This window comes from Desulfallas sp. Bu1-1 (assembly GCF_015594625.1).
Lineage (GTDB): Bacteria > Bacillota > Desulfotomaculia > Desulfotomaculales > Desulfallaceae > JADNRQ01.
Map to the genome: position 1 here is coordinate 1 of NZ_JADNRQ010000002.1, position 57671 is coordinate 57671.

General features: G+C 44.8%; 54 protein-coding genes, 1 tRNA gene, 2 pseudogenes and 2 riboswitches. Of the genes and pseudogenes, 7 read left to right on the forward strand and 50 right to left on the reverse strand.

What is annotated here, in order from left to right; translation table 11 throughout:
• From IT084_RS02525 to IT084_RS02565, 9 genes are all read right to left on the reverse strand, one after another.
• Positions 1-456: transposase (locus IT084_RS02525; protein ID WP_195710831.1), on the reverse strand; the 456-nt coding region annotated here is incomplete at its 3' end.
• 153 nt (positions 457-609) lie between these two features.
• Positions 610-1692, reverse strand: a complete 1083-nt coding sequence (locus IT084_RS02530; RefSeq protein WP_195710833.1) for a sigma-70 family RNA polymerase sigma factor — start codon at positions 1690-1692, stop codon at positions 610-612.
• 4 nt (positions 1693-1696) lie between these two features.
• A complete protein-coding gene (locus tag IT084_RS02535) occupies positions 1697-2224 on the reverse strand; it encodes a hypothetical protein (RefSeq protein ID WP_195710835.1) in 528 nt (175 codons plus the stop codon).
• A gap of 4 nt (positions 2225-2228) precedes the next feature.
• The gene (locus IT084_RS02540; protein WP_195710837.1) at positions 2229-4220 is read right to left on the reverse strand and encodes an AAA family ATPase; all 1992 of its coding nucleotides are present in this window, start codon (positions 4218-4220) and stop codon (positions 2229-2231) included.
• The gene (locus IT084_RS02545; protein WP_195710839.1) at positions 4211-4390 is read right to left on the reverse strand and encodes a hypothetical protein; all 180 of its coding nucleotides are present in this window, start codon (positions 4388-4390) and stop codon (positions 4211-4213) included. Before IT084_RS02545 ends, IT084_RS02540 begins: the two co-directional genes overlap by 10 nt.
• Positions 4377-6581, reverse strand: a complete 2205-nt coding sequence (locus IT084_RS02550; RefSeq protein WP_195710841.1) for a DEAD/DEAH box helicase family protein — start codon at positions 6579-6581, stop codon at positions 4377-4379. The genes IT084_RS02545 and IT084_RS02550 overlap by 14 nt, the downstream gene beginning before the upstream one ends.
• Before the next feature lie 104 nt (positions 6582-6685).
• A complete protein-coding gene (locus IT084_RS02555) occupies positions 6686-6859 on the reverse strand; it encodes a hypothetical protein (RefSeq protein WP_195710843.1) in 174 nt (57 codons plus the stop codon).
• A 3-nt stretch (positions 6860-6862) separates the two neighbouring features.
• On the reverse strand, positions 6863-8017 hold the full coding sequence (locus IT084_RS02560) for an aminotransferase class V-fold PLP-dependent enzyme (protein ID WP_195710845.1): 1155 nt from the start codon (positions 8015-8017) through the stop codon (positions 6863-6865).
• A complete protein-coding gene (locus IT084_RS02565; protein ID WP_195710847.1) occupies positions 8010-9317 on the reverse strand; it encodes a DNA sulfur modification protein DndB in 1308 nt (435 codons plus the stop codon). Before IT084_RS02565 ends, IT084_RS02560 begins: the two co-directional genes overlap by 8 nt.
• A 272-nt stretch (positions 9318-9589) precedes the next feature.
• On the opposite strand from IT084_RS02565, the gene IT084_RS02570 reads away from it, so the two are divergent.
• Complete coding sequence (locus IT084_RS02570) at positions 9590-10828, forward strand: IS110 family transposase (RefSeq protein WP_195710849.1); 1239 nt, start codon at positions 9590-9592, stop codon at positions 10826-10828.
• A gap of 121 nt (positions 10829-10949) precedes the next feature.
• On the opposite strand, the gene IT084_RS02575 is transcribed toward IT084_RS02570, so the two are convergent.
• From IT084_RS02575 to IT084_RS02710, 28 genes and pseudogenes are all read right to left on the reverse strand, one after another.
• Entirely contained in the window at positions 10950-11459 is a 510-nt protein-coding gene (locus tag IT084_RS02575) for a hypothetical protein (protein WP_195710851.1), read from the reverse strand.
• A 14-nt stretch (positions 11460-11473) separates the two neighbouring features.
• Positions 11474-15097, reverse strand: a complete 3624-nt coding sequence (locus IT084_RS02580; protein ID WP_195710853.1) for a hypothetical protein — start codon at positions 15095-15097, stop codon at positions 11474-11476.
• A 15-nt stretch (positions 15098-15112) separates the two neighbouring features.
• Entirely contained in the window at positions 15113-16000 is an 888-nt protein-coding gene (locus IT084_RS02585; protein ID WP_195710855.1) for a DUF4007 family protein, read from the reverse strand.
• Between the two features lie 19 nt (positions 16001-16019).
• Entirely contained in the window at positions 16020-17735 is a 1716-nt protein-coding gene (locus IT084_RS02590; protein WP_195710857.1) for a phosphoadenosine phosphosulfate reductase family protein, read from the reverse strand.
• A 94-nt stretch (positions 17736-17829) separates the two neighbouring features.
• On the reverse strand, positions 17830-17994 hold the full coding sequence (locus tag IT084_RS02595; protein WP_195710859.1) for a helix-turn-helix transcriptional regulator: 165 nt from the start codon (positions 17992-17994) through the stop codon (positions 17830-17832).
• 585 nt (positions 17995-18579) lie between these two features.
• Complete coding sequence (locus IT084_RS02600) at positions 18580-19437, reverse strand: tyrosine-type recombinase/integrase (protein WP_313885406.1); 858 nt, start codon at positions 19435-19437, stop codon at positions 18580-18582.
• 362 nt (positions 19438-19799) lie between these two features.
• Complete coding sequence (locus tag IT084_RS02605) at positions 19800-20531, reverse strand: hypothetical protein (RefSeq protein ID WP_195710861.1); 732 nt, start codon at positions 20529-20531, stop codon at positions 19800-19802.
• Positions 20532-20596: 65 nt separating this feature from the next.
• A complete protein-coding gene (locus IT084_RS02610) occupies positions 20597-20791 on the reverse strand; it encodes a hypothetical protein (protein ID WP_195710863.1) in 195 nt (64 codons plus the stop codon).
• 818 nt (positions 20792-21609) lie between these two features.
• Positions 21610-22260, reverse strand: coding sequence for a hypothetical protein (locus IT084_RS02615; protein WP_195710865.1), 651 nt, complete (start codon positions 22258-22260; stop codon positions 21610-21612).
• A gap of 15 nt (positions 22261-22275) precedes the next feature.
• The gene (locus IT084_RS02620) at positions 22276-23136 is read right to left on the reverse strand and encodes a DUF4747 family protein (protein ID WP_195710867.1); all 861 of its coding nucleotides are present in this window, start codon (positions 23134-23136) and stop codon (positions 22276-22278) included.
• Positions 23137-23255: 119 nt separating this feature from the next.
• Complete coding sequence (locus IT084_RS02625) at positions 23256-23498, reverse strand: nucleotidyltransferase (protein ID WP_195710869.1); 243 nt, start codon at positions 23496-23498, stop codon at positions 23256-23258.
• A 135-nt stretch (positions 23499-23633) separates the two neighbouring features.
• Entirely contained in the window at positions 23634-23975 is a 342-nt protein-coding gene (locus IT084_RS02630) for a hypothetical protein (protein WP_195710871.1), read from the reverse strand.
• Positions 23976-24008: 33 nt separating this feature from the next.
• A complete protein-coding gene (locus IT084_RS02635) occupies positions 24009-25085 on the reverse strand; it encodes a helix-turn-helix domain-containing protein (protein ID WP_195710873.1) in 1077 nt (358 codons plus the stop codon).
• Positions 25086-25141: 56 nt separating this feature from the next.
• Entirely contained in the window at positions 25142-25513 is a 372-nt protein-coding gene (locus IT084_RS02640; RefSeq protein ID WP_195710875.1) for a hypothetical protein, read from the reverse strand.
• A 107-nt stretch (positions 25514-25620) separates the two neighbouring features.
• The gene (locus IT084_RS02645; RefSeq protein ID WP_195710877.1) at positions 25621-25959 is read right to left on the reverse strand and encodes a hypothetical protein; all 339 of its coding nucleotides are present in this window, start codon (positions 25957-25959) and stop codon (positions 25621-25623) included.
• 9 nt (positions 25960-25968) lie between these two features.
• Entirely contained in the window at positions 25969-26709 is a 741-nt protein-coding gene (locus IT084_RS02650; protein ID WP_195710880.1) for a BRO family protein, read from the reverse strand.
• A gap of 400 nt (positions 26710-27109) precedes the next feature.
• The gene (locus tag IT084_RS02655) at positions 27110-28312 is read right to left on the reverse strand and encodes a hypothetical protein (protein WP_195710882.1); all 1203 of its coding nucleotides are present in this window, start codon (positions 28310-28312) and stop codon (positions 27110-27112) included.
• Entirely contained in the window at positions 28281-28592 is a 312-nt protein-coding gene (locus IT084_RS02660) for a hypothetical protein (protein WP_195710884.1), read from the reverse strand. Before IT084_RS02660 ends, IT084_RS02655 begins: the two co-directional genes overlap by 32 nt.
• Entirely contained in the window at positions 28582-29175 is a 594-nt protein-coding gene (locus IT084_RS02665; RefSeq protein ID WP_195710886.1) for an AAA family ATPase, read from the reverse strand. The genes IT084_RS02660 and IT084_RS02665 overlap by 11 nt, the downstream gene beginning before the upstream one ends.
• Before the next feature lie 194 nt (positions 29176-29369).
• Positions 29370-29651: pseudogene (locus tag IT084_RS02670) on the reverse strand (hypothetical protein); the annotation flags it as partial.
• A gap of 644 nt (positions 29652-30295) precedes the next feature.
• Positions 30296-30452 (reverse strand): annotated as a pseudogene (locus IT084_RS18955) (YkvA family protein); the annotation flags it as partial.
• A gap of 83 nt (positions 30453-30535) precedes the next feature.
• Entirely contained in the window at positions 30536-31360 is an 825-nt protein-coding gene (locus tag IT084_RS02680; RefSeq protein ID WP_195710892.1) for a nitrilase family protein, read from the reverse strand.
• A 76-nt stretch (positions 31361-31436) separates the two neighbouring features.
• Positions 31437-32318 carry an energy-coupling factor ABC transporter ATP-binding protein gene (locus IT084_RS02685; RefSeq protein WP_195710895.1) on the reverse strand — a complete coding sequence of 294 codons (882 nt, stop codon included), beginning with the start codon at positions 32316-32318 and terminating at the stop codon, positions 31437-31439.
• On the reverse strand, positions 32315-33100 hold the full coding sequence (gene cbiQ / locus IT084_RS02690; protein ID WP_195710897.1) for a cobalt ECF transporter T component CbiQ: 786 nt from the start codon (positions 33098-33100) through the stop codon (positions 32315-32317). Before cbiQ ends, IT084_RS02685 begins: the two co-directional genes overlap by 4 nt.
• The gene (locus IT084_RS02695) at positions 33097-33390 is read right to left on the reverse strand and encodes an energy-coupling factor ABC transporter substrate-binding protein (protein ID WP_195710899.1); all 294 of its coding nucleotides are present in this window, start codon (positions 33388-33390) and stop codon (positions 33097-33099) included. Before IT084_RS02695 ends, cbiQ begins: the two co-directional genes overlap by 4 nt.
• Positions 33391-34143: an energy-coupling factor ABC transporter permease gene (locus IT084_RS02700; RefSeq protein ID WP_195710901.1), complete on the reverse strand. Its 753-nt coding sequence runs from the start codon at positions 34141-34143 to the stop codon at positions 33391-33393.
• Positions 34144-34169: 26 nt separating this feature from the next.
• A complete protein-coding gene (gene cobK, locus IT084_RS02705) occupies positions 34170-34931 on the reverse strand; it encodes a precorrin-6A reductase (RefSeq protein WP_207744386.1) in 762 nt (253 codons plus the stop codon).
• Between the two features lie 348 nt (positions 34932-35279).
• Positions 35280-35475: riboswitch (cobalamin riboswitch) on the reverse strand.
• Positions 35476-35747: 272 nt separating this feature from the next.
• A tRNA-Pro gene (locus IT084_RS02710) sits at positions 35748-35825 on the reverse strand.
• A 165-nt stretch (positions 35826-35990) separates the two neighbouring features.
• Here IT084_RS02710 and sigK point away from each other — a divergent pair.
• The 4 genes from sigK (at position 35991) to IT084_RS02730 (ending at position 39413) form a co-directional block, all read left to right on the forward strand.
• Complete coding sequence (sigK, locus tag IT084_RS02715) at positions 35991-36692, forward strand: RNA polymerase sporulation sigma factor SigK (protein ID WP_395879316.1); 702 nt, start codon at positions 35991-35993, stop codon at positions 36690-36692.
• Positions 36693-36849: 157 nt separating this feature from the next.
• A riboswitch (SAM riboswitch) is annotated at positions 36850-36962 on the forward strand.
• Positions 36963-37043: 81 nt separating this feature from the next.
• On the forward strand, positions 37044-38240 hold the full coding sequence (locus IT084_RS02720; RefSeq protein WP_195710905.1) for a homocysteine biosynthesis protein: 1197 nt from the start codon (positions 37044-37046) through the stop codon (positions 38238-38240).
• Positions 38241-38267: 27 nt separating this feature from the next.
• Complete coding sequence (locus IT084_RS02725; RefSeq protein ID WP_195710907.1) at positions 38268-38669, forward strand: NIL domain-containing protein; 402 nt, start codon at positions 38268-38270, stop codon at positions 38667-38669.
• On the forward strand, positions 38670-39413 hold the full coding sequence (locus IT084_RS02730) for a UPF0280 family protein (RefSeq protein WP_195710909.1): 744 nt from the start codon (positions 38670-38672) through the stop codon (positions 39411-39413).
• A 73-nt stretch (positions 39414-39486) separates the two neighbouring features.
• On the opposite strand, the gene IT084_RS02735 is transcribed toward IT084_RS02730, so the two are convergent.
• The 13 genes from IT084_RS02735 to IT084_RS02795 form a co-directional block, all read right to left on the reverse strand.
• The gene (locus tag IT084_RS02735) at positions 39487-41091 is read right to left on the reverse strand and encodes an acyl--CoA ligase family protein (RefSeq protein ID WP_195710911.1); all 1605 of its coding nucleotides are present in this window, start codon (positions 41089-41091) and stop codon (positions 39487-39489) included.
• A gap of 251 nt (positions 41092-41342) precedes the next feature.
• Entirely contained in the window at positions 41343-41933 is a 591-nt protein-coding gene (locus tag IT084_RS02740; RefSeq protein ID WP_195710914.1) for a GDSL-type esterase/lipase family protein, read from the reverse strand.
• Positions 41930-42535, reverse strand: coding sequence for a DedA family protein (locus IT084_RS02745; RefSeq protein WP_195710916.1), 606 nt, complete (start codon positions 42533-42535; stop codon positions 41930-41932). The genes IT084_RS02740 and IT084_RS02745 overlap by 4 nt, the downstream gene beginning before the upstream one ends.
• 70 nt (positions 42536-42605) lie before the next feature.
• On the reverse strand, positions 42606-44357 hold the full coding sequence (gene pyk / locus IT084_RS02750; protein ID WP_195710919.1) for a pyruvate kinase: 1752 nt from the start codon (positions 44355-44357) through the stop codon (positions 42606-42608).
• 12 nt (positions 44358-44369) lie between these two features.
• A complete protein-coding gene (gene pfkA / locus IT084_RS02755; RefSeq protein WP_195710920.1) occupies positions 44370-45332 on the reverse strand; it encodes a 6-phosphofructokinase in 963 nt (320 codons plus the stop codon).
• 180 nt (positions 45333-45512) lie between these two features.
• Positions 45513-45743: a trp RNA-binding attenuation protein MtrB gene (gene mtrB, locus IT084_RS02760; protein ID WP_195710921.1), complete on the reverse strand. Its 231-nt coding sequence runs from the start codon at positions 45741-45743 to the stop codon at positions 45513-45515.
• Positions 45744-45823: 80 nt separating this feature from the next.
• On the reverse strand, positions 45824-49261 hold the full coding sequence (locus tag IT084_RS02765; RefSeq protein WP_195710922.1) for a DNA polymerase III subunit alpha: 3438 nt from the start codon (positions 49259-49261) through the stop codon (positions 45824-45826).
• A gap of 23 nt (positions 49262-49284) precedes the next feature.
• A complete protein-coding gene (locus IT084_RS02770; protein WP_313885407.1) occupies positions 49285-49851 on the reverse strand; it encodes a methyltransferase in 567 nt (188 codons plus the stop codon).
• Between the two features lie 189 nt (positions 49852-50040).
• Positions 50041-51765: a sigma 54-interacting transcriptional regulator gene (locus IT084_RS02775; protein ID WP_195710923.1), complete on the reverse strand. Its 1725-nt coding sequence runs from the start codon at positions 51763-51765 to the stop codon at positions 50041-50043.
• 386 nt (positions 51766-52151) lie between these two features.
• Positions 52152-53108, reverse strand: a complete 957-nt coding sequence (locus IT084_RS02780) for a MoxR family ATPase (RefSeq protein WP_195710924.1) — start codon at positions 53106-53108, stop codon at positions 52152-52154.
• Positions 53109-53159: 51 nt separating this feature from the next.
• A complete protein-coding gene (gene trmL / locus IT084_RS02785) occupies positions 53160-53618 on the reverse strand; it encodes a tRNA (uridine(34)/cytosine(34)/5-carboxymethylaminomethyluridine(34)-2'-O)-methyltransferase TrmL (RefSeq protein WP_195711397.1) in 459 nt (152 codons plus the stop codon).
• A gap of 2 nt (positions 53619-53620) precedes the next feature.
• Positions 53621-54271 (reverse strand): endonuclease III, encoded by a 651-nt coding sequence (gene nth / locus IT084_RS02790; RefSeq protein ID WP_195710925.1) that lies wholly within the window; start codon positions 54269-54271, stop codon positions 53621-53623.
• 14 nt (positions 54272-54285) lie between these two features.
• Complete coding sequence (locus tag IT084_RS02795) at positions 54286-54699, reverse strand: CoA-binding protein (protein ID WP_195710926.1); 414 nt, start codon at positions 54697-54699, stop codon at positions 54286-54288.
• 290 nt (positions 54700-54989) lie between these two features.
• Here IT084_RS02795 and IT084_RS02800 point away from each other — a divergent pair, with 290 nt between their 5' ends.
• On the forward strand, positions 54990-55721 hold the full coding sequence (locus IT084_RS02800; RefSeq protein WP_195710927.1) for a DUF4912 domain-containing protein: 732 nt from the start codon (positions 54990-54992) through the stop codon (positions 55719-55721).
• 42 nt (positions 55722-55763) lie between these two features.
• The gene (locus IT084_RS02805) at positions 55764-57368 is read left to right on the forward strand and encodes a glycoside hydrolase family 57 protein (protein ID WP_195710929.1); all 1605 of its coding nucleotides are present in this window, start codon (positions 55764-55766) and stop codon (positions 57366-57368) included.
• The last annotated feature ends 303 nt before the right edge of the window (positions 57369-57671 follow it).

The following is a 57671-nucleotide window of genomic DNA, read 5'->3' on the forward strand; positions in this document are numbered from 1 at the left end:
ATTGCCACCCATGGGCGGCTTGGGCTTTTTATCATCGTCATTTTTCTTATCAGCTTCCTTGGCGGCACGGCAGATTTCTTCGTTGATTTCTTGTAGGGCTTCGGCACCGAAACGCTTGCGAAAATGGGCCATCAGGGATGGGTCAAATGGTGGCCGGTCCTGGTATTCTTTAAGGCCGATAAAGTACTGCAGGTATGGGTTTTCGGTGATCTGCTCCACTGTTTCACGGTCGCTGAAGCCGCATTTTTCTTTGATGATTAAAGCGCCAAGTGCCATTCGGACGGGTTTGGCCACCTGGCCACGGTTGCTGGGGAAAAGATTGGCATAGCGTTCTTCGATTTTGTCCCAAGGAATCATTTTAGCCAGTTTTACCCAGCGGTTATCGGCTCGTAATTTGCCTTCGAGGGGCAAATTGAATTCTTCGAGATAATATTGATTTTCTATTCTGCGGAACATATTTTTCCTCCAAGTGCACGGTTTTTGCAGCATTTACCGCATTTTCCATGCACTTTATTTCGACAAATATGCTCCTAAATCCTTGATTTTGTTGGGTTTTTGTTTCGTTCAGCAAGTCCTAAGAAATTTTATTGTAGAGATTATGATAATTAATCAATAAAAGTTTTTTAGTACCTTAATTCTACTTGGATGTCGCAATTTATTTATGGCTTTTGCTTCGATTTGTCGAATACGTTCTCTTGTCAACCCCAAAATACCACCGATTTGTTCAAGGGTCATCGGTTCATTATTAAGGAACCCAAATCGATATTGTAAGACTTCTTTTTCGCGAAAACTCAACGAATCAATTACATCAGCTATTATTGAACGGAATTCGCTATTCTCTATATAATCACACATTTCACTTTCGAAAACACCATGATCACAAAATAATAATTCATTTTTATCAGTTAGTTGTTTAATGCTATCATAAGGCTCAATATATTGGATGAGTTGTAACGCTTCATCTTCCGGACATTTTAACTTATTTACTACCTCAAAGACAAGAGCAGTGCATATACTACCATTTTCACATTGAATACAATAATGATTTTCCTTAACTTTATACACAACTAATAGGCGTTCGCTTACATGTGCAGGAAAATAAAATATTGGATTACCAACTGAAAGTTCTCGTACTATAACTTGCCTAATCCACCAGGGGAAGTATGTAGAAAATTTATCATGGGAATCAGGTTCGTATTTATCGAGCGCTATCATAAGACCTAAACAACTTTCTTGTATCGTATCGGCAAGGGGAAAGCCATATTTTTTATGAAAGCTAAGAGCAATCCGAATTGCAATCCGCATATACATTTCAATTATACGCTGTTTTGCGTATGGATTTCCATTTTTGGCTAGTGGTAATAAGTATTGTGCCTCCCGCCACTGCGGGGGTTGGATGTTCCTAACGTAATCAATAAAAACGGTAAGGCCCTCATCTATGGTAACAACTTCATTAAAGGTTTGGTTATAGTCTATTTGACTGTAATCCTTATCATAAGAATTCGTATCATGAACATTATTATCACGTATTATGATACCTTTAGCTACAAGATGTTCGCAGACACGGCTAATCTCGCTTAATGGCAAGTCATATTCCCCGACTAAATCAAGGATAAAATCTTCCGTGACATATCCCCTTTTTACATACTCTGAAATGGCCTTTTCGATTAGAGCCTGTTTTAAAAAGTCCATCGCTTTAGCTTCTTGCCAATTTGCACAGGTTTAATATACTATCTGTAGAAACACTACTGTTATAGCGCTCCTCAAATTCTTCTATGAAGTCATAAAGATTTTTCAGATAATCATCGGGTTTTTTAGCTCCTTCCATTATTTTCTCATAAAGAACATCTACACCCCCACGAACATATGAATCATATCGCTCCTCATCAGGCTGCGCTTTTTCAGTGCCATAATAACGAAACGCTTTATTGATGCGTTCATCAAAATCAGGTTCATAATCTTTATCAAGCAGCATAATAAGCCTGTAATTAAACATAAGGTCATTCTTATTTTTTATTAAAATATCAGGAAATATATCAGTTTTTTCATTGTTTTCTCTGTCTATCGGAGCACTTCTCCCGTACATAAAACCAACAATTGGTGCAAGCAAATAAACATCAAAGTTACGGGCAAAAACTTTATTATTCTTCTGATCAAATGAAGCGGTTAATTTAATTACTTTAGCAGCATGGCTTCCTCTAAAAGAATACTCTTTATCAAACATATCCTCACCTCGTTACTAAATAGGTTTCAAACTCATTTTTCTTATCAAACAGATAGCGAGCCCCGACCTGTTGCCCCATATGGGTTTCAGCTAGTTCGCCATCGGTATCTTTAATAAAAATGATGACCTGTTCCGCAACCTTCGGCAATATATCGCAAACAGTCTGAATCCTAGTCTTATCGAAAGCAGAAAGGGGAGCATCCATCACAAGCGGATACGGCTCTGAGACAAGCATTTCGTTTTCATCGTTTTGACTGTCTCTCGCCATTTTGATAACACCTGCGATAAAGGCAAAAATCACCGATATGCTCTGAGCTGTTGAGGTTTCAACATCGGAGTTATACCCCCTAAAATCATTTACGATAATGTTGACATTATAGTTTTCATCCAAAGAGAGGGCTAGCCCACCGTTATAAATATGTTTAAAAATCCCATTAACCGTTTTTTGGAGCTGATTGCGGGTTTCTGTTTCTTTTTGTGTGTATTCGTCCAAAAGTACATCGTACATATATTGTGCATAGGCCTTATAGACCTCTATCTTGCGGTTGGCTTCGTCTTTCAAAGTCAATTCCTTACGCTCAGCGATTTTGAGCTTTTTTTGAGTTTCATAGCTACCTTGTTCTATGTTTAATTCATCCCGCTCCTTTTTTAGATAATTTAAACGACGTTCGTAATTAATTAATTCTTTTTGTAATAAGCCTACATTTTCCATGTTTACAAGCCGCTCTTCTATAAGCTTAATTTTATTTTCAACATCAGCATAATCCGTCTCAAAGTTCCTTATAATTCTATATTGTTCACTTATGTCCTCAAAAAGCGAACTTCCACCTTTACTTTTCGACTCACAATCTCGAACGAACTGACCAATTAGGCTACCTAGAGATTGAGGTGGGATATACTCCAACACTTTCATAAGCGCTTTGTAAGCATCGTTATTAAACTCGATCTTGTTATTGCAAATACAAGAGCCACGGTCAATGAGAAACTTGATAGTTCTTTCATGTATATCAGGGATTCCTTTATCAAGTTTATCGGCTTCGGACAAAAGTTGGAGCGCGTCTTTCATCATTTTCTTAGCAAAATATTGTTGAGCATTATTATTAAATGTACGCAGAAGGACAGCGGTTGAAGATGCTTTTGAAGAAATCAGACCGTTTAGTTTTTTGCGAAGGGCTTCACGTTCCTTTGCTAAATCCTCACTATCCTTAAACTTAACAATTTTCTCTTTAAGTTCATCGCACTTATCCTGCGCGATAGCTTCTTCTTTATCAATCTCAGCTAAACGCCTGGTTATAGCATCAATTTTATCATCAAGTTCATCAATCTCTTTAGTGTATTGCGCGATTCTAACATCACTTCCAGCATCGTAACTGTTATCGTAACTGCGGATAACCGATGATGGGGAACGACTTTTTAAGTGATTGAGTGCAGCGGTAAATGCGCTTAACCCAAGAAGGCTTTTAACCGCCTCGGCAAATTCCTTACTCTTACCACGCCGGATTTCTTTACTCATTTTTTCAATCCGCTCGCCGTCAAAAAAGAAATACTTAGACAACTCTTTTGGCAGTATTTCTTTCATTCGTATTTCAGTTTCCAAATCAGGCACAAACTCACGTTGCCCGTCCGCCCCTTTAAAGGCAATCTTAAAAGTCGTTTGGCTCGGTCTGCGAAGGTTGCCCGAAGAATCCTTGGAATATTTCTGCTCACGGATAATCGTATATTCTATACCGTTATGTACCAGATCCAGTTCAACCCTTACAGACGCTTCTTCATCTGGTAGCATATTCAGTGCAACAGCCTTTGATAGCATGGACTTGTCCTCAAAGTCAGTGTCACCATATAAGCACCAAGTAAACGCCTGTGCCAGCGTCGTTTTGCCTGAGCCGTTTTCCCCCATGATAATCGTTACATTTCTATCCGGATAGGTTGAGAAGGAAATTAATTGTTCGCCTTTAAATTGACGAAAATTAGTCAATCGGAGATTCTTTAATAACATTCCACTTCCTCCTCGATTATCTTTTTAATCTGTTTCGCCATTTCACTATCATTATAACGCTTTGTTTTGATATTCGTGGTTTCTTTAACAATCAGCCTTTTTAACATCCGATTTGCCTTCTTAAGGTCAATCTCAACACCATTTATGATTTTCGTTTCAGCATCCGTCATATTCAAACTCCTCCTCAAAAGTAATTATATTATCATTAATCACGTACGCTTCTTTAATACCGTCTAATACGTTTTGGGCTTCTATCATGTTCATAGCAAGCCGGGCAAATTCCTCCGCTCTAGATAATTCGTTTCTCACGAGGCTCATTGTTTTTTTGAGCTGGCTTTCAGTCAGAGAGTAAACATCGTCCAATCCATATGGCAGGGTGATAAAATCATAGATTTCCGCAAATTCCTTTCCTTCAGCAAGCCTAAGAACACGCCCTCTACGCTGTATATACTCCTTTGGATTGGTGGTACTTGCAAGTATAAAGGCCGTACTGATCTTTGGAATATTAACACCTTCATCCAGACATTTTATGGCAATTAAAACCTGTAATGTATTACCCTCTGAAAATTCCCGCTTCAGAATGGCTCGTTCAGCAATATCTTCTTTTGATGTAAACTGTGAAACCTTCATGTTAAGTTTGTTACCCAATAAGTCAGTTACAACGTCAATTTGCCGGATATCGTCATCATCTATTTCGGTAGAATCTTGTCCAGATTGCAAAATTTTGGTCGCGCCGCAATAAACAAGAATGCGATTACTATTGATGTACGGTTTAATTTTCTCTTCAAGCTTTGTTATTTTATCTTCAGCCCCAGCAATTAGCCGCGCTCGGGCTAATGCGAGAATTTTACCTTTTTCATTAAGTCTTTTTTTCCCCCGCTTATCATTGATAATGCATTTTCCGATTTCATAAGTAAGCTCGTTATAACGTTGCAACTCTGCTTCATTTAAGGTACAGATTACTGGGTAATATTTGTATCTTGTTAATTTATTTTCCTCAATAGCTCGTTCGAGAGTATACTCGATACACTTTTGTCCGAAATAGTCTCTGATGCGCTGCGTACCTTCCGCATCGTTATGGCGGTCTATGGTCGCAGACAGAGCTAATCGATAATTAAACTTATCAGAAAGTAGCCTGCTCAAATTTTCGGCGCCAAAATTGTGCGCTTCATCCACCATTAGAAGAGCATCACCACGGATTTTAGCAATTTGGGATTGTACATAAGGGGATGAAAAGGTCGCGTTTGTACAGACGAAACAAAAAAACTCTCGGTTTCTCACCTTTAATTTTTGATCCCGAATAGCATTTTCAAGCCGGGCTTTCCAATCCTTTTGGTTTGATGCGCTGTATCCGATAATAGGTTTCATACCGAAAAGCTCAATATCTTCAACCCACTGTTCAACCAAGTGTTGATAAGGGCAAACAATGACAACAGCAAGATGATTGTCCGTTTCTTCGCACAAACGCGCCACAGCTCCAAGCCCTGTAAAGGTTTTACCCGTACCTGTCGCCATATCAAAAATGCCCCGAAAGCCGTTTAGCGCCCAGGCTTCGATAGCTTCTTTCTGATAATCATGCAACGTAACAGATTCAGGAATAACCGCGCCCAAACGTTTTGTTTTTTTCTTGTCTTTACCTATAAGCAGGCTTTCAAATTCTTCTTTATCTATATTAAAATTAGGTGGCGCGTTTTTATAACGTTCAATGATCTCCTGTTTCAATTCGGGAAACTCAATAATTCTTATATTTGGCTCGCTGTTGTTCCATATTGCTGTGAATGCGTTTTCTTTCGCCTTAACACGCTCATTTTCGTGCTCACTCTTCCATGAGCAGAATACGTCAATCGTTTCATAATTCGCGTTTAAAGCGTTGGCTGACTCGTTCATGGAGCCCGAGAACGCTACTTTATTTCCCATACCGTCGCTGATAATTCCCATCTTTTCATGGTACATGCCCATTTTGCTTTCATCCTCAGTGAAAGCTATTTTTATATCCAAGATGCCATCTGCAATCAGGTTGGCTAACATGTTCAGCCGTTCTTTTTCAAATGGGGTTTTCGGGTCCTTCAATTGGCGTAGTACCGAAGATTTAATGATACTATCTCGCAAAGCATAACCTGTACGGATCGCCTCAATATCATCATCCGAAAGGTAGGGTGATGCCACAAGCTGAATCGATCCACCGTTTTTAACAAGCGCAGAAATCCCTTTTGAAATTTCCACAAGTATGGAAGATGAAAAGAACCCAACCGCCCGTTTGTAGGAAATAGCATGTTGCAATAACGGGATATAAAATTCCTGCGCCACTTTATCGATCAGAGAGCGATATTCGTTTTTTATCTCAACATCTTTTAATCCCAATGTCACACCTCACTAACTCCGGTAATCGGACAATTGTAAACTCATATCCGTAATATTTTCATAAAGCGTTGGAAAACGTGCCGTTGATATCACTCAATTCTTCTTTATGCGCGAAAATGATCAAAAATTTTGTTATTTTCGGCAACAATAGAATCAAGAGAAACATTAAAGTGTTGCTCAATCTTCTTCGTTTTGGTCATCCTCATCTGCACTGTCTTATCTTTACACGTTATATTGGTATCCGCATGAAAATATTTTTTAAACTCCGCTTCGCGCATAGGCTACCCTTCCGCTATTAGGCTTAACGCATGGTCTAACTTGGTAAAATCTTCTTCATTATTAAAGTAACTCACACTAAATCGAACGGTTCCGGCTGGAAATGTTCCTAAAAACCTGTGGGCAAACGGAGCACAATGCAGGCCAGTCCTCACGGCGACATTGCAATTGCTCAACACACGCCCTACATCATCACTGCTATACCCGTCAAAGACGCAAGATACAACACCGATCATTCCATCCACACGGCCACCGCCAATTATCTTCACATTAGAATATTGTTGTAGAATTGAAAGCAGGGTTTCATGATTTTTTTTCTCACGTTGGAATACATTATCGATGCCCGTTTCATTCAACCACTTAATTGCAGCGTTTAAACCTGCAATTGCCATAATATTCGGGCTGGCAACCTCATACCTTTCAGGAATCGTTTCTGGCAAGCTTTGGTTCGCGGAATCCACCCCGGTGCCGCCATAAAGGATTGGTGCGGGAGTGATTCTGCCATTTGTAACAAAGCCTGCCACGCCCAACGGGCCGTACATGGTCTTATGGCCGGCGAACACAGCGAAATCAATGATATCACAGCTTAAATCTGTATCCACAAGACCTGCTGTTTGACACATATCAATTACAGTAATCGATTCATATCCCTTTGCCATGTCACATATTTCATAGATGGGGGCTAATAAACCGCAAACATTACTGGCGTGACTTATAACAATAAGGCTTGGTTTATTTTCGGAAAACTGGTCTTTGATCTCTTCCAGATCGTACGAAAGAGTTTTCTTATCTACAGCCAACTGATGCAACGATATATCGTAATGTTCTTGCAAATGCGCCAACACCCTTGTGACGGCGTTATGCTCAAACGGTGAAATATAGACGTTTTGTTTGTCGGCCAGTGGAACACCGCGCAATATGATGTTTAGGGCTTCCGTCGCCGTGTGCGTTAATACAACCTTTTTATTGGGGCAATGGAGCATATTTAAAATAAGGCTTCGTGTTTCCTCAACTAATGCGCTTGCTTTTGCAGCCAACTTATGTTGACCACGCCCCACATTAACACCACACTCACGGTAAAATCCATCCATAAAAGTATATACAGCTTCCGGTTTCGGAAAAGTAGTTGCGGCGTTGTCAAAGTAAGCAACATTATTCATTGGAATGAACCTCTATTGCTGAATCTAATAAATCTTCAACATCATGCATATCACTTAGTTGCCTTAGACTCCTCAAATCTTCTTTCATATCAATCAATTCTTTATCTGTTAGAATGGCACGATCCCAAAAGTAAATCAAAATACGTTCAGTTAGAGTTTTATTATTCATAATCATGGTTCTTTTATCAGCATTCCACAAAATATTTCTCCATATAGTATTATTTAGATGTAATAATTGACTTGGGAACTGACTAAAAGCCTCCCTAAACGAAGTGCCTTTACTTTGGACAACTCGAACCGTGGCGCGAACAAAAGGTATTAAGGCAACAGGCCTAAATAGTAATAGACCACCATTCCGATTCCTGTATTCACGCGAGTCTGGTATATCCATTAAAGAATAATCATATAAAGCTGTAAAACAGTTTATAAGATCACCCCAAAAGGACTGGCATATAGTTTTAAATTTATTAATATCTTCATCAGTAGGTCTAATACGAATATATTCCTTTATCTTTGCTCTCCCTCTAACTTTATTACCTTCAATATTAAGAACATCTATGTCTTTTATAAATAACCAAAGAAGTTCTTTGTTGCACTCGTAAAAAGCAATGATTGTAGTAAAGGCACTCGTGTTGCTATCCGGAATAGCTTTTGTTTTAGAATCTAACACTCTACCATTTGCAAACAAGGGGTGAGATTCTATTAAATCCCTGGATACTATGGCTACAACATCATCTTCATCCAAAGCAATTATATCTCGCATGGATACAGGTTTTGCATACCTATTTAGGGTGCTAAATAATCTTCGCGACCTTTGCATTCCTTCGGCATCTGTCTTGTGACCAATAAAAACGACTGGAATTTTTTCATCATCATATTTTCTACTTTCTTCAAGCACTTTTTTAATTCCCTCCACACGATGTTGCCCATCGACAGGAAAAATTTTTTCTTCACCATTTAGCTCAAGAATTCCCAAATTATAAAATTCATCACCATCATCATATTCTAAACGCACTTCGTGCCAAACTGGTTCTCCATCATAGACGGCGAGAATAAGGGCATTAAAGAAACGCTCTTCTTGATTTTCAATATAGCTAGCTATGCTTTTGTAATTACTTGTGATGCTCCTTTGAAGCATATCCTGCAACAATTCAGATCTATGAAGCTCGCTATCTACACGCTTAACATATGTTGCAACTTCTTTAAATGTAAGTGTTGCGACATAGTATATCCATGTACCAATTTGTGCCCGTATAGCTGGTATTTTCATCTTTATAATCATTCCTTTCGCTTTGCTCAAGGCACAAAACGGCATGAAACCGTTGCTTTTGAGCTTATTTTATTTTAAAACTATCTTGTTGAGATTTACAGGCAACTACAAATCACGTGGAGGTGAGTGCGCTGCTCCTTTGGGAGTAGACCGTATTTTTATATGTGTAGACTGTTCTTTCAAGCACAAATAAGTGTGCCTTCAGAGCACGAAGACTTATCTTTGTATAAACAACTCGTTTATAGCTGGACAGTCAGTCAATGCCTGCTTTTCTCAATAATTTTTCGCGAAGGGAGACTTTGATGTTAAAAATTGTTTACCCAATTTGTTGTGGAATTGATGTCCACAAAAAGTTCCTTGTTGCCTGTATTGCTTTTACCAACGACAAAGGGGTTACCACTTACAAGTCCAGTCGCTTTTCTACCTTCACCAACGATTTGCGAAAACTGTCGGGATGGCTTTCCTCTAATTCCTGCACACATGTTTGTATGGAATCCACCGGCAAGTATTGGATACCTGTGTACAATATTTTGGAAGCCACCTGTGAAATCACCCTGGCCCACCCAAAGTACGTCAAGGCGATTCGCGGCAAAAAAACCGATAAAAAGGATGCCAAATGGATTGCTGACCTGTTTAAGCACGACCTCGTTGCTGGAAGCTTTATGCCGCCCCTTCCAATTCGTCAATTGCGTGATTTAATGCGTTACCGTTTTAAGCTCATAAACTTTAAGTCCAGCGAGAAGAACCGGATTCAAAATTGTCTTACTGTATCAAATATCCAGCTTGCCAACGTGGTATCTGATACTTTCGGCAAGAGTTCAATGAGAATCATTGACTACTTGCTTGAAAATCCTGATGATAAGGATTTCGATTTTGTTCCTCTTCTTCACCCATCCATGCTGGATAAGGTAGATAAGATCCGCCTTGCTTTAGACGGGGTGATTACACCCGAGCAACAGCAAAAAATGAATATTATCCTTCAGCATTACGACGGATTGGAAAAGTGCAAGTCCAATCTTGAATCCTTGATCCTTTCGCTGTCGGAGCCTTATGCCAAGGAACGTGCCTTAGTGTCCACTGTACCAGGTATTAAAAATCCCTTTTCTGCCATCGCTATAATCTCAGAAATCGGGGTTGATATGTCTGTGTTCCCTACAGCCAAACACTTGTGTTCCTGGGCAGGGGTGACTCCTCAAAACAACGAGAGTGCGGGCAAAAAACATTCTGTACGCATATCTCGTGCCGGTGTTTATATCAAACCACTTTTAGTACAATGCGCCAACGCTGTTGTTAAAAGTGATAAACACCCTGAAATCAAGAGCCGCTATTTATCCATTAAAAAGCGACGTGGCCACAAGCGTGCTATTATAGCTATTGCACGAATGCTACTTACCGCCATATATCACATCCTTAAGAAGGGTGAACCTTACAACGCCGAACTCTACAAAAAGGCGGAAATCATGCCTCAAACCCGCAAAATCACTGTAGAGCAAGCTATTTTAATAGCTCAAAGGCATGGGTACTCAGTAATTAAGGGTTGATAGTATCAAAAGTTGTCACTATTCATTTTTTCAAAAACTGTCCCATGGATGGTTTGTTTGCTATACCCTTTTTTAGGTTATACCAATCGCAGGTGTGGTTTCAGACTTATACTTCCTTTCTTTATGCAAAAGCAGCTTTTGCTGCTAAATTATACACTCCAGGATATTTATCGTTACATGGGGGAAGGATTACTCTTATCAACTCTTGTTCTAACCCCCTTATTTGAGCGTTGTCTGTAAGAGGTAAATATCTAACATATAAGTATTTACCCCATGTTTCTCTCATTAAAACAATTCGAGGGCGAGTATCTGAGAAGTACTCCTTTATTCTTTTTCTTAAATTTTGCTTAGGTGTTAATTGAACTCTTCCAATATAGACAATATATAAATGAACACCATTAATGATATTAGGCTTAATAATAAATGTATAAATTCCACCTATGTCATTTGGAATATTATTAATTTCATCACTTAGTTGATTACCATCTTCATTAAGAAACTTCACTTCTTGCCAATTGTTATTCAAGATACGTTCGTAATTTGAGTCAAATGAATCCCACTCGCCATCCGGATTTAGTAAAAAAGTTAGTTTATGCGATCTCATTTTATTGCACATATCAAGCATTTCCATGCGAGGACTTCCTCCTAACACAATCTTTCAAGTAATTCAATGAGAACTTGTCGTTTTTCCCGCTTGGAAAGCGCCTGACCATATTCTTCCATGTTACTTGTAATTTCGTTTAAAAGGAGCTTTGCTTTTGGGCTGTATTCGGTTTTTGCAAATGTGCGGACAATTTCCCTGCCATCTTTTGAAACGAAAGCAAATTTGTAATAATCAGACTTAGGTGTACTGTCATTTTGGCTTTGCGTATTAAAGTTCTCAATGGTTTCTTTAAAGTTTTTCAGCTCGGACAGGAAGCTTTTTATTGTACCTGCATTCCAATCCTCTATCCGTAGTGAGGTCACCGCTTTCCCTAGGCGTTTGATAAACACCGACTCGTCATTTGTAATGGTATTCATTAACTCTAAAATGCTATTTTCGTTGTTAGGAAAAAGGTATCGCATGGTTGCCTCGTCAAGTTGCTCTACCCAATCCTTGATAACAGAAGTCAAGCTAGCATTAGGTTTCGAGCCACCGCCAAACATGGTTTTCACATCAACCGCAAGAACCTTTATTAATTCGGAAATAGCAGAATCGTAGATTTTTTTTGTTTTCCTAATACTGTTAGCAATGGTCGGAGAAAATTCTCTCAATCCAAAGAATGACGGTATTTTCTCAAACAAATATTCACGCGCATTATTGTCAGCAAATTTCAGACTGTTGATAAACTTCCTCTGTTCTTTCGATATAGCCTTAACCATGGGTTTATCGGCTTTAACATAATAGACTTCGGTCATCTCCTTTGCGTATTTAGGTAGCGCGACAAACCATCGGTTCATGGCGAGAACGATATAGGAAAAACTATTGTAGATTTTTTCTTTTTCCACAACGTAATCCCTGAATATATCCTCGAGTTCGGACATATACCTCGTCTTTTCCGCGTCCCAATCTACACGGATAACCGAGAAATCCTCAGGTTTTTCATTGATGCTGTTGAGGATATCGGCAGTGATTTTGACTTCTCTATCCCGGTTTTTTATAACAAGACTCTTCTTATGCTGGTGAAGCACAGCAGCTATATAGATAGGGATAACGCCTTTTTTCATGCCGATACCATGTTCCGGGAGTGTCAGAGTATCGTATAACTCGCTGAAGCACTGCTCGCCTACACGCTCCGGGCCAACAAAAAATTCCTGTATTATTGCAAGCACATACCGCAGATTCGCATCCTCCGGCTCTAAGTTGATATAAGGTACGGTATCGGCGTCGCAAAGTACGCCAGTCTGGATCAATGTACTTCTCATGAAAGATACGTCCTGCCCAGTGCCACTTAGTCCTAGGTTGGCTTCAAGGTCGTTTTCGAGCAAACTGGCGACAAGCTTCGTCCGGCTGTTGATTGCGGTTGTAGGCAGGATATTCTTGTTAATCGACTCGTTATTGATAATTGGCGTATGAGGATAGTTAGATTCGCATATATAGGAAAGTAGCATGGAAATTTGCGCCTTGCGGGAAATGGCTTGTTTTTTCCCCATATAATAATATTCAACGCCGCCTAACTCTGGTCGCATATATGAATCAATGAAGCTGCCGATGACTTCTTCCAAGTCCTCAATGTAAATGTCATATTCATCAGAAAGCAGTTCGTCATCTACAACCTGCGTTTTAAGCTGCAATACTGCGTGATACTCATAGGCCATCTTCTCAATGTCGACATAATCAGTAGGAACCGCAAAAACCGCTCGGTTATGATTACAATTTCCATCAGCAATCGATGCAACAATACTTTCTATCTCACTTTTATTTCGAGGGACAATAGCAAAGACCGTGCCATCAGAGCCGTCGCGTTTTAACTTATCATTCCAATCTTCCACATTAAAAAAGTCTGAGCTACTGATAAAGGTAAAATTGAAATACCGTGTTATTTCATGTTCGTCATTGTACCCGGTAGGGTACATAAAGCTGTCAAAAGCGAACTCATTGAGAATCTTTGTTACACTCATGGTGTGCTCGGTCTTCTCGATCATTTTTTTAATTTCGCTTTTAATATCAACACCGCTGCTCTCTTTCAGCTTAAGGTAATTATTACTGCGTTTTAGGTAAACAATACAATCCTTTTCAATCAGATTGGACAACGCCCTGCTGATCCGTTCAATATTATCCATGCTGTCACGGAACGTATCAATAATCACATCACAGATAGGCGGCAGTTTTTCAAACTGTTCAATGATGTAAATAAGCGAAATTGTTTTAATGATTTTCGCTTCAAGAGAATTCTGTTCGACCCGTCTGAGGACAGTTTCCGTTAGCTTGTACTGCTTATGAATATCCGTTGTCCACGCTTCTTTTCGCAGGAGCGGTTCAAAATAGTCATAAAGGTAATCCGGTGTAAGTAACGGAAAATCGTCCTCAGCAGACTGCAAGAATGCTAAAAGAGTATGCTTTTGCTCGGCTGACAGGAAGGTGAACAAGGTACGCTCATTCTGCGCTACTCTCTCGGACAATCTCGGCAAAATAAAAGTTGAAACCGGGTGCAAGGGGTAACAGCCCATGACGGCAGTATCAGCATCTACGGCATCAATCAGGTCACTTTTTACAAACCGCAATTTCATATCATCGAATTTTTCCCTGTTCTTTTTGCAAAACCTTGTCCAATAGTCAGGTTCTTTTTTGATAACCGCCGATATGATCTCATACATCTGCGAAAAGTTATTGTGAAGATTAATGTGCTTAAACCGCCCGGAAACACCCCGCCAGCCGTCCACTTTATCTTTGGGCAACTTATCGTCGATGTAGTTGGCGATATCTTTGTGTGATATGAGCATCAGGTGCATTTGCTTAGACCCGCTGCGGTCGCACTTTTCTGCAAAATCCTGAAGGAGTTTGACGTCACTGATGGTGGCGTTAGCAATACTTGCCTCAAGGTATTTGCTAAACTCGTCGTAAATGATATACACGCCATCATAGCCGTGTTCCTTTAGCCTATTCACCACGGCTTCATACAGTTCAACAACATCAAAACCAAGGAAAGGGTTAAAAGTGCTGCCCGATGTAAGGTCGGGATACAGTTTTTCAAACTTTTCATACGACCGAACATCGTATTCTTTTAGGGACAGGATGAAATCGTCTACAGGTTCACCAAGCTTTTTCACGAACTGCTTATAGGTCTGCGGATAGTTTTCTTTCCAGTTTTCGATAGTGTTGATAGATGCCTTAAAATTGGTTTCCGGCATCAGATTTTCAAGATTATTCGCTTTTAGTGATTGTTCCAAAGCGGTTAAAAACGACTGCGTAAGGCTTGCGCTGCTTCCACTAACGATGATGGGCAACAGCGCCTTGTCGCTCTTGATATATTCCTCCGCATAATCGCACAACTCGGGATTATGAGCCTTCATCTTTTCAAGCAGGGCAGTGAACAATGTAGCGTCCTTTTTAAAAAGCAGCGAAATCAAAACGAGGACGATATGCGATTTGCCTCTTCCATACGCGCCGATCAGTATGCGCGCCCTTTGGGTGGAACCAGGTTTAGTGCTTAGAAGCACATCCTCTATTACATCTAGCGATGACATGGTGGGAATGAAACTTCTTACTTTATCATCATTATATAAATCATAAGCGATATTGACAGATGTTTGAAAACCTCTGGCAACCGTTATTTCCAGTTTGTCCATTCTTTCATCTCCTGCCTACGGCATTAACTGATTAATCGATGCGTAATAGGCATCGACACAATCAAGAAACTCCATGTCAGTTTCAATTCGGATAACGTCAAGCCCTGCCGTTCTGATTACCTTAATTAACCCCATGTGTTCAATTCTGGTTAGTAAGTGCGTGAGTGAAATGATATTTAGGTTAAATACCTTTCCCACATTGCACAGTTCATTTTGTAACGCTGAAATCCGTATCTCTTTTTTACCCCCAGACTGGTCCAAAATGACCGCAAGTAAGATCAATGGATGGATGCTATTCCTTTTAGGAGTACATTTCTTGTATATCCGCTGCTTCTTATTTACAATATCAATAAGTCCTAATTCGCCTAAAGGACAATCGATGTTGCTCTCAGGTTGCACCTTTTGGGGATTTGACTTGATGCGGGGCACATAAGTATTAATGATACAATTAAAGTCATCCTCAAGTGAACGGGTAGATATTTCCTCCCCCTGCATACGAATATAGTTGCTGAGCTGCAAAACAAAATCGTCTCGGGTAAACTCCATTGGACGGAACTCATTAAAAAAGAAATACCACGCCGTCGCATCTGTCTTATTGGTGGCAAGTCTGTAATGCAAAAGCCACAATGTTCCAATTTCTTCGGTGTATGGATCATTATGAAATACAATTTCGCCAAGTGGTGTAAGCTTCTGGGTGCGTCTGCCACCCTTCGACTCTATGGTCAGGCCGACCGCTTGAAGCCAATAGCGGAGCGCCTTGACCATATTGGCGCCAATACCAAGAACATCCATTGGATTTCCCGCCGCACCCATAAAAACGCCGGGCTCATACTGCACGTTTCTCATGCCTTTATTTAGCCAACCTTTTCTAATGAAAAAAGTGTCATGTGCTCTGAATCTCATTTCGTCGCACTCCAATCCACTATACTTTCGTCCGTAAATATTTTTCCATTAGACAGCCGCCTTCCAAATACTTAGCGGTCACGCACTTCTTACAGTGGATACATTTATTTTCGTCAATATGGTAAACGCCACCAACTATAGAGATCGCACCACTTGAGCATAGCGATTCACACTTGAGGCATCTCCGGCAGGCGTTATATTTTTTAATCTGATAACTAACCATGCGCTGTAAATCGTCATGACTGGCTACATTCAAAGTTTTCACCTTGACCGCATGCTCGTAGCCATCCTGCGAAAACGGTTGTATAGCTAAAACAGGGATATTCGTTTTTACATCGACAACAATGATCTCGCCAATGAGTTTTCGCCCAAGCTCGGGTGCTAGTCGGCCAAAGGGAATAAACAACTCAGTAAAAGATTCGTTTATTGCCTTATTAAGACTGTAAACTTTTGCGTAGTCCTCTGTGGTGCAATTGGTAAAACGAATTTTCACATCCTCGGCGGCAGCAAGGCCATTACCGCCCTGCCGGGCCTTCCACTTACCTGTGTCAACATAATCTTCAGCATCCGGCTTGCCGATGGAACGGGCAAAGCTCACTAAAAACTCCCGCCATTTCTTTACCTGTTCCGGCATATAAATTGCGGTAAGAAACTGCGCCCGTTCGTTATTATTCGGGCAGCACCAACAGCCTACCCGATCATATCCCAAACGGTAAGCGTCGTTAAAGTCAATATTATTGCTAAATATATAAAGCCAGATGTCAATGTCCTTCCAATAGAAAATCGGGGAAGCGACCTTCTGTTTTTGGATTTTGATGGATTCGGCGTCATCTTCAATACGATTATACTTGCTCCGGGCAACTGATTCGCACTTACGTATCCCATAAAATGATAAAATACCTTTATTTCGATATAGATTATTCAATACACGGGTAATAGGGCCGGTCTTAAACATGGAACAGCACCAGCGTAACATACGGGCAGGCGGGCCTATGTCCTGGCAAACCTCATAAAAGTCTTGATCTTTATTCTTCGCCGTCTTAAATATGGCTTTAGGATTGTTCCGGCGAAACCTTGCCGCATATTCCAGAGTCATCGGTAATTCAAGCGTGGTGTCGCCAAAAATATATACTAGGCTTGGATCACCCAGGGCGCGAACCACCAAATCCGCCGTCACAGTCGAATCTTTCCCGCCTGAAAAAGAAAGTATGATATTCTCGCGAGGGTAATCTTTTGCACTTTCTATAATAAAGGTGCAGGCTTCGTCAAACAGGAAGTCAAGCCGTACCTTGTTAGACTGCACAAATCGTCCGATATTCTGTTTGAAGGGCAGATCGCTGTTATCCGGCTGGTATTGCTCCAAAAGCCTGCCAATTTCTTCCGGCGAGTGTTTTTTATAAGTCCTCAGAGAAACAGCTTTCGGCTTTCCGTCAATATAATAGCGGTTATTTGATGCCCATACGCTTTTTTCAATATACGCAAAAGGCTTAGCCGTAATTAGCTCAAACAAAAGACGCTCTTCGGGGAAAACGGGGCGCAAATCGGCACACAGATATGTGGCTTTGCCTCCACAAGTGGGGCAGAAATTTTTATCTGCCGCGCCCGCTGCCTTAATAAGCGGCACTCGGCAATCCCAGCACCAGTAAATCTCAAAAGGATGATTGTCATCGGTTGCACCGCCGCAAAGCTCGCACATTTCGCTGTTTGTTTCTCGGTTGCAATTTCTGCACCACATCCCGCGTACCTCCCCTCCATTCTATCATTTGTTCTGTCCAACAAGTGGTTAGTATAGTTAAGATTTCTGTTTAGACTCGTAATATTCTAGTAGATTACCAACTCCACAATTTACTTAGCGTTTCCTGGTCGTAACGATTCGTATTGTTATGATATAAGCTTGATATTGCAGTACGGGAAAGGCCGGTCTTTTCATGCACGTCCTGAATATTATAACGGCTTTGTCCCATTAGAGTTGACAGATTACATTGGATGGCCATTTACGTTTCTCCTATTCGACAAATTACATTAAATCCATTATATACCAAAATAGTGAACAGTAAATAGTATTACTTCATTTTAGTTATGTAGCTAATTATTACTTATTCCTGGCTCCATTCAAACGGTTTTCGGTTTTTAACGATTCTAATATAAAACTCCCGGATTTACTTATACATTAAACATGGACTGTATTTACGTTTCCCCCATTGCAATTACCTTAGCTCCCTACGTGTTTCGGCACATTACCTATAAGCAACCTCTATCCTGTTATGCCCTAAATTCTTAGACCGGTTTAGCCCCCTATTACTAAAGTTTATATCCCAAAAATCAACTTATTTCAGTGGACTTACGTGGTATAAAGAGAATTCAAACCTAACGACGCTAGACCGGCGGCCTTGACAGCACTAAGGGTTGTAATGCTGGTTTAGTTATCGACGGGCGGCTCCGAAAACATGCAGGGCTACCCCCGTCGGCAAAATATTGTACAACAGCCCTTTTAACGTGCTGCGAAGCTACTTCTGCGCCTAGTGCCAATCCGGAGATGTTCCCCTCTGGGACTCACCAAAAACATGCTTATTATATTACTACTCCCACACCAGTTTCTCTACGGCCCTCTCCAAATCTTCTGCCCCCGGCCTTGTGTACCTGGCCGTGGTGTTTAAATTTGCATGCCCGGCCAGCATTGCCACCCGGTCCAGGCTCTCCCCGGCATCCACCAGCATCTTGCAGAAGGTATGCCGTAACCGGTGGGGGGTGACCTCGACGCCTGCCAGCCTGCCCAGTTCCTTCAGCCGGATTTGAACCGCCCTGGCAGTCACGGGGCCTTCGTTTCTGCCGGGGAAAAGCCACTCCCCGCCGGGGTGGACGGCCAGCCACTCCTGGAGCATTTTCCTGACCGTGACGTTGAGCGGCACCTCCCGGTATTTTGTGCCTTTGCCCCAGACCTTCACAAAGCCGCTGCGATCCCGGAGCACTATATCCGTCGTCTTTAACCCAACAAGTTCGGATACCCGTAATCCGGCGTGCGTCATTAAACCCAGAAACGCCCGGTCTCTCGGCCCGCCGTATTTTTGGACGGCCCGCGCAAGCGACCCCATTTCCTTTCGTGAAAGCCACCTGCAGGCGGCGTTCTGCTCTCTAACACGGCGCACATCTCCGGCGGGGTTCGATTCACACAACCCTTCATCCACCGCCCAGGAAAAGAAGGACCGGAGCGCCTCCACGCATAGGTTGACCGTGGCGGGCCGTCGACCGCTGGCGAGCAGGTGCCGTTTGAAGTCCGCAACATCGGCAGGCGTCACCGCCGGTAGATCAAAAGGTTCATTCGCAACGTTTTCCCACCAACGGATAAAATATCCTACCTGGCGGATATAATTTTTCACGGTGGAGTCGGAACAGTCTTTCATGCGGAGGTGGTCTCTATACTTTTCCAAAACGTCCACAAAAATCCCTCCACGTTATGCGAAATAAAAATTCGCCCTTAAGGTGGGTTTTTCCTACCCGTCTGGGCGAATTTTCCGCCTGGTTTTTTCGCTTTTGGCATGTTGGCCGAAATTTGTCTTTCAGCTTAACTTAAATACCTTGGGGAATATAATCTTTGTTATGCGTACTAACGGTCATGTATTCCAGAGGCCACCAAGTCCTGAGGGTATGGCCGGCCTTAGTATTGCTTGCAATTATTACGCCCGGGCAAGCCGAGTCACGCTTTCCTTAGTCTCGGGGGTGTGGCCCGGCACACTTCGAGGCTTGTCTTCTCTGTGCCTGCTATGGTAATACTTTGTTAGGCAAAGCAGTCCGGTTTACATTAGAGTGGGCCTAACTTAGGGAAAGTTATACTGTTAATAATTCTGTAATGCCAGTATAATAATTCCTTTATATAACCCAATAGTAATGCATGTTTTAGAAAAACGTAATTAATTTTTCCGGTATAATATTCATCCCAATACCGCTCTGTATAATCAGGATCCGAATGTTGCAAGATTCCGTTATAAATATAATCGAACTCACAGTTCTGTAAAACTGTTCTGACAGCTCTCACTCTTTCACCAAGAATTCGTGCAAATAAGTCAGTTATATCTCCGGTTTTTACATGTTCAACTATAATTGATAACCCAATACTCGGGTCCCGGTTCTTTAATTTTTGGTAACAGAAGCCATGAATCCTTGTATAAAATATAGAATCATTTTGATTAGCAATAATTGTTCTGTACTCGTTAAGTACATGTCGAATGTAGTCAATATTTTTAAGATAGAATTTCCCCTGCAGTTTAATTATTTCTATAGCATCAAGTATTGGCAAATGTTCATACTTTGTTACAAATGATACTTGCTGGGCACGTTCCAATGCGGTCAATATATCAGTTGGTGCAGAATGTTTAAAGGTAAAACGAAAACTCCCCTCAACTTTTGTCTCTTGTATTGTTTCAGAAGATTGAATAATATTTTTTACGTCGTCAATAGTAGCTGAAATCTTTTTTATTATCTTTTCTGGCATCTCGTTTTCTGATACTATCTTAAATACTTCTATTTTTATCAACTCCCCATCGGACTATTTCGCCTAACTATTAGGGTTTACGAACACATTTTTGTTTGAAATATGCATTAAGCTTCCCTTACATCCTCAAGTGGAAAACCCACGCACATAGGCTCCCGACCCTCTTCCTGAGCAGTCTGCCATTCTTCTTCTGTACAGACGCAAACAATTTTTCTCCTAGCTAGGGTTGTTACTGCTACCACTCTTCTCAGAAGTTCTTTGCCGCCATAGGCGTTTATTCTAACCAAATCACCAGGTTTCATAAGCCTTATCCCCTTCCTTCACATTTTTAATAAACTATGTCATACCCGGAAAATTCCACGTGTCATCGGTGTGCACAACTGGCTGTCCCTTAAAGCCAATCTTGAAAGCACCCACTACAAGGTTCCCAAAAGGGCACCATCTCCTGTCGGTTTTTAAACAGTACCTGTCACTTTTTTTGATTAACCTGGGTATTAGACACAAAAACCTTTCCACCAATACCGGGTCGAATTTCAAACCGGCGCACCTTTTTAATTCCTCGATTGCTTCCCCGGTGAGAAATTGCTTTCCTGTGTGGGCGGTCATTAGTCATGGCATCGTAAGCGTCAGCAATGACCAGGATGCGGCATTCCATTCGCGCCAGAGATAATAATTTCCAGTCATAAGGTAAAATAAAAAGTGGAGCAGGATGATGCGCGGCCCTCGTTCACCAGGTGGTGGACGGGGGCTAAATTAATTTATCCCGGACCCGGGCCGGGTGAAATACACCACGCTGACGGCCCGGGGAATATGTAGGATTGTAGTTGGGTGAGGTTTTCACTGCATAATTATATAAAAGTTTTTATAAATTAATAAGAGGCCTTAAGGCAGCGCTGCCATCTTCCAAGGGAAGGTAGTGAGGAAATGCTTACTATTAAAATACGAATTCTAATACTTACCCTACAAATTTTTATTGTTTTGTAATGAACGATTAACCTTTCCAATGGGTAGGCGAAAGGCCTATCCAACCCCAAGAATAAATAAAAATAGGAATGCATCAAAAAACAAACTTCCCTAAAGCAGTTGTCTTTTAGTATCATGGTAAGTAAGCATCTCAGTTTTATTGGTTCTCAAACTGTTTTTTTATGGAATTACTTTTTGGTTGTAACTGAAATCCAACCGTAGGCGTTAATTCTCTTTCATTCTCAAACTTATAGGTTAGAACCAATAATCTTAAACACGTACCAAGCAACATTACAGCATAAATAATGGTAAACCAAAAAAAATAATTTATGATTAATGATATAATAAAAACTTTGAGCTCTGATATCGACCAATTAGTATACAAGCTAAGGTATAAAGATAGAAATAAAACTAATGTGAATCCAACCAAGGCACCATTAAAATAAAATACAAACACAATATTAATAAGATGATCAAATTTATCTTCAGTATTAATGTTTTTCAATATTTTATTGCTTATTGTGCCAGAAATAATTGCTAGCCCGCCCACCAAAAAACCCAGGACACCTAACAATCCAGCCGATAGGGTTAGTAGTGCCATTCCTATTAACGAACAAAAATTTTGTGTGCTATTAGTTTGGTATATTTCCCTAATGATCATAGAAAAAATTATCGCCAATACAAGTGATACAAAAGCTTCTTTACTCTTAATTAAATCTCTCCACTTTTTTGATGTGAAGATAAGATTAATAAATCTATTTTTTTTATAATAATACTCTATATTTTTTGGCGATAAATTTTCTCCCACGGGAGTCCCTCCATGTTATTCAATCTTTACTGTCGACTTAGCTGTTGTCAATTCAGCTATTCCGCTTTTAGCATAATTAGGAATTTCTGATAAGGAATCTTTATGTAGATCCGGGATAGATTTAGTAAATGGCGCCTCTTCGCTGCTGGTAAGTACAGTGCGCACTCCTTCATTATCTTTGCCAGTCACTTTCATTTCACCGTATCCCTTGCTAACTGCTACAATCATTTTATTAAGGTATTTAGATGCAATATTAATTCCCTTCTTTGCTGTTCCCCCCAACCTGATTGAAAATTTAGTTGCCCATGTTTCCTTTATTTCATCTGATTTTGTACTGAATAAAGCATCGAAGTCTTCTTTATCGCCATTTGGGGGAACAATATTAATATCTACAATACTTATATTTGCAAATTTCATAATTTTCTCCCTTAACTGGTTGATGTTTTTTTCCAAATAAAGCTCTACTTCAATATCGGGCACACACTTTTCAAGAAGGGTTTTAAACATACTTATAAACATTTGATGACCAAAATCCCTCTTTGGTACAAATGCAATTTCCTCTGTTTTTAAATCAAAATAAAATGTTACATAAGTTGCATTATTTTCATTAAACTGTTCTATAACATCATCTTTAACTTCATCGTAACTAATATTGACCCCGGGGCTTACTAAAACTATTCTACCGGTGATTGAAAAATCGCTAGTGTTTTTTTCAAGAGTAATAAATTTATATTTTTTATTCTCTTCTATATATATTACTTTTTCGCTAAGGTCTTGGAAAATTTGATTTAGTAATTTTTCTTTTAGAGATTCATCGTCATAAACTTCGTATATTTGAGAATTAAAATTAAGCTTAGCAAAATACATTGTAGACACTTAAACCAACCTCCTACACTTTTTTGTGCAGGATTCTTTAAAATACGTAGCAATACCTCCTATTTATAAACATAATTATACAACAAATTAACCTAAAAAACTTCATAATACGACAATATTTAATCCCACCCCCGCTCCAACACCCACCCCTCACCCTCCCGAATCAAATCACACACCATCCCCTGCCGCGTCTCACACCGGTAACGCGTCGGCCCGGGCACTTTCCACCACTCCAGCCGGGAGGGCAAATCTTCGTGTACAACGCAACTGATCACTTGGTACCAGCGCCTGCGCCAGCGGAAAGCGACAGGACGGCCGCCGCGGATTTGGGCTTCGATCGGCTGGCGGTAAAGTTTGGTCATAGTATCACCCGGGTATATTATAACAGAACGCATGTTCCCAGGGAAAGATGGTAATTATTTTTCGCCAAACCAACCACCATCTTTGGCATCTCAACCAGCGCAATTGGGCAGAATCCAGAAAAAGGCAAATCCATCCTAGACAACAACTTTCCGCGAGAACTTCTTTTTTGTTTGCTGCTTCCACCACTCTTTCCATAGAATGTCCCCCAAAAATGTAACTACAGTCTGCCCGGTCCGGCGGTCATCTACCGCAACTGAAAGCCCATTGTATGTATATTCGCGCAACCCTCCCGGCAATGCTCGAGTAACCTTGCCCTTTTCAACTATGCGAGCCAATTCACATCTGAGTACATCGTCCGGTTCGTTACGTCCATACCATTGCATTAACCTGTTACGGTACTGATCTACCGCATGGTCTGTTACCGAAATATACGGTTTAAGGTGCTGTGCAAGTTCCGTAAATGATTTTAAACGCATTATTTCATCCCCCCTTCCCAAGTTCCATATTAGTTAATTCATATAAAGAGATTTTATTATTTCTCGCTTTTTCTTTTTATCCTCGTATGCGGACCAATCACTCATCCCGGGCGATTCCTTTTTCGGGGTAGACATACCGGCAGGTTTTTCCCCTCGGTTGGCAATAGCCTGAACTACAGCCTTCAAGTATAAAAGTGGCTTGTGAATCTCCTGGACGGTGGTTGCAAGGGCAAGTTCCTGGATGGCTTCAAGGACGATGTCGTAACCATAACGGTTGTACAAAGCACCTATGAAGGCGTAATCTCCCCTGGTTTCTTTCACACCTTCTACCGCGCGGTATTCCTTAACCAGCTCGGCGATCAGTTCTTTTTTTGTCGGCAACTCACCGGTTTTTGCGCTCCCCTGATCCATAGTTCTGATTTCTTCACCTGCTGCATCTGCTACACCCGCCTGTGGGTGGCTATCGGAATTATTATTTTCATGAGACAGGATACTGCCAGCGCAAGAGGCATGAAATGCCGATGCGCTGTTGTTTGGTTCTGAACGTAGTGAAGAACCAAACAACTTATTTTCTTCACTGGGTATTGTTATCTGAGTATTGTTAGAGGCTGTCACAGCACCCACCCTGGTGCTATGAGCACCCACCTGGGTGCTGTGAGCACCTACCCCGGTGCTATGAGCACCTACCCCCTCTAAATTGGCAGGGTGGGTGCTATGAGCACCTACCCCTTCTGTATTAGCAGGCTTGGTGCCACGGGTACCTTCCCTGTCTAATTCGTTTTCAGGCGGATCGCAAAGAATATAGACGTTGCTCATGTTTTCTCCATTATCTTTGATGCGAGTAATTTTTTTTAACCAACCCTTCTGCTCTAATTCGTTAATGACTCTTTTGGCCGTATCCCGGCTGATTCCGCAATCCTTGGCAATCTTGTTGTATGATGGCCAGGATTTGCGCCCATTATCGGCACATTTTGCCAGGTATAGCCTTACAAGCTTGGCATGTGCACTAAGGTCTGATTCAAAAACCTCGTTGTAGTCCCAGAACCAACCGCGTTTCCGACCGTCCTCCAAATATGTATTTAATTCGGTAAAAGTCACTGTTTTGTCCATGGCGTCACCCCCAAAAAAAAGAGCAATAGGCTCTTAACCTATCGCTCTTCGCAGAATTAAGGAGTGCTTTGATAACCAATCAACCCAAGGACTCCGCCAACCAATTTTTCGGCCATAAAAACAAAGATCATACAGATTACAAAACCGGCAAGCATTCTCTTTGCAAACATCATTTTATTTGGGTCCCCGCTTGCTCCCCAGAAAACGAAACCTGCCCACATGATAAAAATTACGGCCAGGATTCCAAAAATACTCCTGATCAGGGTAACCAAGTTCGTGCCGAGTGCGTCAATTTCTGTTTGAATAACGTCGCCGCCCGGCTGGGCATAACCGTTAACAGTGTCCATTATGCCGGCATGGGCCACATTAAAGGCCATAAGTGTAAGCATTAACAGGAGAATAATGATAGTTGTTGTTTTTTGGCTCAACTCAAGCGCCTCCTCTTTGAATAGATTTGTAGTTGTGATCCAAAAATTAACTCTGTGTTCCCACCTCCTTAAAGCAATTTGGCCATAAAATTAAAAAAACCAGACGGCTAATAACTAACCGCCCGGTTGTTATGCTGTGAACCGCTGGCCAGAAACAATAAATATTCCTGAATTACGTCCGGGACTGTTGATTCTTCCATAATTAAATCGCTTAATTCGTCCAATTCCTCTAAAATGTCCTCAATAATCTTCTCATTTGATTGCAATTCCTGATTTTTGTTTTTACGTTTTAGGTATTTGTTGGTATAAAAGCTCTTAATAGCCAAAATTCTTTGCCGGGCCTCCTCAGGAGAAAGCCATTCCTCAACAACAGCTAAAGCTAAACCGGCAATCTCTTCACGTAATGCGCCTATTAATTTATTTAATTCTCGAAGGTTGTTTTGCATTGTTTCACCTCAATTGATTAAATAATTTTTCGGGAAAAACTTAACTGTAGGGCGACCGCGCTCGGGCTTAATATGAACCGATCTGATCATATCGTTTTGCAGAAGGGTTAAGAGCACTTTTTCAATAATTTCTCCGGGCAGACTTAACGCCCGCGTAATATCCCTTTTGGTTGCGCCTTCCGTTTTTTTTGTTATAACCGAGAGAACGCGCGAAGCATGATAATCATAATCAATAACTGCTTGGCTTGGAATTGTATTATACTCGTCTCTGATAAGTAGTTCTGTCATTCTCTTAACCAGAATTACCGCGTATTCTTCAGGAAGATTGTTGTTTTCTAAGATTTCTTTAATTAACTTGGCCTGGCGTGTTTTTGCGTTCAACAACTGGGCCTCAGCCATCGTAAAAGACGCTTTGCCGGGCAACTCGTATTTGCCGGTTTTTCTAATAGCTGGTATTACTTCATGTGTAACCCACCGCCTGAACGCCCTTGCTTCCGGCTTGCGGCTGCTGAAAATTAAATTATATAGTCCATACTCATTAACGGCCAACATTTTTTGAGGGCCACCAAGGGTGTCCATTAAAATGGACGCCCTTTCGTCACTATCCAAACCAGCTATTACATCCCTGTATTTGCTTATCTGCAATATCTCGCAAACATCTTTGGCTACAAAATAAATCTGGCCATCTACAACCTTTGTTCTTACTGGCTTTTCCTTGTATTGAAAAATTCTCTGGAGACTGATGCTCATGATACATTCCCCCTGTTAATAAATAGCAATAATTCCAGAAAACTATTTTCGTCGGTATTTTCGTCGGTATCCTTTTTTGACGAAAATAACCTTACAGCGCCAAGGGCTGAGCTATTTTTGTCAGTAAAAATTTTTGTCTTTCACCACCCCCCTATCCCTGCCCTGTGTTACCGTACTTCAGAATTGTATAACAATTTATATTAATAATACCGAGGGGGGGTTATAGAGACAAAATGACAGTATTATAAAATTGCCTCCAAACCCTTGCGGCTGTAGGCTTATAATTGTCACAAACCCAATTGTCAAAAATACCGACGAAATTGCGTAAACCCTTGATATTACTAGGTTATTTTTGTCAGTAGCCCATACCGACGAAAATACTGACAAAAATAGTTTTTTGTTAAATCAGGTAATATTTAACTGTTGGTCTGCCCCTGCCGTGGGCTGACCTGGCGCTGGCTATTTTTCCTGAGTCCGTCAGGTAAGCAATCGCATCTGCGAACATTGTTTTGGGAATACAGATTGTCCTTAAAATATCCCGCTGTGTGGCTCCAGGGTTGTTTTCGATCACTCTCAATACTCTCTGGCAGAGGCGTTCAAAATTGGAAAAACCCAGGCGTTCAATTACAAGCCTTGCGCTCTCAAAAAAGCAGTCCGCATATTCACAGCCGATTAAAATAGCATCTTTTGACAGGGAGCTTATAATTTCGCCCGGATTCTTATCGGCTTCAAACAGCAGCGCAAGTTTCAAGGCAACCGTTTCAATCCTGATACCATACGGTATCAGTTCCGCAGGAGATTTTTTAATTTTTTCTCTGAAGGAATGAAACCATTCCGCATACGTGTTATAGGCTTTACCTGATTCAAGAACAACGGAGCCCCTAGTTTTGGTGAGAAGCTTTAAATATGTCACAAGTTCGTCAGGAACCACCAGCTTGGGAGGAACAGGGTAAGGTTCCCTTGGGGTTCCCAGGATAAATTGAAAACGCGGGAGAAATCCACCGCTGGAGTCGTCGTCCCTGACGTGAGTTTCAAACCATTCGATAGTGCTGGCTCCCAAAATACAAATGTAGGGATGAATTATTTTAAACTCTATAACTCTACCTTTGGAATCTTTGCGGGTTCGTCTGAATTCAACGGGGCAGTCGTATAATTCAGTAATATCCTGTTTGAATCCTATGGAATAACTACGGTTAAGCGACCCCAGCCAGCCGCCCAGCTCGCTCAAAGCAAAAAGACCCTGGGGGTATTTTGCCATGCTTTCGTAAAAACTTTCGGGAGTGAGACGATCAGGAAACGTGCCAACCCCGGCTTTTTCGCATAATGTCCTCGCAAGGGATACGCTTGTAGATTTCCTTAAAAGAGTGGATTCGCCCATGAGTGAAAGCCAGAGATTGGAGAAAATTCGGTTATTAAGGACAATATTTCTTCCTACGGCTGCGCTCATTGAGATTAATGCACCCCCTGCAAGAAACTGCAGGGGAGCGTCGGTTGTCTTGGCGGCCCAATCGACGAATTTTGGTAGGAATGTGCCCTTTAAAGGAAAAGATGGTATTCCATTGTCCGCCCTTTTACCCTCGCGCGGCTCTATTGCCTTGAGCAATTTTATCCGACCTCCCCTTATTGCAAGCGATGCCCTTTGCTTGGATTACTAATAACATTTCATATACCGCCCGCTCAAACTCGAGAAATGCTGCCGCCAAACGCTGCTTACTGTTTACTGAACTGCGCATTTTGGCTAGTGCTTCTTCAACCCTACATATTGCTTTACTCAGGGAAGGTTCCTTTTGTGCGGCTTTTTTTGCCGCTATAAGCACGGCCTCCGGGCCGTGGTTTTGTATTAAGTCCATCAATTTTTTTCTGAACTTAAACTCATTTGACATAGGCAAGACCCCTTTTGGGTGGTTTTGTTTTTTCTAACGCCAATTCGATTTCAGCCAGCCGCCCGTCCAAGGTTTCGCTTTTTAAAACAATCACCTGAACTCTCCCGCTTTCCTGCAGAAGTTTAACTTCCCGCCGGATAAATAGGTCCACTTCGATGTGCCGGTCTTTCAGCCGGAACCCGTCTTCGCCGGCCAATACTACCGGTGGGACATAAACCAGTAAATCGAGGTTTTTCCAGGCGTGGAGCCGGGCCTTAAAAATATAGCGGCTGGCTTCGCTTTTAAAATCCTGGTTATTACCCAAGTACAGCTGCCAGTACGCGATGCTGTCCAGTGCGCTGCGGTCGGCAATGAAGCCACTGGGATATTTCATTTGTTCCGCAATCTGGCGTTCCAGTATCTCCCACTGAAAAGTTTTTGCCAGCCTCGGGTTGCGTAGAAGTTGGTTGCATTCCATCAGACCCATTTCCGCCGCAACTAGGCGGGCCTGCTCGGTGATCAGGGGTAAACCCGTTCTGTTGGATAATACTTGTGCAAGGGTGGTTTTTCCGGTTCCGTGAGTTCCGGTTATGGCAATTCGCAATATGTAACACCTCCTGAAAAAAAAATAACCCGCCGTTAAGCGGGTTAACACGACGGGGCGATGAGTCCGCCGCCGCCACCTGCCCCAAACATGGCGGCTTCCGATAAAAAAATCCAGAGCGCTCAGCCCTGGATATTGTGAAAACTGAATATGTTACCTATAGGTTCAAATTGGACAGTAGTAACTGCGCTCTGGGGCGCCGTACCGTCCAGCAAGGCGACCTTGATGGCGGGGATGACTATGCCGTCCAGTGAGTCGTTGTCCGATGAGCAACAGTGGAATTCGACATCGTAACCACGCTCCAGCATGGCCTCTCCGATTTTGCGCATGAAGGTTGATTTTCCCACCCCGGGGCCGCCTTTAATGACAAAGATCCTGTTGGCTTCCTGCTGGTCAATGATGTAATCGTAGAAAGAGTAAAATCCCTGGCTGGTATTGCCACCGGGAAAAACTTTTTTCAGTTTTCCTTTCGGCAACTGATGTTCCCCCTTTTACTAGCGCCTGTTAGAAAAATGCTTGGTACGGGAGCACCTTTGATCCCGCGCAACATAATCTTCGCATGGCGCATTGACTTAATTGTGGCCGGAGTAATTTCTACTGCAGAAGACACCATGGAGCAGATTTTCCTGGCCATGGCGCCTTTATTTGGATTGATATTGTTAAATTGGGCCACCTCTGACTTTATAATATGCCTGGTTGCACCTAAATGCTCAGCAAAACGGCCCATAGCCTGTGTCATATTATGACTAAAGGGGAACAAAATGCCAACTCTAATTTTGTTGATTACACCCACACTTGATTCCAGGTGGTAACGTGATGCCCTGTTCCTCCAGGAAATGTTCGGCTTGGTGGCCAAGGTAGTGGATAATCACCTGGTTTTCGCCCGCGTCAACATCAACCAGGTTTGATATAAATGCCCCGTTTTTCAATAATTTTTATTGCCGGTTCCATGTTCATCCCCCGCTAAAAGATTTCACTAAAAGATAAAGCAGGATTATAATAATTCCCATCCAGACTAAAACCACAACCGCCGTTGCCGCCCGGCTGGGTGAAGCGTGGAATTTACGCCGGGCGCGCTCCCTGCAGTCCGCCAGCACGGGGGAAGGGATCATGCGCATGGCTATGCTGATGCCAAGCGGCACCAGCACAACATCGTCCAGGTAGCCCAGCACGGGGATAAAATCGGGAATCAGGTCCACCGGGCTGAAGGCATAAGCCACCACAAGGGCGGCAAATAGCTTTCCGTACCATGGGACGCGAGGGTCGCGATAGGCCAGGTAAAGCACGTAGAGCTCTGTTTTTAACTTGCGAGCGCGCCTGATCCAGCGCTTGATCACACCCAAAATTAAACCTCCACAATTTATACCAGATCGGTATATAGTTCCGGGCGCCTGCCGGCGAGGTAGAAGCTATGGCGCATGGAGCGTGATTCCCCGCGCCGGATGAGGTTGATCATCTCCGGTTCCAGGTCCACTACAAGCATGTTCTCCCGGTTGTCGAACGATTCGGCGATGATGTTACCCTTGGGGTCGATTACCAGCGCGCCGCCGCAAAAACTGTGACCAGTGCCATCCTCCCCCACCAGGTTGCACGCGGCCAGGTAAACCGCATTGTCGTAAGCCCGGGCGATCATGTATTTAAGCCATATTTCCCTTCGGTCACCCACGATGGTGGGCGAGGCGTGGGGTGCGAATATTATTTCTGCGCCTTTAAGGGATAAAATAGTCGTCACTTCGGGAAAATGCAGGTCCCAGCATATTTCGACGCCCAGGATAGCCTTTTCGGACTTGAATACTGTCAGCTCGTTACCGGGTGTAAAATATGGTTTTTCACTGCTACCCAGGTGTGTCTTCCGGTATCTGCTTATTTTCCCGTCCGGGTAGGCGACAAGGTGGGTAATATACGGGTTGTTCGTACCGGAGTTTTCCGCCATTCCCACCATAATAATCAACCCGTGTTTCCGGGCCATGTACGTAACCCTGTTGGAGGAAGGACCAGGAATTGGTTCGGCAGTCGGCCCGGATTTATCCCGGCTGTAGCCCTGCAGGCATAATTCGGGAAAACAAATGATATCCACTTTTTGAGCCGACGCTTTCCGGGTAAAATGCTCTATTTTTTGCAAGTTATGGTCTATGTCGCCAAACTTTGATTCCATCTGAACCAGTGCTATCCGTGTTTGTAACATGAACTTGCTCCTGTTATACAACCTTTTTTATATCTTATCATAGATTGACCACCGGTTGTATGTAATAGATTCGGCTTTACCGGTGCCCGGCGATTTTTGGCCTGAAGTGCGTTCTGCTTGCCGCCGCGCCCCTGATTAAGCGAAAAAGTTCTTCTTTGTTTTGGGGCACGGGTACGTTTTCCGGTAATAACTCGCCGTTGACCAGTTCACGGTACACCTCCATCACCCAGGGAGAGGTCAAACCGCATTGTCGCAGCAGTTCCCGGTTTGCAAAAATTTCCCTGGGCGTTCCCTCCCCGGCGATTGTACCTTGCTTGAGCAAAAAAATATAATCGGCCCAACTGTAGGCTAGATCGACATCATGGGTGGAAAGGATCAGGGTTTTGCCCTGCTCATTCAAGCGGTATAACAAATCCATGATTTTACGGGTCATTTGGGGGTCAAGACAGGCGGTGGGCTCATCGAAAATAATGACCTTGGGATTCATAGACAGTACGCCGGCTATGGATACTCGTTTCTTTTGCCCGTAACTAAGAAAATGGGTCGGTTTTTTTCCCAAATCTTCAATCTCAGTTTCCAGCATGGCCTGTTTTGATCTTGCCAGCGCCTCTTCCGGAGTTAAACCGAGGTTTAAAGGCCCGAAGGATACATCCTGCAGAACGCTGGCGGAAAACAGCTGGCCGTCGGGGTCCTGGAAAACAATGCCTACATTTTGGCGCAGTTCCAGAAGTGAGCGATGCCGGTAGTTTAATTCCTTCCCCATAAATATGATTTTCCCTCGCTGGGGGCGCATGATGCCGTTGAAATGCAAAAAAAGGGTGGATTTGCCGGCGCCGTTGGCACCAAGAACGGCGATTTTTTGACCCTCTACTATTTTCATGGTTAAACCTTTAAGTGCTTCGGTGCCGTCTGGGTAACAATAATCTATTTCCCTGGCTTCAAGAATATATTGATTCATAACAAATAACCTCCTGTATATAATGAAGATACTACCAAAGCACCGTCAATAATAATAATGAGCAAGATGTTATGCGCGGACCAACTAAGGCGCTCGTCTACAAAATGAAGTTTTCCGGCATAACACCGTGAGGCCAGGGAATCATACATGGTCTGTGAATACTGGTATGATTTAACAAACAGGGACAAAACCAGCTGGCTTAAGGAAGCATAGCTGGTGCGTATATTTTTATAGCCCAAACGGGATGATTGTGCGGTATAAATTTTCATGGTCATTTCAAGTAAGGTAAAAATAAACCGGTAGATGAGCACCATTAATTCCAATACCAAGGTGGGTACCAAAAGTTTTTTTAAAATGGCTATAATATCAGTCAAGGGGGTGGTTAAGGATAGAAAATATAAACAGGATACCGCTCCCAGTGAACGTAAAAACAGGTCTATCGCATGCTCAAGATTCTGCTTGGATATCCCAACGACGTAAGAACCCAGTTTAACGGCCCACAGAAAATCCTGCCCCTCACGAGATATGGAAATTGCAACCAGTACAACACCAATCATTAAAAACGAACCCGGCAACAGCATTAGTTTTAAATAAAACCGCCAGGGTATACCAGCCAGAAAAACTACAGCCCCGGCCATCAAAACAATGATGGCCAGGGATGTTATGGTTGATGGCAATACCAGGCCAATTGTAATGGTTAAAGCAAAAAAGGCAAACTTTTCACCACGATGTACCGATGCAAGTTTATTGTTATAAGCGTAATGGTCGATTAATAACATCATTTATCTCTTTCCGCCTTCTTTTTACCATGCATGTAGCCGAAGTAATAACAAATAAAACCAGCCCCCAGCGCTCCCTGCAGGGCAAAAAGAAGACTTTCAATTTCCCCGCTGGGAGGTTCCCAGATTGAAGTGAACCAGGGTTTATAATCGGGATTAATATTGGTAATAACCTCTTCCGCTTCACCGTCGGCTCCACCGAATTCTGCATCGCTGGCGTAAATCAACGGGAATACGGCTAACGCTATAACCAAGACAAGTAAAAATATATTGGTGCTTTTTTTATAGCTCATTTAACGCACCTCCTCCTGGATTACCGAAAGTTCTATGAGTTCATTCTTACTGTAATTGTAAATTAAATTAAATACGAGAACAGTCAGTAATCCTTCGCTAATAGCCAGTGGAATCTGGGTAACGGCAAATATTGAAGCAAACTTATAGAAAGAAGCCATCACCCCTCCAATCGAATCGGGAAAGGCCAGGGCCAGTTGTAAAGACGTAGTGACATAAGTCATCAAGTCACCGATGGCGGCCCCTAGAAAAACAGACAACCACAGAGGAGCACTGGCACGCTTGCTTAATTTATAAATGCCGTATGCAACCAGCGGGCCAACCACAGCCATGGAAAAGGCATTGGCGCCCAGGGTGGTGATTCCACCATGAGCCAGTAAAAGTGCCTGGAAGAGCAATACAATACTACCCAAAACCGACATGGCAGCGGGACCGAACAGAATGGCTCCCAACCCTACTCCCGTGGGGTGTGAACAACTACCAGTCACTGACGGTATTTTAAGGGCCGAAAGGGCAAAAGCAAAAGCACCGGCGAAGGCTAACAGCATTTTAAATTTTGGATTTAAACTAACAGTTTTTTTAATAGAAATCAGCCCCACGACAAAAAAAGGAAGACTGAATAAATACCATAATCCGGACCACGTAGCCGGCAAATAACCTTCCATAATATGCATAGCATATGCTAAATTAGGTGCAGCTAAAATTATTAAAAGTATATAAATAAACAATATCATAGTTAATTTACGATTGAACATCTTTGACATCTCCTCATACTGTGAAGTTATAAAGGAAAATTGGCCTGTAAAATTTTAATAATTTCTTCCCACCCAAATTCGTATTCACTGGAGTAGCTGCTGCGTTTAACAATAACCACAGGAATTTTCAAGGATAAGGCGGCATCAATTTTGGTATCGGTACCGCCGGCTTTGCCGCTGTCTTTGGTTACAATCACGGAGGCCTTGTACATTTTAAAAAGTGCTTTATTAATTTGTTTGGAAAAAGGACCCTGCATGGCCACAATATCTTTGGATTTAATGCCCAGGTCCTGACATTTTTTTATTACCCTGTGTTCGGGCAGTACCCTTACCACCAGCCGTACATCATGGGTCTTTTTGAGTTCGACAAAAAGCTCCAGGTCATGGCTGCCGGTGGTTAAAAAAATGTTTTTGCCCAAACTGGCGGCTTTTTCCGCAGCTTCTTGCATCGAATAGACTGGATAAATTAGTTCACTTGGCTGGATACTGGTTTCTTCTCTTCTAACCCGCAGGTACATAATATTCCGCTCAGCGCACGTTTTAATTAATTCCTTATCTTGCAAGCAAACAAAGGGATGTCGAGCATCGACAACAGCTACCACATTCATTTCTGCCAGCCATGCATCAACGTTAACCGGAAGTTTGTCCCTGACCAGAAGAGCGCCGTCTTCTACAGCCAGTTCCCTGCCGTAACCGGTTGATGCCACCACCCCCACTTGATAGCCTTTTTGTGATAGCGCCTGTGTAATTTTTCTTCCGTCACCCGTACCGGATAGAATTAAAATCAATAAATTTTCACCTCTACCTTCAATACGCAAAAAACCCCGTGTTCACCGGGGGTATAATCATGTCGGCCGCAAGCAAGCCATAGTTCAAGCACCCCCTAATCTACATAATGTTAGCGGTGTGTTTGAACAGGCCCGGCCTGCTGGTTCGGGTTTGCGGCCCCAAGTATATTTGGGTTACCATGCCTTTACAGCAAAAAACCGAGTTTAAGCCGTCCGCTTCTCGAGCGACAGCACCTGTTAAATATGCGCTTAAAATAATAAAACCCTAGCTCCCTGGTAAGCTAAGGTTAACATGCCCTGGAACCGTTAAGGTCAGGCATAGTTACACACTAACCCTCTCCATGGGAGGTTGAAGTGCGTTATCCGGGCAGGTCTCCTGACTTATGGATCATCGCCAGCGCTTTAACCTTCCCGGCAGTTGCCAGTGGCATGCTTAAAGGTGGCTCGCCATTTACAGTGGCCGGACCGTCCAGGATTTTCACCTGGTTCCCTATTATCCCCCATAGACAAAATAATTGGGGGCACCCGGATAAATATTCATTTTAGAAAAATATTAACATTTTATTGGCATGTTGTCCATAGGTTTTCCGGTACTGATTTTTTAAACATTCAACAACAAAGATATACGAGCATGACATCGGTTAAGCGGGAAAAAAGATTTCGTCATCAATGTCCGAAATCGCTCCAAATAGGGCCGAAAATAGCAAAAATAATAAAAATAAAGAGATAATAATAGAATTACCCCTGCCTTACCTTAAAAATAAAAAACCCGCAAAGCCTTGCATTTCAATACTTCGCGGGTTTTTAGATTAATTCTGGTCGGAGCGACACGACTTGAACGTGCGACCTCTACCACCCCAAGGTAGCGCTCTAGCCAAACTGAGCTACGCCCCGTTAAACCTTTGATTTGCAGTTGCAAAATAAATTATATTATTAACCGCCCACAAAGTCAAGGATTTTTAGAATGTATATTATGGACGAAAAATTTAGTTTTGTACATGCACAGTCCCGGCAACCAAATCATAGAATATAAAATCCATTGCATATAAGGGGGAATGCGTGTTGCCCGGTTTCTGGACCTTGGCTGTTGCGTCAATGATCCATGGCATTATCTTGCTGGTCTCTTACGTGGCGCAAAACAGTTTTCCAAAACCACTGACTGAGGAAGAAGAACAGTACTACCTGGAGAAACTGGCGGAAGGCGATGAAAAGGCCAGGGATATTCTCATCGAAAGGAATTTAAGATTGGTTGCCCATATCATCAAAAAATTTGAAGGCAGCGGAGATGACTTTGACGACCTGATATCCATCGGTACCATTGGTTTAATTAAAGCGGTTAACACTTTTAACAATAACAAATCTTCCCGTTTGGCGACATACGCCTCCAAATGTATTGAAAACGAGATACTGATGTATATGCGTTCCAAGAAAAAAATGCGCGCAGAAATGTCATTATATGAACCAATCGGAACCGACAAGGAAGGCAACGAAATTCACTTTATGGACGTCTTGAGCACGGATGCCGAGGCGGTATCAGAAATGGTTTCCCGTATTATGGATAAGGAACAGTTGTGGCGAAAACTTAAAAAACTCACCCCTCAGGAAAGAAAGGTTTTGGTGCTGCGGTTCGGATTGCGCGGCAAAGAGCGGAAAACCCAAAAGGAAATAGCTAAAAAACTTGGAATATCCCGTTCCTATGTCAGCAGGATCGAAAAGCGGGCTATTGATAGACTGTCTGAACAATTCCTGGCCGAAGCATAGGAAATTTCCCCATCCCCCCTCGCTTATCGTAATTAAGCGAGGGATTTGCTTTATAGAACAGCCAAGAAATAAACAGTATTTTGGCGGCATTGATATTGACAACCGGTCCGGGTAATTGATAAACTAAACAAGTATAAAAAAAAATAATACCGATGAACTCTTATCCGGAGTGGTGGAGGGACTGGCCCAATGAAACCCGGCAACCAGCTTCAAATAATGCGAAGTATGGTGCTAATTCCTGCAGGAGTTGATACTTCTGACAGATAAGAGGTGTGCTTGCAAACCTCTTCTGTGTCCGGAAGAGGTTTTAAAGTTTGTCGGAGCGATGCACAAATAAGTGGAGGTGTAGGTATGGCAACAGAAAGAACTTTTCAAGAAATTAATGAAAGAATCAAATCCGGTAAGGCCGTGGTGGTAACAGCGGAAGAACTGGTTTCCATGGTCAGGGAAAAAGGGGTAACCCGCGTTACATCCGAAGTTGACGTGGTCACAACGGGAACTTTCGGGCCCATGTGCTCCTCCGGCGCTTTTTTGAATTTTGGTCATTCTAAACCCAGGATGAAGATGCATAAAGTATGGTTGAACGGCGTGCCCGCCTATACGGGTATTGCCGCCGTTGATGCGTATATAGGCGCGACGGAAGTGCATGAAGACGACCCCCTGAACAGCAATTACCCTGGAGAATTCCGGTACGGCGGGGGATATGTGATTCAGGACTTGGTGGCCCGGAAAAAGGTAAGATTAAAAGCCACCGGTTATGGTACCGATTGCTACCCCAGGCGGGAAATTGAAACTGATATAACGATTGACGACATCAACGAGGCCATACTTTTCAATCCCCGCAATGCTTACCAGAATTATAACTGTGCCGTCAACTTGAGCTCCAGAACAATCTATACTTATATGGGCATGCTTAAACCCAATCTCGGGAACGCGCATTATTCCACATCGGGACAGCTAAGCCCCTTACTGAAAGACCCGATGTTCATGACCATCGGGATTGGAACGCGCATTTTTCTCGGAGGAGCCGTTGGCTACGTGGCCTGGCATGGGACCCAGCACTTCCCCTCGTTTATTCGTGATCAGGATGGCAAAAACCTGGGCCCCGCCGGGGGAACACTGGCCGTGATCGGCAATTTAAAACAAATGAGCCCCCGCTGGCTTGTAGGGACCAGCTTTATCGGCTACGGAGCCACCCTGACGGTTGGTATAGGTATCCCGATCCCCATATTAAATGAGGAAGTGTGCCGTTACGCGGCGGCCGGCGATGACGAGCTGTACGCTCCCATTGTCGATTACGGTGAAGCTTATCCCAATTTCACGCCCTCAAATCTGGGTTATGCAAGTTACGCTGAACTTAAGAGCGGCAAAATCCAAATCAACGGCAAGGAAGTGCCCACAGCACCTGTTTCCAGCTACCCGCGGGCCCGGGAAATTGCCGGGATCCTGAAGGAATGGATCAAGAAGGGCGACTTTCTGTTGGGCGAGCCGGTGCAGTTATTACCCAATGCTGATGCGGGAATCACTGCCAATTCATTAAAGGGATGATATTTTTAGTAAAAGGAGAGTGAAAAAATGGCCCCCAAAAAAGTCGTGCTTCGTTTCGGTGCTGATATAGCGGACCAACCCATTATATATAAGCTTGTAAAAGATTATGATTTGGTAATAAATATTCTCAAGGCCAACGTCAACCCCCAAAAGGAAGGCACCATGGTTCTTGACATTACGGGAGAAAACGTGGAACAGGGCATGGAGTACCTGCGCCGGGCAGGTGTGCAATTGCAGTCCTTAACGGAACAAATTATTCAGAACGAAGAAAAATGTGTCAGCTGCGGCGCCTGCACCGCAATCTGCCCCTCGGGGGCGCTGTACATTGAACGGCCCGACATGGCGGTACGTTTTGATAGTGATCGCTGCGTGGTATGCCACTTGTGCGTCAAAGCCTGTCCCATGCGGGCCATGGAGGTTCGTTTTTAATTGCCGGAATACGTTGACCGTACTTACAGGTTGCTGCACAGCCAAAAAGACCTGGCCTATTTCCGGGTGTTGATTAAAGAAACGGATTTGGATATAGGTGTTTCCAGGGATAAATTGACTGTCGCGCTGATCAAGGAAACCAACAACGAGGTTATGTCGGTACGGTCGCAGCTTGAACAATATATCCGGAGGGATGAACTGTTTCTCCGCACGTTGAAGCCGCACCAACCGGCCCGGGACGCCCCCAAAATCGTCCGGATGATGGCGGAAGCGGGTGCCGTGGCCGGCACCGGTCCCATGGCAGCGGTGGCCGGTGCCATTGCCCAGCACGTGGGGGAATACCTGGCCAAAAGGTCCAGGGAAGTGATTGTGGAAAACGGCGGTGATATTTATATTCGTTCCGGCCGGGTGCGCAAGATAGGTATTTTTGCCGGGGAGTCCCCCTTTACCAACCGGGTGGCCCTGGAAATTCAGCCCCACCAGACGCCGCTGGGCGTGTGCACCTCATCCGGCACCGTCGGTCATTCGCTCAGTCTCGGGCGCGCCGACGCCGTGGTCATCCTGGCTCCATCGGCACCGCTGGCGGACGCCGTGGCCACTGCGGCCGGCAACCTGGTTCAGGATGAACGGGACCTGGAAAAGGCCGTTAACTTTGCCCTGGGGATTAAATCGGTCACCGGCGCGCTGGCCATTAAAAATGACCAACTGGCCGCCGCAGGCAAAATTAAGCTGGTTCCAATGTGAATCGTTCCAAAACACAACAAGGCACCCCGGTTTACCATCGCGGTGCCTTGTTCGTTAATTCAGTTTGGGCTAATTAATTTACCCTGCGGTCGCGACCGGCCCATTCTTTTTCGCGCAACTTGTATTTCATAATTTTACCGGTGGACGTTTTGGGCAGCTCTCCGAATTCTATCGCCTTGGGTACTTTGAACCGGGCCATGTTTTGCCGGCAATAATTGATAATGTCCTCGGCGGTTGGATTGGTGCCGGGTTTGGGCACGATAAACGCCTTGGGCACCTCGCCCCACTTTTCGTCGGGTACGGCAATGACGGCTACCTCCTGGACGTCGGGGTGAGTATAGATGACGTTTTCCACTTCCACCGTAGAGATGTTCTCACCGCCGCTGATGATGATATCCTTCATGCGGTCCTTGATTTCCACGTAACCGTTGGGATGCACCACGGCCAGGTCGCCGCTGTGGAACCAACCGCCCCGGAAAGCCTCGGCGGTCGCCTCGGGTTGCTTGTAATACCCCAGCATCACGTTATTACCCCGCATGACAATTTCCCCCATGGTTTCCCCATCCCATGGAATGGACTGCATTGAGGCCGGGTCGACCACGTCCATGTACATGGCAGTGATGTAGGGAACACCCTGGCGCGCTTTGATTTTAGCCCGCTCGCCCGCCGGCAGATCGTCCCACTGCTCCCGCCACTCGCAGATGCTGTGCGGGCCGTACACCTCGGTCAGGCCGTAAACCTGGGTTACATTGGCGCCGATGGATTCCATGTTCTTAATTACCGTCGGTGCCGGCGGCGCACCTGCCGTAATTACGTTCAGCGGGCGCTTCATTTTGACGTCCTTGGCGCCGGGATAGGTGGACATGGCGATCAAAACCGTTGGCGCCGCGCAGAGATGGGAAACGTTTTCCACTTCCACCAGGCGGTAAATTTCCTCGGGCACCACTTTGCGCAGACAGACGTGTGTGGCTCCGACCGCGGTGACGCCCCAGGTGAAGCACCAGCCGTTGCAATGGAACATCGGTAAAGTCCAGAGGTACACCGATCGGGAATTCATGCCGTGTTCCAGCGCCTCGCCCAGAGCATTGAGATAAGCGCCGCGGTGGTGATACATGACCCCCTTGGGTAACCCCGTGGTCCCGCTGGTGTAATTAATGGTGGCTACCTCATATTCATCTTCCACCGCGCATTCCACGGGCTTGTCCGAACCGGTGTCCAGGAATTCTTCGTATTCCATCCCCGCCAGGGGCCTCTCGTCGTTGATGTCGCAAATATTGACGAATGTTTTAACATTTTTCAACTCCTCCGGGTTAACCAGCCCGGCAAATTCATTATCCACAAACAGGGCCTTGGAATCGGAATGATTGATGATATATGTCACTTCACGGGCTGACAGGCGAATATTGATGCTGACCAACGCGGCGCCGATCATCGGTACGGCATAATGTGCCTCCAGCATAGGTGGCGTATTGGGGCAGATGAAAGCCACCTTATCGCCCTTTCCGACTCCTACTTTGATCAATGCGTTGGCCAGGCGGTTTACCCTGTTATAAAACTCTTGATATGTGTAACGTTTATCCCCGTAAACTACGGCCTCTTTATCGCCGTAGACCATGGCGCTGCGTTTTAAAAAATTCACGGGAGTAAGCACATCAAAATTTACTTTTTTTTCCGTCATTATATTCCCTCCCCTAATTTATATCTCCTGATTAATTAACGATTGTGTTTAAATTCAAACTCACCTCGTAAATTTAATATAATAAATAACTTCAACACCTCCGTTTAGATAATTTGCAAATTTATTGCAGGTCTCAATACGGCAAATTTTCTAAATATTAATAAGTTTCGTTTTTTTACTTTTAAATTCCTGCCACTGTCCCGAAAAAATTTAAAAAAAATTAAACCTGTCTTACCGGTTTTATTTACTCGTCAGGTTAACAATGTTTTTAGCGCGTTTTCGGCTACCGAAGCCATTAGACTGTATCCTTTCTCGTTCAGGTGGCACTCGTCGTGAAAAAAGCGCGGGTTCCCTTCGTCCGTTTCGGGCAGGCAGAGGGGTGTTTGATAATCAATCAACGGAATATCGTGCACACTTGTATATTCCCGCAACCATTCCCTGTAGCGTGCCAACCAACCCTTTACTTTATCCAGCCCGTAAGGGAAAAAGCATGCCCCCCCGGATGGGTTTGCGCAAATGGGCGTGGTGAGGCCTATAACCGGCAAGATACCATGGTTAAAACTTAGACTGATCATTTCCCGGACGCAATTCTGTGATGCCGCCAGGTCCAGTTCCAGCCAGGCGTCATTGATGCCGCCGAGTATGTGTACGTGTGTGGCAGCAATAGAAATCACATCGTTTTTAAAGCGACGTAATAGATTGTGGTTGGTATCCCCGTTAATCCCCATGTTAATCAGGTTAAATCCCGTTTTTTGTTGCAATAGATTTACCCATGAAAACCTGGGGCCAAAAGGATAACCATAGGTGATGCTATCACCCAGGCATATAATGACGCAAGTCAAATTTTTTCACTCCTTAGCGCGTATAATTGCCTGATTACGAATTTTACGGCAAAATAAACCAGTAGCAAGCCCAGGACGGCCAGCGGCAAACGATTTCTGAAATAGCCGGCGATCACCGGCCAGTTGTAGCCAAATATCATGCCCACAGAGATATTGAATGAAACCCAGATGATGGTGAAAATAAAATTGTAAAACAAGAAGCGATGCCAATTAAGCCTGCTGGCACCTGCCAGGTAGGGTAGGACATTGCTGATCATGGGCACAAACCTGCCCAGAATGATACATACGGGAGCGGAGTTTTCCAGCCAGGCGCGGGCATGTTCAACCCCGCGCCGGTGAATACGCAGGTACCTGCCATGCTGTTCAAACAACAGGTTACCCGTGCGCCGGCCAATAAAAAACGCCGCAATTGCTCCCAGATTAAAACCGGTTACCGCCACCAAAAAAACACTATAAAAATCAAGCCGGTTTTGGTTAATCAAAAAACCGGATAACATGATCAACGCCCCGCCGGGAAAGGGAAAGCCCAGGGCTTCGATGATCAAGCCTACCAGCAGGCCCCCCAGCCCCAGACTTTCCAGGTAGTCAGCGATAAAATCCAATTTACCCCCCTCCCACGTATAGCATATCCAGGAGAGAGGCTTTTTTTACATTAACAAGTGGTTGAACAGGCTAAAGAACTCTGGCGGTTCCCTTGTAAACCAGACCTCTTTGACCATCCACGGTAACTACTTCTCCGTCCGGTATGATCGCTGTGGCCCCTTCCAGTCCCACTATGACCGGGATACCGAACTCCAGGCCCACAATGGCCGCGTGTGAAGTTAAACCGCCCACCTCGGTGATAATTGCCGCCGCCTTTTCAATGGCCGGAATAAAATCCCTGTCTGTGTCATGCGTAACGAGTATGTCACCGTCCCGCATTTTATTTAATGCCTCACGGGAATTGCCGGCCACGCAGGCTTTTCCCGTGACCGCCCTGTTGCCTATACCCGTACCCCGCGCCAGGATATCGCCGACGGTATGTACTTTCACCAGGTTGGTGGTCCCGTGTACGCCGACCGGGACGCCGGCGGTAATAACAGTTAAATCACCCGGTTTGATCAAACCGGCCGACAAAGAAACCTCCACCGCCGCCGCGATCATGTTGTCCGTGTCTTCCGTCTTGCCCACCAAAAGCGGTTGGATTCCCCAGACCAGGGCCAGCTTGCGCAAAACCCTGGCATGCGGTGTAACCGCTATCACGGGGGCGCTGGGCCTGTACTTGCTGACCATTTTGGCGGTATAACCCGATTCCGTCGATGATATAATCGCCGCTGCTCCGAGGGCATGCGCAATGGAAACCGTAGCGTGGCTGATGGCGTCGGTGACGGTGTTGGACAGGGCCCGGCGCTTGTTTTTTAGCAATTCATCGAACCTGATGGCCGACTCGGCGTGAGCCGCTATCCGGGCCATGGTTTCCACCGCTTCAACGGGATACTTTCCTGCCGCGGTCTCGCCGGAGAGCATGACGGCGTCCGTACCGTCCAGGATGGCGTTCGCGACATCACTGGCCTCTGCCCTGGTCGGCCGCGGATTGTGAATCATGGATTCCAGCATTTGGGTGGCGGTGATTACGGGCTTACCAGCCTGGTTGCATTTTTCGATAATGACCTTTTGTATCACCGGCACTTCTTCCGGTGGAATTTCCACTCCCAGGTCGCCCCGTGCCACCATGATTCCATCGGAAACCTTGATGATTTCATCCAGGTTGTTTACGGCTTCGCGGTTTTCTATTTTGGCAATAATGTCCATGTGACCATTATTGTCTTCAATAATCTTCCGGATAGCCAGTATATCCGACGCTTTGCGCACGAAGGAAGCGGCGACGAAATCGAAACCCTGCTCCACTCCGAAGATAATATCCCTTTTATCATTGTCGGTAACAGCCGGCAGGTTTACATGGACGCCCGGCACGTTAACCCCCTTGTGACTGGTTATTTCACCCCCGTTTTCCACCAGGCAAACAATATTAGACCCGTCCACACACTTGACCCTGAGACCGATCAAGCCGTCGGCGATCAATATCCTGTCCCCCGCCTTCACGTCATAAGGCAGACCGCTGTATGTAACCGGCAAGGTTTTTTCGTTACCCAGGACCTTTTCGGTGGTAAGACATATCTCGGAACCGGGACGCAACTCCAGTGGATCTTTTTCCAGTTCCCCCAGCCTTATTTCAGGCCCCTTGGTGTCAAGCAACAATGCGATATTTTTACCCACATTGCCTGCCGCCCGGCGGATTGCATTCACGCGCCGGGCGTGTTCTTCGTGTGTGCCGTGGGAAAAATTCAGTCTAGCCACGTTCATGCCGGCCAGCATCATTTTCTCCAATATTTCAACGGATTCGCTGGCCGGGCCAACGGTGCAAACTATCTTCGTGCAGCGCATGACTACTCCTCCTTAAATGGATAGTATACCTGCCAGGTTATAGACCTCCAGGTCGATCGGTTTTTTCTCCTCGAAAGCGGCTTCAAGCGGTGCGGCGACAATCCGGCCCTCCACCATGCCGACCATATGCTTGACATAACTGGACATCAGCAATTCCACAGCCTTTGCCCCCATCCGGCTGGCTAAAATGCGGTCAAAAGCCGTGGGCGTACCACCTCGCTGCAGGTGGCCGAGTATGGTGACTTTTGTTTCCAGTCCGGTTTGTTCTTTAATTTGCTTGCTAATATCAATACCGCTGGCGGCGCCTTCGGCCACGACGATGATGCTGTGGAGTTTGCCGCGTTTATAACCGCGATACAATTTTTCACACACATCGTTAATGCTGAAGTTCAGTTCCGGAATCAAGATTGATTCCGCCCCGCCGGCAAGGCCTGCCATCAGGGCGATATACCCGCTTTCCCGCCCCATTACCTCGAGGATGAATGTTCTTTCATGGGACGTGGCGGTATCCCGGATTTTGTTAATTGCTTCCACAACGGTGTTAATGGCGGTATCAAAACCGATTGAATATTCGGTACCCGAAATATCGTTGTCTATGGTACCAGGCACGCCAATTACCGGTATGTTATATTCATTATGAAAAATTTCCGCCCCCCTGAATGAGCCATCGCCGCCAATCACAACCAACCCTTGAATGCCGTAACGTTCCACGTTTTCAAACGCCCTGGCTCTGCCCCTCGAAGTTTTAAACTCTTCCGAACGGGCGGTTCGCAAAATGGTGCCGCCGCGGTGAATAATGTCCGCCACCGACCCCAAATTCATCGGTCCCATGTCCGCTTCGATAAAACCGCTGAAACCTCTCTGGATGCCAATTACCTCCAGGCCGTGGTAAATGGCCTTGCGTACCACGGCCCGAATGGCGGCATTCATCCCCGGAGAGTCACCGCCACTGGTTAAAACGGCAATTCTTTGCACGTCTGCTACCCCTTTCTGATTATTCCAACCCTGGTACGATTATTCTTGTGATAACAATAATACTTTTTGCTGTACCGTCTTAAATATGCAATATTTTTTTATTTCTCCGGATGCGGCATCGTCTAGTCAGTGGTATGGTGGATCAAAAAATAATCCAGAGCAAAACTCTGGAAAAAATTGTTAATCGTCGGTTCTTAATCTACCATGTTTGGTCAGTATTTCAGCGCGCCCTCGTATTTTGATAGCCGAAGTATGTTCGGTGAACTGGGCAATCATAATCTCACCCTTGTCCAATTTTTCGGAATGATGAAACTTTGTGTCGCGTCCCCTGGTAAGCCCGATGATGGTGACACCATTTTCCAGCGCTTTAATAACCACGTATTCCCCGCTTATTTCGTTAAAATCACTCATTGATTTGATCACCTCGCTTGTATCCTTCGATTACCTTATTATAGCAGTATCAATTACATAAGAAAAGCGTCAAACAATCATTATTTAGCAGCCGTCACCAGGCCGTTATTACTCGAAGTGCCGTATTTAACTTTGATATTTTCTGATCCCAGCAAGCCAATCAATTCATCAACTACGCCGGTATCCAGACTGACCCAGAAGCGGCGGTCGGCCCGGGCCAATTTTTTATCCCGGGGAAAATAAATATAAACAGGACACTCACCAGGGAATGAACATAAAACTTTTTGAATGCCGGCGATAAGTTCCCGGGTTGGGCTTTCCAGCTTAATATACAGTTCACCGAAACTTTGTTTGGACAATGGCTCCAGGCAATTAACAATTATTTTTACCTCTTCACCGTTGTGGTTGGCAGTTCCTTTAACCAGTACGGGGTTATCTACCGCCAGTAAACCGGCGTATTGCTGGTATGTTCTGGGAAATATAACCAGTTCCACCGATCCCGTCAGGTCCTCGAGATTGGCAAAGGCCATGGCATCTCCCCGCTTGGTGGTGATTTTTTTGACACTGTTTAAAATACCTCCCACCACTACTTCGGTACGGTCCTCCAACTCCACCAGGTTTGCCACCTGGTGCGTAGCCTGGCGATTGATGAACTCCCTGTATTCCGAGAGCGGGTGCCCGCTGACGTAAAGGCCGAGCGCCTCCTTTTCCATGGCCAGTAATTCACCGGGTGGAAATTCCTTGATCTCAGGCAGATCGATGGTCAGTGTTTTTTGAACTTCGTCACCCCAGAAATCCAGCAAGGACAGTTGCCCGTTTTTCCGGTCCTGCTGGGCCAGTTGGGCCAGTCCCAATCCGGTATCCACCGCGGCCATCATTTGGGAACGAAAATGCCCCAGTGAGTCCAATGCGCCGCTTTTGATCAGGTTTTCCAGTACCCTGCGGTTGATTACCCGGGTATCCAGGCGCTGGCAAAAATCCGCGAAAGACTTGAAAGGGCCACCCGTTTCTTTCATCTCGATAATCGATTTAACGGCATTTAAACCTACGTTTTTAATGGCGGCCAGACCAAACCTTATTTTATCACCGTCCACCGTGAAATCCACGCCGCTCAGGTTGACGTCCGGCGGCAGCACGTCGATGTTCATCCGGCGGCATTCCTCGATATAAAAGGATACTTTGTCCGTGTTATCCTTGACCGAGGTCAAAAGCGCCGCCATATATTCCACCGGGTAATTCGCCTTCAAATATGCCGTCTGGTAAGAAACCAGCGCGTAGGCCGCGCTGTGGCTTTTATTAAAGCCGTAACCGGCAAAATACTCGATGAGGTCGAAAACTTGCCCGGCGATGTTGGGGTCCACGCCGTTCTTTTCCGCCCCCTCGATAAATTGCGCCCGCAACCCGGCCAGAATTTCCGGTTTTTTCTTGCCCATGGCCCGGCGCATCAGGTCGGCTTCGCCCAGGGAGAATCCCGCCAGGTCGCTGGCAATGCGCATGACCTGCTCCTGATAGAGAATTACTCCGTAAGTATCTTTGAGGATGGGTTCCAGCTTCGGGTGCAGGTACTCCACCTTTTTTTCGCCGTGTTTGCTTTTAATGAAGTCCTCCACCATGCCGCTGCCCAGCGGGCCGGGGCGGTAAAGGGCCACCAGGGCCACGATATCCTCGAATACCTCGGGTTTCAATTCCCGTAAAATTGCCCGCATGCCGCTGCTTTCCAGCTGGAACACGCCCACCCCTTCGCCATGGCACAATAGCTCAAACGTTTTGGGGTCGTCCAGGGGAATTTCATCAATGTTGATTTCCCGGCCGCGGTTCCGGCGAATCATTTTAACGGCATCGGCAATTACGGTCAGGGTGCGCAAACCCAGCAGGTCCATTTTGAGCAACCCCAGTTCCTCCACCGGGTCCTTGGCGAATTGCGTGGTTACCGGGCCGTCCGCCGCCTTGTACAACGGAAGGTAGTGGGTTAAAGGCTCCCTGGTGATCACCACTCCGGCGGCGTGCGTAGAAGCATGCCGGGGCATTCCCTCCAGCAGGGCGGCCATATCGATTAATTTGCGTACCTGGTCGTCTTCCCGGTAAATCTGGTTTAATTCCGGAGATTCCTGGAGTGCCTTATCAATGGTAATTTTCAAATCGTTGGGCACCAGTTTGGCGATTCGGTCCACGTCGCCGTAAGGCATGCCCAGCGCCCGGCCGACGTCCCGGATGGCCGCCTTGGCCGCCATGGTGCCGAAGGTGGCGATTTGGGCCACCCGGTCCGAGCCGTATTTCCTGGACACGTATTCAATAACCTCGCCGCGCCGTTCAAAGCAAAAGTCAATATCGATATCCGGCATGGACACCCGCTCGGGATTCAAGAATCTTTCAAACAGCAAGTCGTATTTTAAGGGATCCAGATTGGTAATGCCCAGCACGTACGCCACCAGGCTGCCCGCGGCGGAACCGCGACCGGGTCCCACCGGGATGCCGTTTTCCCTGGCGAAATGGATGAAATCCCAGACAATGAGAAAGTAAGCGGAATAGCCCATTTGCTTGATTACATTCAGTTCAAATTCAAGCCTCTGTTTTACTTGCTCACTCATTCCGCCGTAGCGCCACTGGATTCCTTTCAGGCATAATTCCCGCAGGTAAGAGTCCACGGTATGTCCTTCCGGTACTTTGTATTCCGGCAAGTGCAGCTTGCCGAATTCCAGGGTGACATGGCAGCGCTCGGCAATGCGGACCGTATTGTCCATGGCTTCCCTTAACTCGCCGAAAACCAGGGCCATTTCCTGTTCGCTTTTCAGGTAGAGTTCCCGGGATTGAAACTTCATGCGTCCCGGGTCATCAACGGTTTTCCCGGTTTGGATGCATAGCAGCACATCCTGCATTTCGTCGTGTTCCCGCAAAACGTAGTGGACGTCATTTGTAACCACAAGCGGGATGCCGGTTTTTTGATGCAGTTGCAGCAAGCCCCGGTTGGCGGTCTTTTGCTCGTTAAAGCCGTGGTCCTGTAATTCAAGATAAAAATTGTTCCGGCCAAAGATATCTAAATATTCGGACGCGCTTTTTTCAGCTTGTTCCGGGTTACCCTGAATCAAGTGGGAAGCTATTTCACCGGCGATACAGCCGCTCAGGGCGATCAGCCCCTCACTGTGAGCTGCCAGCAGTTCCTTGTCCACCCGGGGCTTGTAATAAAACCCCTCGGTAAAACCCAGGGAAACCAATTTCAGCAAATTCCTGTACCCGGTTTCATTTTCCGCCAGCAGCACCAGGTGAAAAAGGTTATCATCGATTTTAGGCGTGCGGTCGTACCGGGTGCGCGGTGCCACGTATACCTCGCACCCGATGATCGGCTTGACGCCCTGCTTTTGGCAGGCTTTATAGAAATCCACGATGCCGTACATGACCCCGTGGTCGGTGATGGCCAGCGAATTCATTTCCATCCGGGCGGCGGTTTCCACCAGTTGTTTGACCCTGGCCGCGCCGTCCAGCAGGCTGTATTCGGTATGTACGTGCAAGTGTGTAAACAAGGAAATAACCCCCGATAAAACGTTTACTTAAACTTAATAAGATGGATATGAATTTCATAATAAGGGAAATACGGGTCCTCAATGGTCACCGGTATCACCGCTCTCCGCTCGTCGGTTTCCGCCCGGGCGCGCAGATCCTGAATAAACGAGAATGTGGCCGGTCTTCCGGGGTGCGCGATGAGCAAATTACTGCCCCGGCCGGTTACCGCACCAATTACGTTAATCAGATGGGCGTTCAATTTCGGATCGTAAAACACGTCCGATCCCATCACCCATTTAAACTTTTTCTTCATCCCAAAGTTACGCCAGTCACCCAGGTAAGTGTCAAAATTGGCAAGCCCGTTCCGGGTGGCGTTTAAGCTTGCCAGTTCCAGAGCGGAAGGGTTGAAATCGGAGAAAGTGACCCGCGCTCCCTTCAGGCCGCAGATAATACCCGGCAACCCCAGGCCGGCACCCAGTTCGAGCAGTTCCTCGTTGTCAAAACACAGGTTGTCCCAGATCCAGCGGGAAAGCCCGCGCGCCGCAGGCCATATTTCGGCCCAGCAGGGAACCTTGTCTTCATCGGCCGGATCGGTGATCAATTTTTCCACATCCGCGACCACCAGCAGGCTGATCCTTTGCTCCGGTAGGTCAAAGAAAATTTCCTTGGTTTCAATGGATAATATTTTTTACACCACCTTGACTTAAACCCAAAATATATCTTCAGAAACAAGTAAAATTCCCCTTGCTCTAAGGGGAATTTTACATCAAAACGGATTAACGTACAATTTAAAGATTGATTATTCTATTTGATATTGCTTGATTTTTTTATATAACCAGGCCCGGGATATACCTAGCAGCTTTGCCGACTGTAACTTGTTGCCGCCGGTCCTTTCCAGCGCGTCCACAATCGCTTCCTTTTCCACGCTTTCCAGCAAAGCGGGCAGGCTTTTGTTCAAATTAACCGTTTTTTGTTCTTTGCCCTGGATTCCGCCAAATTCCAAAAGATAATGCGGCAGGTGGTTCATTTCTATAGTATCATTTTCCACCAGGTTAAACGCCCGTTCAATGATATTTTCCAGTTCCCGCACGTTACCCGGCCAGTTATAACGTTCGAAAAGCTCCATCACATCCCGGCTGAGGTTACTTATTTTCAATGAAAATTCCCGGTTATATTTGGCAATGAAATGATTAACCAAATCCCTTATATCTTCCTTTCTTTCACGTAAAGGCGGGATGTTTATATTGACGACATTTAAGCGGTAATAAAGGTCCCGGCGAAAGCGACCCTCGGCAATTAACCCGGCGAGATCGCGGTTGGTAGCCGCAATGATACGCACGTCAACCTTTTGGGTATTTCTGTCTCCAAGCCTCTCAATTTCTTTTTCCTGTAACACCCTGAGCACCTTGGCCTGCATGGAAAGCGGCATGTCTCCGATTTCATCAAGGAAAATCGTACCCCTGTGGGCCAGTTCAAATTTTCCGATTTGTCCTCCTTTTCTGGAACCGGTAAAGGCGCCTTCGCGGTAGCCGAATAATTCCGACTCCAGCAGGTTCTCCGGTATCGCGGCACAGTTAACCTTCACAAAAGGCTTGTTGGCGCGGGGGGAATGGGCGTGCAGAGCGTGGGCAAATAGCTCTTTGCCCGTACCGCTTTCCCCCGTGATTAAAACCGTTGATGGTCCCCTGGCCACGCGGCGTACAATTTCTTTAAGCTTACTCACCGCTTTGCTGGCTCCGATGATATCATCCAGCGTGTAGCGCGATTTAATTTCGTTCTTTTTGGTCCATGCCGATTCGCTTTTCAAAGCCAGCGCAGCTAGTTTATCAACGTCTTGATAAACAACTTTGCTGATGGCACCTTCCACTTTGCCGTTTTTAAACACTGGGAAACAACTGACCAGTACATTCCGGTCGGCGAGTTTTAAAATCTTATTTTGTTGCGACCCGCCGTCAATTTGAAAGAAATGCACTTTAGTTTCCGGAAATATTTCTGTAACATGGTGGTTTAGGACTTTTTCCGGGGTGGTCTTTAATAAACCGGCCATGGCATGGTTGATAAAATTCACATAACCTTCTCGGTTTATGGAAATATACCCCTCATTGGTGTGCTCAAATATTGACTCCAGGGAGTTTTTCCGGTCTTTCACCGCTTCCAGTTCCGCCGCCAGTTGGTGCAGTTCGGTTATCTCCTGGGCTACGCCAATGGCGCCGATTATGCGGTTGTCCTTGATGATCGGTGTCCGGTTGACTATATAAAGGGTGTTTCCAAGGACAAATTTGCGCCCGATATGGGCCTTGCCGGTTTTAAGCACTTTAATCAATCCGGTATAGGGAATGACCTGGGAAACCGGTTTGCCAATGGCCTGTTCGGCGGTTATACCGAACAACCTTTCACAAGTGTGATTGAAAATCGTAATATATCCACGGTGATCCACAGCTATTACCAAATTGGCGATACAATCAAAAATTGTATTATCGGTTTCCAGCTTCGACGTCTTAACAACATTGCTTTTCAGGGCCATAGTTTTCACCTCCCGGTTTGGGCGGTAGTTGCTGAATAATTAAAAAAATTCAACAAAAAAAGAATAATTCCTTCTAAAAGATTGAATTTTAATTTTATTTTTAAATTATACAATTGATTTTACTACAAAAACCCGGTACTTGTATTTGGCACTCCGGCGGTTTCTTCCGTTCGTTTCGCAATTTTACCTTTATGGCTGGAGCAACTTTAATTAACGCTTGCAACTTACTACCTAACTACTTCTTCACGCCGCTAAGGGGTCATGGCTTTGGGGATATGACGGGCTAGGGACCGCATCCAGTGCTCCACTCACTCCAGAAATCCGCCGGAGCGCCTGCCGCTGTGGTGTTTTTGCAGTGAAATCATAATTAAATTTTTACATACCTGTTATTTTATATGCCTGTGGCCATGGCAATGGCAGGAACCATAATTTCCACCCGTAGGCCGGCCGTATTTAACGCCATCGCCGGCGACCGCTTTGACCAGGTTGTCGACAGTAAGCTCGTTTCTCAATAATTCCTGGTCGTCTCTGTTTTTTAATAATAGGTTTAGAGTATAATTGATATTCTCGCTGGTTAGGGTTCGTTCATCCATGGCGGCAAGGGCCCTGGCCCAATCGATGGTCTCGGCGATGGACGGTTTCTTGCGCAAATTAAGGTTGGATCTGATATAGTTGGCCGCATTGGCGATTTGAGCAACGATTTTGTCGCCTGCTTCGGGCACTTTAACCTGTAATATACGCGTTTCCTTTTCTACCGGGGGGAAATCAATGTACAAGTATACGCAGCGCCTCTTTAAACCATCCGACAACTCCCTTTCACCGTTGCTGGTCAAAACCACGATGGGGATATGCTTGGCCGTAATGGTGCCCAGTTCAGGGATCGAGACCTGGAAATCTGATAGCACTTCAAATAAAAAAGCTTCAAATTCGGCTTCCACTTTATCCACTTCGTCAATAAGCAAAACCACTTTTTGTTCTGAACGGATGGCCCGGAGCAAGGGGCGTTCCAGCAAATATTCCTCGCTGAACAAGTTGCGTTCAACGTTCTCACCCGGATCGGAGCTTTTAGAGACCTGGATCTTGATTAACTGGCGCTGGTAGTTCCATTCATACAGTGCCTTGTTTTCGTCCAGGCCTTCGTAGCATTGCAGGCGGATTAACTCGGTTTTAAAAATGCGGGCCAGCACCTTGGCAATTTCCGTTTTGCCGACACCGGGCGCCCCTTCCACCAGCAGGGGTTTTTGTAGTTTCAAGGCCAAAAAGATGGTTACCACCACCTCGTCCTCGCAAATGTACCCTTCCTGCTGCAGTGCCGTGCGTAACTCGGGTATGGTTAAATTCATCCTTATTTATTCCTCCTGATGTGATTTGGATTGAAATTCAATAATTCAGAACTACTTTAACCCGGCAAAACCGTTTTGCCTTAATGCTTCGTATAAAACCACAGCCACTGAATTTGAAAGATTAAGTGAACGGGCGTCATTGATCATGGGGATGCGTATGCAGCGATCCCAAAACCGGTTGATGATCCGGTCCGGCAAACCGGCGGTTTCCTTGCCGAAAACAAGAAAATCGTCCAGTCCATATTTTACATCGGTATATTTTTTTATGGCCCTGGTTGTGGCAAAATGAAACCGGTGCCCGGGATATGCGGCGAGAATTTCCTCAAAACTGTCGTGATAATGAATCGTTAACAAGTGCCAGTAATCGAGCCCCGCTCTTTTCAGGTGTTTATCGTCGACGGAAAAACCCAACGGCTTAACCAGGTGCAATTCGGCCCCGGTAACGGCACAGGTGCGGGCTACATTACCGGTATTGGCCGGAATTTCAGGTTCCACGAGAACAAGGTGCATCATCACTTCTCCTCTTTCGGGGTTTTAGGGATATCTTTAAGCACGTGCGGACAATAATCCCTGACAACACAATGCCGGCAGCGCGGCCTCTGCGCCTTACAAGTTGTGCGACCGAAACTGATCAAGCGGTGGTGCCACGCCCCCCTTTCACCGGGCGGGATCAAACTGGTCAGGTTTCGTTCAACCTGGATGGGAGTTTTGCCCGTGGAAAGTCCCAACCTCCGGGCCACCCTGAAGATATGGGTATCGACGGGGAACGTTGGTTTACCAAAACCCAAATTTAAAACAACATTTGCGGTTTTGCGACCAACGCCGGGTAAGGATTGCAGACCGGTTAAATTATCAGGGACTCTTCCTCCATATTTGTCAACAAGGATTCGCGACGTTTCAATAATATGCTTGCTCTTGTTCCGGTATAGCCCGCAGCCCTTGATTTCTTCCGCCAGCTGGTCATAACTCAAGGCGGCAAATTCCCCGGGCGTTTTATATTTTTTAAATAAGCGCGCCGTAGTTTTATTAACCTGCTTATCAGTGCATTGAGCGGAAAGCATGACCGCAATCAATAATTCAAAGGAGTTGCTGTAACATAGCGTTGGCCCGGGGGACGGGATGTGTTTCGCGAGCAAATCAAGGATTTTTTGTTTATCGCTCATATAGTACCTGTAACTTATTTTAACAATCTGGCATGTTCAACTTTAATGCATTTATCCATAACAAACGTCACTCCCGCGCTATGAGCAAGTTCCGCTGCCTTTTCATTTATTATGCCCAGTTGCAGCCAAATTGCCCTGGGTTTTAATTGTAAGGCTTCTTCTACTACCGGAAGCACCTGTTCACTTCGCCGGAATATGTTTACTATATCAACCTTTTCAGCTATGTCCAGCAGATTTTGATAAGCTTTTTCTCCCAGCACGGTTTTCGCCCGCGGGTTTACCGGCATGATCCGGTACCCGTTTTGTTGCATATAACCGGCAACCCGGTAGCTATCCCGGTGTGGTTTGTCGGATAAGCCTACAACCGCAATGGTTTTACTTTTCTGCAAAAGCCGCCGGATGGTTTCATCATCTGGATTCATGTACATATTACTGAACCACTCCCCGTTTTTTAGCTTTATTTTCTAGGTCAAACATTAATATACCTGCCGGTATACCGGGAATTAAAAATTGAGGAACACTTTAAATTATTACCATTGATTAAAATAAAACAAATCGTTCAACAAAAATTATAAAGCAAAAAGGTTATGGCAATAATAAAAAAGGTCTTTTATGATAAATTAATTGCGCCGCGGAAATCTTATGCTTTTTACGTACCGCTGGTTTTTTATTTTATAAGTCTTTTACAGATTTAATTTCTTCACAAGGAGGGCATTGCATGAACGTCACGTTGACCTTGGTCTTGGGGGTCGCAATATTTTTGTTGCTCCTGGCCGTTTTTTTATGGCCGGCTAAGCGGCGACAGGATCCGGTTAAATCATTAAACCGGAACCCGGCTCCACTCCGGGAAGAATTTGCTGAAGAATTTACCTTCCCCGCGCCGGCTGATGAGGAAACACCGAAATTAAGGCCCGAAATGCCTGAAATACCATGGCACTACGGGGTGGACAGGCTGGTGCTGATGGTGCGTGATCCCAACTGGATCTTTGCTTATTGGGAGATTACTGCCACCAAGCAGGAAGAATTCAGCCAGCATTACGGACCCAACGCCTGGAGCTCGTCGAGGCCTGTTTTAAGAGTTTATGACGTAACGGGGGTTAATTATTTCAACGGTACCAACGCCAATGATTTTATGGATATTTCCATAAACGATTATGCCGACAGCTGGCATGTAGAGGTGGGTAGACCAAATTCGTCTTTTTGCGTTGACCTGGGCAGGATTTTCCCCGACGGCCGGTTTGTAACGTTATTAAGATCAAATATTGTTCATACACCAAGCCTCAGTGTTTCGAACCTTTTTGACGAAGAATGGATGTGGATTGAAGGAGTCTACAAAACCATCACCAGGCTGCATATGGGTAGTTCGCCGCTGATTAAGGAAGAATTGGCCCAGGGAATTGGTATCGTGCCTCTGGGGATTAGCTCCCCGGGTTTCACTGAAAACAGGTAATGCCCCGGTAATAACCTCAACTTGGTAAAGGAGAATGTGGCTTTGATCAAGGGATATCTTTGTTTTATATTACATGCCCATTTACCTTATGTTAGGCATCCGGAATACGAACATTTTCTGGAAGAGCGATGGTTTTATGAAGCTATTACCGAATCTTACGTACCGCTAATAGATATTTTTGATGAACTCGTTCAGGAAAACATCCCCTTCCGGTTGACTTTTTCCGTGTCCCCGCCCCTGATTAGCATGTTGAGCGACAGCTTATTACAGGAGAGATATATACGGCATCTAAATAAACTGATCGAACTGGTCGAAAAAGAAACGGAACGGACCGCGGGAAGCGTTTTTCATCCTGTGGCCATAATGTACCGGGACCGGCTGTATCGAATCAGGCATATATTTATTGATAAATACCAGTGTAACTTAATCAATGCTTTTAGAAAATTTCAGCACCTGGGCCGGCTTGAATTGATTACCTCCGCGGCTACTCACGGCTTTTTACCATTGCTGATGACACAGCCCGAAGTTGTTCGCGCCCAGGTCGGCATAGCCGTTGATCTTTTTACCAAATACTTCGGCACCGCGCCGCCCGGCATCTGGTTGCCTGAGTGTGCGTACGCGCACGGTATAGATAACTTTTTAAAAGAATTCGGTATCAAGTACTTTTTTACCGACACCCACGGCGTGCTGTTTGCCTCCCACAGGCCAAGATACGGGATTTACGCACCCATTTATTGTCCTTCCGGAGTGGCGGTTTTCGGCCGTGATCCCGAGTCCTCCAAACAGGTATGGAGTTCCACCGAAGGTTATCCCGGTGATTTTGACTACCGTGAATATTACCGGGATATTGGTCACGATCTGGATTATGATTATATTTACCCGTATATTCACCCGGACGGAATCAGAGTCAACACCGGCATCAAATATTACCGGATCACCGGAAAAGGGCACCATAAAGAACATTACAACCGTGAAAACGCTCTCCGCAAGGCTGATATTCACGCCGGAAACTTCCTGTTTAACCGGGAACACCAGATCCGCCACCTGTGTTCCTTAATGGACCGTGCCCCCATTATTGTTGCTCCTTATGATGCGGAATTGTTCGGGCACTGGTGGTTTGAAGGCCCGGATTGGCTTAAATCTGTTTTACGCAAAGTGCATTATGATTTTGACATGATTGAAACGGTCACACCGGGGGATTATTTAAAGAAATATCAATGTAACCAGGTGGCCCTTCCCTGCCCTTCCACCTGGGGCAACAATGGTTATAATGAAGTCTGGCTGTGCAGAAAAAACGACTGGATCTACAGGCACCTGCATATTGCCGGCGATAGAATGGTTGAACTGGCTGAACTATACCCGTTCGTCCATGGCAGGTTACAAAGGGCGATCAGACAGGCCGCCAGAGAGCTGTTGCTGGCGCAGAGCAGCGATTGGGCTTTCATTATGAATACGGGAACCATGATCGATTACGCGATAAGAAGAACGAAACAACATATCCATAACTTTTTAACTCTTTATAATCAAGTACTGGCACGTAATGTTGATGAAGGACTGCTGGTGGATTTGGAGTATAAAAATAATATTTTTCAGGATATTAATGTTAACCATTATAGAAAATTGTGTACCGACGCTTCAACAGCGTGATATAACAGTATACAGTTGTAAACAATAGATAACAAGAATGCGTAAACCCTTGCCCAAGGGTTTATTTTTTATTTATTGTACTTTTAAGAATGGTTTGCATTATCTAAATTTTCAGACTTGTGTAAACGATAATGCACTCGACCGTAATTTTCCCCTTGTAACGGCTATTTGTAACAAACCATTAATCCCCCAAGTATGACCTCCCAGCTTTTATTTTTAAGGGTTCAGCGCCATAGTGCAATAATGCGCATGAATTTTGCTTAAAAATAATTAAGCTATCCTGGGTTGCTTTTATGGGCCCAA

Coding starts and splice junctions, on each gene's coding strand:
- IT084_RS02530 (WP_195710833.1), bottom strand. CDS start 1,692: ATGGACTTTTTAAAACAGGCTCTAATCGAAAAGGCCATTTCAGAGTAT.
- IT084_RS02535 (WP_195710835.1), bottom strand. CDS start 2,224: ATGTTTGATAAAGAGTATTCTTTTAGAGGAAGCCATGCTGCTAAAGTA.
- IT084_RS02540 (WP_195710837.1), bottom strand. CDS start 4,220: ATGTTATTAAAGAATCTCCGATTGACTAATTTTCGTCAATTTAAAGGC.
- IT084_RS02545 (WP_195710839.1), bottom strand. CDS start 4,390: ATGACGGATGCTGAAACGAAAATCATAAATGGTGTTGAGATTGACCTT.
- IT084_RS02555 (WP_195710843.1), bottom strand. CDS start 6,859: ATGCGCGAAGCGGAGTTTAAAAAATATTTTCATGCGGATACCAATATA.
- IT084_RS02560 (WP_195710845.1), bottom strand. CDS start 8,017: ATGAATAATGTTGCTTACTTTGACAACGCCGCAACTACTTTTCCGAAA.
- IT084_RS02570 (WP_195710849.1), top strand. CDS start 9,590: ATGTTAAAAATTGTTTACCCAATTTGTTGTGGAATTGATGTCCACAAA.
- IT084_RS02575 (WP_195710851.1), bottom strand. CDS start 11,459: ATGGAAATGCTTGATATGTGCAATAAAATGAGATCGCATAAACTAACT.
- IT084_RS02580 (WP_195710853.1), bottom strand. CDS start 15,097: ATGGACAAACTGGAAATAACGGTTGCCAGAGGTTTTCAAACATCTGTC.
- IT084_RS02585 (WP_195710855.1), bottom strand. CDS start 16,000: ATGAGATTCAGAGCACATGACACTTTTTTCATTAGAAAAGGTTGGCTA.
- IT084_RS02590 (WP_195710857.1), bottom strand. CDS start 17,735: ATGTGGTGCAGAAATTGCAACCGAGAAACAAACAGCGAAATGTGCGAG.
- IT084_RS02595 (WP_195710859.1), bottom strand. CDS start 17,994: ATGGCCATCCAATGTAATCTGTCAACTCTAATGGGACAAAGCCGTTAT.
- IT084_RS02610 (WP_195710863.1), bottom strand. CDS start 20,791: ATGAAACCTGGTGATTTGGTTAGAATAAACGCCTATGGCGGCAAAGAA.
- IT084_RS02625 (WP_195710869.1), bottom strand. CDS start 23,498: ATGACCAAACTTTACCGCCAGCCGATCGAAGCCCAAATCCGCGGCGGC.
- IT084_RS02630 (WP_195710871.1), bottom strand. CDS start 23,975: ATGCGTTTAAAATCATTTACGGAACTTGCACAGCACCTTAAACCGTAT.
- IT084_RS02635 (WP_195710873.1), bottom strand. CDS start 25,085: ATGGACAAAACAGTGACTTTTACCGAATTAAATACATATTTGGAGGAC.
- IT084_RS02645 (WP_195710877.1), bottom strand. CDS start 25,959: ATGCAAAACAACCTTCGAGAATTAAATAAATTAATAGGCGCATTACGT.
- IT084_RS02650 (WP_195710880.1), bottom strand. CDS start 26,709: ATGAGCATCAGTCTCCAGAGAATTTTTCAATACAAGGAAAAGCCAGTA.
- IT084_RS02660 (WP_195710884.1), bottom strand. CDS start 28,592: ATGTCAAATGAGTTTAAGTTCAGAAAAAAATTGATGGACTTAATACAA.
- IT084_RS02680 (WP_195710892.1), bottom strand. CDS start 31,360: ATGTTACAAACACGGATAGCACTGGTTCAGATGGAATCAAAGTTTGGC.
- IT084_RS02685 (WP_195710895.1), bottom strand. CDS start 32,318: ATGAATCAATATATTCTTGAAGCCAGGGAAATAGATTATTGTTACCCA.
- cbiQ (WP_195710897.1), bottom strand. CDS start 33,100: ATGATGTTATTAATCGACCATTACGCTTATAACAATAAACTTGCATCG.
- IT084_RS02695 (WP_195710899.1), bottom strand. CDS start 33,390: ATGAGCTATAAAAAAAGCACCAATATATTTTTACTTGTCTTGGTTATA.
- IT084_RS02700 (WP_195710901.1), bottom strand. CDS start 34,143: ATGTTCAATCGTAAATTAACTATGATATTGTTTATTTATATACTTTTA.
- IT084_RS02720 (WP_195710905.1), top strand. CDS start 37,044: ATGGCAACAGAAAGAACTTTTCAAGAAATTAATGAAAGAATCAAATCC.
- IT084_RS02725 (WP_195710907.1), top strand. CDS start 38,268: ATGGCCCCCAAAAAAGTCGTGCTTCGTTTCGGTGCTGATATAGCGGAC.
- IT084_RS02735 (WP_195710911.1), bottom strand. CDS start 41,091: ATGACGGAAAAAAAAGTAAATTTTGATGTGCTTACTCCCGTGAATTTT.
- pyk (WP_195710919.1), bottom strand. CDS start 44,357: ATGCGCTGCACGAAGATAGTTTGCACCGTTGGCCCGGCCAGCGAATCC.
- mtrB (WP_195710921.1), bottom strand. CDS start 45,743: ATGAGTGATTTTAACGAAATAAGCGGGGAATACGTGGTTATTAAAGCG.
- IT084_RS02775 (WP_195710923.1), bottom strand. CDS start 51,765: ATGGCCCTGAAAAGCAATGTTGTTAAGACGTCGAAGCTGGAAACCGAT.
- IT084_RS02780 (WP_195710924.1), bottom strand. CDS start 53,108: ATGAATTTAACCATACCCGAGTTACGCACGGCACTGCAGCAGGAAGGG.
- trmL (WP_195711397.1), bottom strand. CDS start 53,618: ATGCACCTTGTTCTCGTGGAACCTGAAATTCCGGCCAATACCGGTAAT.
- nth (WP_195710925.1), bottom strand. CDS start 54,271: ATGAGCGATAAACAAAAAATCCTTGATTTGCTCGCGAAACACATCCCG.
- IT084_RS02795 (WP_195710926.1), bottom strand. CDS start 54,699: ATGTACATGAATCCAGATGATGAAACCATCCGGCGGCTTTTGCAGAAA.
- IT084_RS02800 (WP_195710927.1), top strand. CDS start 54,990: ATGAACGTCACGTTGACCTTGGTCTTGGGGGTCGCAATATTTTTGTTG.